Below are 57,671 nucleotides of genomic sequence, written 5' to 3'. Positions count from 1 at the left end.
CACCAGCCCGTTTCATGCTGGTTAAAGATTCCAAAATTACTTGTTTTTCATCAATCCAACCCATCTGGGCTGCGGCTTTAATCATGGCGTACTCGCCACTGACGTTGTAGGCTGCAACTGGTAAATTTGTAGCTTCTTTTACCTGACAGATGATGTCTAAATAAGCTAGAGCAGGCTTTAAGCTGTTACGCAGCTAAATTTAATAAACAGCATTACCTTTATTTTTAATTTTGCGTTCCCATTTAATAATAAGACCTCCTTCATTTAACAATTTATTTAACAACTCTTCTAGCTGTGATACTGACTCGAACAATCTATGAGCTATATATTCTTTTGCTGAATGCCAAACCAATTCAATCAAATTATAATCTGGACTATAAGGTGGTAGAAATTCCAGGATAATATTTGGCATTTCTGCCTTGATACGAACTAAAATATCTTTTCTTTTATGGAAGCTGGCATTATCTAAGATAATCACTATTTTCGCAGAACATTTATTGAAAGTCTCAATTCTATTTCCTTGCTCTATCCATTCTTGCAATAGAAAATTATTCAAAGATTGAAGCTGCTCATAAAATACATCGGCATTTCCTTTTTTAATCACAAAATTCATTCTCTTCTTGTCGTGATAACGTAACCCTCCCATAATATTTACTCTTCCTCTTCTTCTTTGACCTGTGATTTGTTTCCTTGTACCTTTCTTACCCCAGTTTTTTCTTCTTATCACTCTTAAACTAAATCCACTCTCATCCCAAAACCATACCTGTAAACGCTCTGGGGCTTCCTTTGTTATTCTTAAGTATTCTGACAATTTTTCTTTAAATGCCTTACGCATTTCAGGATTCTGTTTGTCCTCTAGGCTGTATTTTGCCCAAAGGTAAACGTACTTTTTTTCGCTCTAATATTCTCCCAACTTGTGAACCACTTAACTTAATTCCTGTTATCTTTTCGAGGTATGTAGCTAGTCTTGCTGCTGTCCAACGACCAAATTCATACCCATACTCTACTGGCTCTTTTTCTATTATTTCTAATAACAAATTCTCATACTCTTTGGTAACTTTACGGAAGTTACCCTCTCTTCTCCCATCCCAAAAACTTTCTAGGTTATCAGGATCTCCATGCACCGCCCAATATGCTACTGTTGGATATGCAATATCTAAAAACTTACTAATCTCTTGATAAGTTTTTCCATCATTCATTAATAATAAAATCAGAATCTTTTCTCTTACGTAGGGATTTTAATGCTCTTTTAGCGTTTTTAGTAGCCTTTCCTTCTGCTCTTGGGAAAGATGATTTTTTGCTGGCATAGATGGCTGATACTAAATTAATTACTTAATCTAATATTATACAATCTAGCTGCGTAACAGCTTACCATGATGATATCTGCACCTTCGGCAATATCCAGTTCAACTTCTTTTAAAGCTTCTCTGGCATTCGCTGCGTCCATTTGATAAGTCTTTTTGTCGCCAAATTTGGGGGCAGAATCCAACGCATCACGAAAGGGGCCATAGTAGGCGGAGGCGTATTTTGCAGAATACGCTAGAATCCCGACGTTAATATAACCTTCTGCATCTAAAGCTTGGCGAATTGCTCCGACTCTACCATCCATCATGTCGGAGGGTGCAACAAAATCTGTCCCAGCAGCAGCTTGAGACAGTGCCATTTTTACTAGCACTTCTACAGTGGGGTCATTTAGGATAGTCCCTTTTTCATCCACTAAACCATCGTGACCATGAGTGGTGAAGGGGTCAAGGGCAACATCAGTAATAACAACAATTTCTGGGATTGCCTGTTTAATGGCTTTGACGGTTTGCTGTACTAATCCCTCTGGGTTGTAACTTTGAGTGGCTGTGTCATCTTTTTTATTTTCGGGGATAACGGGGAATAATGCGATCGCATTAATTCCTAACTCAGACACTTCTGCTATTTCTTTGAGCAACAAATCTAGAGAATATCGATAACACCCTGGCATGGAGGTGATTTCTACTTTCTGTGCTTTACCTTCGGTGACAAACATGGGATAGATGAGGTCATCCACAGTCAGAGTATTTTCCCGCACCATCCGCCGCAGGGTTGCAGTCCGACGTAAACGACGAGGACGTTGAAACGGTTTCAACGGCTTGTCGGTAGTTGAAGAAGCAGGCAACATAGAAAAATATAAAAATGATAATCATTATTGTAGAGCTTTTCTGGGAAGTTGCGATCGCATTGAGCCGATAATAGGTGGTGTGATTCCTTCTGCTAATACTTTCACCAAAAAAGAGGTAGCCTAGCTTTTGCCGAAATAGCCCAACACAAGAGCAGGAAAGCTTTTTAGGCAATTTTATTGGCTCAGTTTTTTTACCATCCGCCAAAAATCTAGATTTGCTTTATGCCAATACTCGTAAATTGGTGAAGATCCCCCCAACCCCTTTTTAATGGGGGTTGGGGGGATCTTTAAGGGCAAAATATCACTAGCCCCAAGTTTATTGGATTAATGGGTAGGATTCTACGCGCTAAAGTATTTTGCTATTGGGTGATAGGTAATAATCGCAGTGGTAGACTGTTCTGGATAAAGTTGTTCGCTTTCATCCATATACAAGTTAATCCTGTCAGTCTGCAATAACTCCAGTTGCTTGTACTGGTCTTGGATATTTGGGCAAGCAGGATAACCAAAACTATACCGTGAGCCACGATAGCGTTGTGCTAACATATCCCGAATGTTGTCGGGTTCTTCAGCAGTAAAGCCTAACTCACGGCGAATTCTGGCGTGTGTCCACTCCGCCACAGCCTCCGCCACCTGCACCGCCATACCGTGAAAATACAGGTAATCTGTGTATTGATTGGCGGCAAACAGCTTTTGGGCGAACTCGGTTGCAATCTCCCCTACAGTCACCGCTTGCATTGGGAAGACATCAATAATTCCTGATTCCTTCGGTGCAAAGAAATCTGCTATACACAACCGCCTTAACGACTTCTGTCTAGGAAACTCGAAAGTTGTAACCTGTTGTGATTGACTTTCTGAGTCATATATATGTAGAGAATTCCCCTCAGATTGACAAGGGAAATACCCATAAATCACCTGGGGATGCAACAGATTCTCTTCAATAATCCGCTGTTTCCAAGTTTCTAACACTGGGTAGACTTTCTCAGCTAAGAAAGCCTGATATTCTTCCTTAGATTGCTCTTTTGGTTTACGGAATTGCCACTGTCCAGCAATTAAAGCTTGTAAATCTAAATGCCAGAATATTTCCTCAATGGGAATATCACTAGGCTGCAATAACTGTGTTCCCCAAAAAGGCGGTGTTGGACGTTCAATATCTATCGCTACAGCATCAGAACGTCTTGTATCTACTACTTTTGGTTCAGAAGATGTTTCTTCAGCAGTTGTAGCTTTTGGTTCTTTGTTACCATTTGTCGAAACTTCAGCCGTTTCGATTTCGTTCAAAAATCCTTGCAAATCTTCCCAGTTATTGGTTGCCTTTGCTGGCATTAATTTATCCATGAAGTGCAAGTCAGAAAAGGCATCTTTGCCATAAACAACTTTACCTTTATAGGTATTTTGGCAATCTTCATACACAAATTTGGGAGTCAGCGCCGCACCACCTAAAATTACAGGGACACTAATTCCCTTTTCGTTAAATACTTCCAAGTTCTCTTTCATGAAGGCGGTGGATTTCACCAGCAAACCACTCATGGCAATACAATCAGGTTTGTACTGTTCGTAAGCGTTGATGATGTTTTCTACTGGCTGTTTAATTCCCAGGTTAATCACCTTGTAGCCGTTGTTGGATAAGATGATATCCACCAAGTTTTTACCAATGTCGTGGACATCGCCTTTCACTGTGGCAATGATAAAGGTTCCCTTGGCATTGTTGCCTGATTCTGATTTTTCCATGAACGGTTCTAGAAATGCCACCGCCGCTTTCATGGTTTCCGCAGATTGCAGAACGAAAGGTAACTGCATTTGTCCAGAACCGAATAATTCCCCGACAACTTTCATCCCATCTAGCAGGAAGGTGTTGATAATCTCTAAGGGGGGATGTTCTTCTAAGGCTTTTTTCAGATGTTCTTCTAAGCCAATGCGTTCGCCGTCGATGATGTGGCGTGTGAGGCGTTCGGGGATGGGGAGACTTTCATCTAAAGAGCGATCGCGTTTAGTTGTTACCCCGGCAAACGCTGTGGTAAGCTCTCCCAAGGGATCGTAAACGCAGACGTTACCCTCAAATTTACGTTCGTCATAAATCAACTGGCGACAAATTTCTTGATGACGTTCGTCAATCTTCGAGAGCGGTAAAATTTTATTAGCGCTGACAATAGCTGCATCCATTCCCGCCGTTGTCGCTTCGTGCAGAAATACTGAGTTCAGCACCATCCGCGAGGCTGGATTTAAACCAAAGGAAATATTGGAAACACCCAAAATCACATGACATCCAGGCAATCCTTCACGAATCCGCCGGATAGATTCAATTGTGGCTTTACCGTTTTCTCGGTCTTCTTCAATCCCGGTGGAAATGGGTAACGCTAGGGTATCAAAGAATATTTCTGTGGGTGGTATGCCGTATTCTACAGCTTGACGGTATGCGCGTTGAGCGATCGCAAACTTTTTGTCTGCTGTCCGCGCCATCCCATCTTCATCGATAGTACCAATGATTACACCAGCACCGTATTTCTTCGCTAACTCCAGCACTTTCAAAAAGCGCGGTTCCCCATCTTCGTAGTTGGTGGAATTTAGCAAACACTTACCACCGGCAACCTTTAAACCCGCCTCCATCTTTTCCCATTCGGTGGAGTCAAGCATTAAAGGCAGTGTGACATTATTAACAATGCGCGAAACTAATTCGTGCATATCGCGCACGCCGTCACGTCCCACATAATCGACGTTGACATCGAGGATATGTGCGCCTTCTTTTACTTGCGCCCTCGCCATTGAAACGAGTCCATCCCAATCTTCCGCATTTAGCAAATCGCGGCACTTCTTGGAACCACTGGCGTTGAGACGTTCGCCAACAATCAAGAAGGAATTATCTTGGTCGTATGGCTGAGTGGTGTAAATTGATGCTGCTGCTGGTTCTAAGCTAGGTTGCCTAACTTTTGGCTTCAGGTCTTTAGCAAGTTCTGCCAATTGTTGAATGTGTTCTGGACGCGTCCCACAGCAACCCCCGATCACTTGGACACCCAAATCTTCAACAAAATGCATCAATGACATCCGTAATTCCAACGGTGTCAGCCGGTAGTGCGCTTGACCGCCGACGTTCTCAGGTAAACCTGCGTTAGGAATACAGGAAACGATGAAAGGCGAATGTTCTGCCAGATACTTGATATGTGGTTTCATCAAGTCTGGGCCTGTGGCGCAGTTTAGACCGAGAATGTCAATTGGGTAAGGTTCCAGAATTGTCAGCACAGCACTGATTTCTGAACCTACCAACATTGTGCCCATGCTTTCCATTGTCACAGAAACCATCAACGGTCTGCGATCGCCTTTCTTAGCAAATACCTCTTCAATAGCATTTAGCGCCGCTTTAATTTGCAGCACATCTTGGCAAGTTTCCACCAAAAATAAATCGACACCACCATCCCACAGCGCCTCTGCTTGTTCAGCAAAAGTAGCTTTCATGGTATCAAAGTCAATATGTCCCAAGGTGGGGAGTTTCGTTGTGGGGCCGATGGAACCTGCCACAAACCTGGGTTTTTCTGGCGTGGAAAATTCCGCCGCGATACGCTTCGCTAATTCTGCGGCTGTCTTGCTGAGGTAATAAGCTTGGTCTGCTAAGTCATATTCTGCCAGCACCAGGGAGGTACTGCCAAAGGTATCAGTTTCAATGACATCTGCACCAGCGGCGAGAAAGTCGCGGTGAACCTTAGCGACAGCTTCAGGTTTCGTGTGGACTAAGTATTCGTTACAACCTTCATACTGTGGGCCGCCGAAGTCTTCAGCAGTCAGGTTTTGGGTTTGTAAGTTGGTTCCCATCGCCCCATCGAAAACGAGGACTGGGCTATCTGGACTACGCAGGCGTTCAAGGAAAGGATGAGTCATATTTTCCTAGAATAATTTGGGTCAGTCGTATAATATAGCTGCTTGCAGTTGAGTCCAATACAGACCTAACCCCCAACCCCTTCCCTACAAGGGAAGGGGAGTAATATTCAAAGCCTCTCTCCTTGTAGGAGAGAGGTTTGGAGAGAGGTCAAAACTGTACTGCACGCCAGTGATAAACGCTATATTCGACCTACTTTATTATTTTCCCAAATTGTGATATTTTTGGCAGCTTTTATTCTGAAGTTAGGTAAAAGCGCTTTGGTGAAGGTCATTTACAGCTACACAAACAAGAAGCTCATCGTCCGTGGGCTGAATGCGTTTTTTGTCTTGACAACTGTAATACCTGCACTGGCTCATCGCCATCACCGCGCTGTAAGTTCATCAGCAAATACTTTGTCGTAAATATCATTTTCAAGGCTTACCCAATCCTGATAAGCCTGAGATTCAACAGTAGGATTAACAATATTCAATGTATGCCATAAGACGATCGTCTGTAGTGTTGGTAGTGCCTAGGCGTAACATTGCAATTATAAAGCGATCGTAGTCGTAGGGTGTGTTAGCGCGAAAGCGTAACGCACCTTTGATACTCGTGAATGAGTCTTTTAGCTGCATTAATGAGCCTTTTAGCTCCATTAATGAGTCTTTGAACTCCGTTAATGAGTCTTTGAACTCCGTTAATGAGTCTTTGAACTCCGTTAATGAGTCTTTGAACTCCGTTAATGAGTCTTTGAACTCCATTAATGAGTCTTTTAGCTCCGTTAATGAGGCTCAGAACTCCATTAATGAGTGAATGTTATTTCGAGGGTAACGATGTCTATGACGGGCTACGCCTACGCACCCTGCTAATTTAAACATTACAGCTGTTTCTACGCACATGAACACAATAATCCAGTCTCTAATGCTTAGTTGCGATATACTGCTTTAGTAAATATTGCTACAAAGTTGGTGAGGTTTGCAGGTGACAAACGAAGAACTGTTGCAAATTATTGAACAAGCTGTCGAAGAAAAGGCAACAAAGCTATACCTCTCTGACAATCAACTCAGTAGCCTGCCGCCAGAAATCAGTCAACTCTCCAGCTTGACGGAGCTATACCTCTTTGACAATCAACTTAGTAGCCTGCCGCCAGAAATTAGCCAACTCTCCAACTTGACAACGCTATCCCTCAGTAACAATCAACTTAGTAGTCTGCCGCCAGAAATCAGTCAACTCTCTAACTTGACAACGCTATACCTCGATAACAATCAACTTAGTAGCCTACCGCCAGAAATTAGCCAACTCTCCAACTTAACAACGCTATCCCTCAGTAACAATCAATTCAGTAGCTTACCCCCAGTAATTAGTCAACTCTCCAACTTAACAACGCTATCCCTCGTTAACAATCAATTTAGCAGTCTACCGTCAGAAATCAGTCAACTCTCCAACTTGACAGGACTATACCTCTCTAGCAATCAACTTAGTAGCCTACCGCCAGAAATCTGCCAACTCTCCAACTTGACAGAGCTATACCTCTACAACACTCAACTCAGCAGTTTACCCCCAGAAATCTGCCAACTCTCCAACTTAACAACGCTATCCCTCGGTAACAATCAATTTAGCAGTCTACCGTCAGAAATCTGCCAACTCTCCAACTTGACAGAGCTAAACCTCTCTAGCAATCAACTCAGCAATCTGCCGCCAGGAATTTGCCAACTCTCCAACTTGACATTGCTAAACCTCTGTAACAATCAACTCAGCAGTATACCGCTAGAAATCTGCCAACTCTCCAACTTGACAAGACTATACCTCTCTGACAATCAACTCAGCAGTATACCGCTAGAAATCTGCCAACTCTCCAACTTGATAAGACTAGACCTCAATAACAATCAACTCAGCAGTATACCGCCAGAAATCTGCCAACTCTCCAACTTGACAAAACTATACCTTCGTGAAAATCAACTCAGCAGCGTGCCGCCAGAAATCTGCCAACTCTCCAACTTGAGAAGGCTAGACCTCGATAGCAATCCACAATTAAGCTCGCCGCCGCCTGAAATTGTCGAGCAGGGAAGGCAGGCAATTTTAACCTATCTTCGAGAAAAGTTAGAGGGCAGTCAACGGCAGTGGATTTCTAAACTGCTAGTCGTCGGTGAAGGAGGTGTGGGTAAAACATCATTATTAAGAGCATTGCGCGGTGAAGAGTTCGACACCCAGGAATCCACCACCCACGGTATTGAAATTAAATCCCTGGAATTAACCCATCCCACGCAAGCTGTCACCATGCAGCTGAACACCTGGGACTTTGGCGGACAGGAAATCTATCACGCTACCCATCAATTCTTCCTCACCAACCGCTCTCTATTTTTACTCGCCTGGAATGCCCGACTGGGATTTGAGCAAGGTAAACTCTACTACTGGCTAGATACTATCAAAGCCTTAGCCCCCGAATCTCCGATTTTACTCGTCGCCACACACATCGATGAGCGAGATGCCGATCTTCCCCTAACTGAGTTACGCCGCAAATACCCCCAGATTATCGAACATTGTAAAATTAGCTCTAAAAGCAGCAATGGCATTGAAAAACTTCGGCAAGGAATCGCAGAATCAGCCGCTAAGTTGCCTTTAATGGGTGAAATCTGGCCTACCACGTGGCTAAACGCTGCCAATGCAATCCGCACCCAGCCGAAAAAACAAATCACACCACAGCAATTGTGGGACATCATGGCTGAGTCCCAAGTTGCTGACATCAGCAAGGAAGTACTAGCGCGATGGCTGCATGAATTAGGTGAAATTCTCTACTTCCAAGACAACGAAGAACTTAACGATACCGTTATTCTCAAGCCCCAGTGGGTAACTGAATATATCAGCAAAGTGCTGGAAAGCGAAGACGTAATCAACCGCTTTGGCATTTTCACCCGTCAAGAAATGGCTCAACTTTGGCGCGATTTAGAGCCATCCATACGGGATCACTTTTTGCGCCTCATGGAGCGTTTTGACCTTTCCTATCGCATTCCCGAAAATCGGGATCTCAGCCTGGTTGTGGAACGTTTGCCCTTCGATGCGCCTAATTATGAACAGAAATGGCAGCAAATTAAACAAGCAGGGGAATGTAATGAAATTTCGATGAAATTTCAACTCAATACCATTCCTGCGGGGATTCCTACTTGGTTTATTGCGCGTCAACACCGCTTCACAACCGGCATTCATTGGCGTAACGGTGTTTTATTTGCTTATGAGCAGGAACATTTAGCATTAGTGGAAGCTGTTAAAAGCGATCGCTATATTAAGTTAACAGTGCGAGGCCCTAACCCGCTAAATTTCTTTGTCCTACTTCGAGATGGCATGGAACTCACTCTCGCCAGGTTTCCCGGATTAGACATTCAACGCACAATTCCATGTTTTGGTCATAATGGTCAACCATGTACCCACGAATTTGACTATAAACAACTATCGCAACGCTGGGAAAAAAAGAAAGGCACAATTGAATGTCCAGAAGCTATGGAAGATGTATCAGTGCCAGAACTCTTATATGGCTTAAACTGGAATACTCAAAATGCAGTGCTAGAACGCATTGACCAGTTAGAAAAAACAGTTGTTGACGGACAAGCAGTAATTCTCGATGAATTCAAAAATCTCCTAGAACTGACGCAACGGGGATTTACCAATGCATTCCGTCGCGAACAAGCAATCATAGATGCTCACTGTCCCAATATCTTTGTGTTGCGTCCCCATGATGCTAAAGCTTGGCAAAAGAATCTAGCTGGACAGAAATTAGATTTACAACTCTATTGCCAAGCACCAGGCTGTTGGCATCCCACCCAAGAAGGTGGTTTATATGAAATAAATGAACCTGCCAAATGGCTGAGAGTAACTGCACCTTATATTGGTAACTTATTCAAAGTTTTGAAATATGCTGCACCGATAATTGGCCCTTGGCTGGGTGTGGTAGATCCCAAAGAATATGAAACGCTATTTAAAAACGATTTAGAACTATTTAAAGAACTAGCAGCAAAATTACCTGAACTCAAAGAATCTGAAGATTTAGAATTAGCAGACAAAATTGCTAGAGGTGAAGATTTAGATCCAGAACGCACTGATGGTGCAGCTTTGCGTGCTTTGCGTCAACTCTTAGAAGAAAAAGATCCCCAGCAGCACTGGGGTGGATTAAAGAAAGTCTTAACTCCAGAGGGACATTACCTGTGGCTATGCGAACATCATGCAGCCGAGTATAAACGCTAACTATTTTAGATTTGAAATTGCGATATTGAATTGTGTCTCTACAATTCATCAACTATTCCCTGAACCAGTAGCGATGGTTTTGATAGCATTGAGATAGCTCCTAGACAAAGGAAGCATCTAAAACAATGACTTAGGATTACAACATATACTAGTAACGTATATTTAACTAGACTTAAGGTATTATAGCGATTCTCGTTTTGATACCATAAACTGTAGAGGTTTACAGAATTGTGCCTCTACAAAGGATACGCAAATTTAGCTATAAATTAATATCTACTGTTTTACGGGTATCAGAAAAATGAGGTTTAAAGACTGGGCGACTAGGGTGCTACTAATCTCGCTGATGTTCATGGCTCTAATTATAGTGCTGCTAATTGGACGAGCGACAAAATTACAAAATAATCCGACAATATCTGATACATCCAATACATCCAATCCACAGGTTACAGCCTGGAGTCAGTATCCCCAGGCAGAATTGCAATCAGCGAAAGAGCCAGAAAATAAATCTCAAGATTTTATCAAGTCCCCAGTCAAGACTAACAAGCCTGTAGCAAGGTATGTAACCACTCAAGCTTTTGCACAATACAGACCTAATTATCAAGTTGTCGCAGTTAACCCAACTAACTATGGAGAACGGTACGCCCAAGATGTCAGCGGCGTTCCTCTCACCAACCAACCGATTATCGTCCTCCATGAAACTGGTTATTCAGCTTCTAGCGCGATTAATTTCTTTCAAGTAGCCCATGACGATGAAAGTGTGCAAGCAAGTTACCACGCTTTAATCAAGTTAGATGGAACGGTGGTTTATCTAGTACCGCCAGACAAGCGGGCTTTTGGTGCAGCTAACTCAGTATTTGATAGTCCTGATGGAGTCGAAACTGTGAAGACTAATCCAAATTTGCCCCCGTCTGTGAACAATTTTGCCTATCACGTTTCTTTGGAAACACCGCCAGATGGTTATGACGCTAGCAGCCAACAAAGCCATAGCGGTTATACGGAAGCTCAATATAATTCTCTTGCTTGGTTAATTGCTCAAAGTCAAGTCCCAGACGATCGCATCACTACCCATAAACTAGTAGACCGTTCTAGTAAAAAAGTTGACCCGATAAATTTTGATGGGAATAAATTTCTAGACTTACTTAGTACTTATCGTCAGGTTAGACCAATCTATCGAGTCAGTAAATAATTCAGGAGTCAGAATTCAGGAGTCAGAATTCAGGAGTCAGAAGTAAAACAGGCTTTATACCTGGCTTATGGATAAAATTTTGAATTGTTAACTTGCTCAAGGAGGCGCGATCGCGTCAAAATAAGAGTTAAGACGCTGTAACCTAACTTAACAATGACCATAACGCAGCTTGAGCAAACTCTTTCCCCTCAACCAACACCGCCAAATGAGCGGGGATATGAATATGATTTGGTAATTGTCGGCGGTGGGATTATTGGGTTAACTCTAGCCTCTGCTTTAAAAGATTCTGGTTTGAGTGTCTTGCTAATTGAGGCGAAAGTGGCATCAGCGGCGGTAGCGAAGGGACAAGCCTATGCAGTTCACAAGCTTTCGTCACTAATTTATGAAGGAATTGGAGTTTGGGACAAAATGTTGCCTCAAATCGCCAAGTATTGCCGAGTTCGTCTTTCGGATGCCGATTATCCCAATGTGGTGGAATTTACCACAGATGATATAAATACAGCAGAGTTGGGTTATGTAGCGGAACACCAAGCCCTGTTGCAGCCGTTGCAAGATTTCGTCCAAGATTGCCCAAATGTGACTTATCTGTGTCCAGCGGAAGTGGTAAATACGCAATACCAGCAGAATATAGTCGCCATAGATATAAAAGTTGCCGATCAGCTAAGAACAGTTCGCAGCAAATTAGTTGTAGCAGCAGATGGATCGCGATCGCCAATTCGGCAAGCTGCTGGAATCAAAACCTCTGGCTGGAAATATTGGCAATCTTGCATTGTGGCATTTGTCAAACCAGAAAAACCCCACAATAACACCGCTTACGAAAGATTTTGGTCTAGCGGCCCCTTTGCGATTTTACCTTTACCGGGGAACCGTTGCCGCATCGTCTGGACAGCCCCCCATGAAGAAGCAAAAGCTTTGTGTGCCTTAAATGATGAGCAATTTTTAGCAGAATTAACCCGCCGCTATGGCGATCAGATGGGAAAATTGGAATTACTAGGCGATCGCTTTGTTTTTCAGGTACAACTCATGCAAAGCGATCGCTACGTTCTCCCGCGACTAGCATTAATTGGTGATGCGGCGCACAATTGCCATCCCGTCGGCGGACAAGGTTTAAATCTGGGTATTCGGGATGCAGCGGCTTTGGCGCAAGTAATTCAAGCAGCGCACAAAGCGGGTAAAGATATTGGTGACATCCAGATTCTCAAAGGTTATGAACGCTGGCGTAAGTTAGAAAATCTGACAATTTTAGGTTTCACCGATTTGTTAGATCGGATGTTTTCTAATAATTTCTTACCTGTGGTGCTGGTTCGTCGCCTGGGTTTATGGCTTTTGCAACGAGTACCTATATTAAAGGTGTTTATGCTGAAATTGATGATTGGCTTGAAAGGGCGGACTCCAGAATTAGCAAAACGTTGAAGAAGAATTCAGTAGTCAGAATGGGCTAAACCTTAGCTATCCGCTAACAGGAGTCAGAATTTATCAGAATTTAGAAGTGTGGGGTATTTCGACCCACCACCACTGTCTTGTGAGGAAAAATCAAAGCCTCGCTCACTTTCAATACGGTTCGGTTAAGGTTTTTTGATGAAAATTCTAGATCCAAAGACGCGATAAATCGCGTCTCTTGCCTTAACCGAGCCGTATTGCGCTCACTTTGGGCTAGGGTTTACACATAAGTATCGTAAAAAAACATCCAACTTTTTTAGATTTTGAATTAATTGTTAATCATGATTCTTTTTCAGTCAGCAACTACCTATGAAACGATCGCGATCGCTGATATCTTGATTAAATATATATAGGGTGTATCAACAGTTTTACCAAACTGGAGGCAAAGATGGCTAAACATGAGTCCAAACACCACTCACCAAAACACGTCTCTAGCACAGGTACAAAACTTGCTGAAAACCCCTTCCAGGTAAAACTGCAAGAATTGCTGAAGCAGAAAAAATATCGGCAGGCGTTAGAAGAAATTAAAAAAAATCAGCGATCGCATCCTGATATTGAATTCACTCCCAAAGAATCAGAGATTTGGTTACTGCGGGGTCAACAGGAATTCCAAAAGCAAGATTTTAAACAGGCAGAAAAATCTTTTGGACGCGCTCTACAATTGGGTCTGGCAGGAGAAGCTCACTACTGGCAAGCAAGGTGTTTGCTAGAGTTGAATCAATTGGACGTAGCTCTGAATTTGCTCCGTGAGGCTTTTGAAGCAGGCAATCTCACCAAAGACTACAGCATCTCTTATCTCAAGCTCCTATTGCTCAAAGGAGATATCGCCACAGTTGAGCAGTTAATCAACCAACAATCTAAACGCTTCAGCGCTGCCCAACTCCACTGGGTAAGAGGAGTGATTGCTCTCAAAAATGAACAACCACAAGCCGCTTTGACATCTTTTCAAAAAATTAAACGCCCCATCACCCCAGGAGATTTACCAAATGCTTGGCTTGTTTACAGTCAGCAAGTGAGTGGTAGTTGGAGTGCAGCCGCTAATCTATTGGGTTTGCAATCATCCAGATTCACCTTTGGCAGACCAAAGTATTTGGAACATCCAATTTTAGAGCGGTTGGCAACTTTCCAACAAGCAAAGACCGGAGAACCACCCCTCAATCCCCAAAATCTGGAACAATCAGATCAGGTGATCCAGGATGCAATATCAGCGTTGGCAATTGTACAGCTAATTAATGATGGCAATCATCATGATGCCGCCCATGTATTGCTACGGATGGAACGGTGTGCAGATCGTTTCCCGGAACTAAATATTCTGCGGACATCGCTCTTAACCCTTGCAGGTCAACAGGCACTTAATCAAGGACAAGCAGAATGTGCAGAGCTATTTTGGCAGCCTTTATTAACAGAGAAACCCTTTAACCCGCAATTGGCAGTTAACCTGTTAGAGGTCTTTGAAGTTAATGATTCTGAGCAAGAACGCCGACGTTTGTTGACTCAGTTATTGAAATGGTTAGAGCAGGAAGGAAAACAAAAGCCTCAAGAATGGCCTGCGGAACGATTGAAATCAACCTTAGCTCACCTCCATTGCCGGATGGCAGATGCTTACATGGCACTGGATCGCGATCGCGCTGCTTTAGGAGCTTTACAACAAGCAGAACGTATCTGTCCCACATCACCCGAATTACTGGGGCGCAAGGGACTTTATGCGGCAATGGAGGAAAATTATCCTGAAGCGATCGCACTGATTACCCAAGCTATTGAAGGTGGCTGTCGCTATCAAGAAATTTATGATGGCTTGCTGAGTTGTTGGGATGAACTAGGAGACAAACAAGCACGTAATGAAGCTCGTCGCCGTTTTGGCAAGCACTTTGGCGACTTCAGTATTGAATCGGAAGTAGAAGTGTTGCCCTGGGTGGATGCTATTTCTACGCTAAGTTATCCCTTCTTTAGTCGTTTGGTGCAGGGTAAAGAGCAGAAAGATCCAGCTTTGCGTGCCTGTCAGATTTTTGTGAATGCAGTACAAAGTTCTCCCAACTCAGGCGGACGAGTCTCGTTAAACCAAAAAGCAGCCACCGAAGCATGGGAAGCTCTCCTAGAAGAATTATCTGGAAATGAGCAAATTTCTGTATTGCAAGCGATCGCTCTTTCTATCCACCTATTCGCCAAACGCGAAAAAGGCATCGCCGCTTTAACAAATCAATATCTGCAAAAGTTGTTCAACCTATCAGCAAAACACCCAGAAGCCAGAGTTGCCCATTTAGTTGTCTTAGCTGTCAAAGAAGGAAGTCCCCAAAAACTAGAATCTCCTCTGCGTGCCTACCTCGACACCATGCCCCAACCAGGCAATGCTCTGGCAAATATCCAACTGCAAGCACGCCGTTTTGGCTGGATTACAACCTTGATTCCTGCCTTAGAAGAAGCATTACGTCGGGAACCACAAAATCCTTTATTGCTATTAGCTAGAGCCACTACCTACCATCTCAATCAACCAAAATACGAACAATTGAAGCAAGAGGGATTTGAATTAGCTCGTCGCCTACAAGATGCCAAAGCATTACAAGCATTTCGGGAAGAACAGGGGTTTCTTGCCGCTAAAGAAACTCAGAGCATAATGCCAGATCCAGAGAAATTTGACAATCTGAATATGTCAAATATTGATGATTTATTAGAAGGGATGCTTAAAAAATTATTTGGCAGCAAAATTCCCCAAGCTGAGTTTGAGAAGATGCTTCCAGAACTTAAGCAAATGATGTTAAACAGTATGCCTAATTTCTTGGATGATGATGAGGAAGAAGATGATGAATCAGAGATCGACTTAGACTTTATCTTTAGAAGCTTACCACCTACCTCTAGAAAGCCAAAGGGTAGAAGAAAAGGAGGTTTTCAGGATTTATTTTAAACAAGCTAGAGGAAAATTTTTATAACTCCTAACTCAGCAATTTTTATGACTTCCCACCACGAACACTTAGGAATTTCTCCAGGAGCTACCCCCGCTGAAATTAAAGCGGCATATCATTCCAAGCTGCGTGAATTTCCCGCTCATACTTATCCAGAAGAATTTAAGGCAATTCGAGGAGCTTACGAGGCACTTCGTAAAGGAGAGACAATCCAAAATGAGGATTTTTTGAAGATTCGTCCCTTAGAAGCAGAACTGAACCCAGAAATATTAAAACAGGTACGAGAAAAAGCGATCGCTCAACTAGAAGTTAGCCTAGATGATTTAATTCGTGCCACATTTTAATTGTTTGGGAATAGGGAATGGGGTATTGAAAACAAATGACAAATGACAAATGACAAATGACAAAGAAGCTTTATTTAACAAATTTTTAGAATATTTACATTCAGAACAAACGCCACCAGAGTATCTGGTTAAAGCGCCAGAATCTACTAATTCTTTTGATGCCTATCAAATGGTGGCAGAATGGACTGCTTTGCGCCATGAAGTTAAGCAACAGGGTAAATTATTGCGTTCTACTCAAGATGCTTTGGTGCAAGCATTGGAAGTAACTCGTACAGATAAAGAACAGCTGCAAATACGCCTGGAAGAAAGCCAAAAACAGGCATTGGATAAATTTGAAAAACAGCAAGAAAAACTACTAAAAGATTTGCTGGGTATCCTGGATGCTTTAGATCAGGCTTGTACTTACTGGCAAGAAGAAATAGAAGCATTATCTGCTACCTCAATACCAAAATCTCCCCCACAAAAAAACTTCTGGGAAAAGCTAAAACAGTGGTTTGGTGGTAAAGAAGTTCAATCAACGGTGTCTGAAAAATCACCAATATCAGAATCTTTAAGCGAAATTTTAATCAGCAATCAACAGGGAGTAGAGTTAATTAGGCGATCGCTTTTAGAAGTACTACGACAACGGCGGGTTGTTCCGATCGCAGCACAGGGTAAACCCTTTAACTCCCAAACGATGTATGCTGTGGGACGTGAGTTAAGAGCAGATGTTACAGATAACACCGTGATTCAGGAAGTAGTACGCGGTTATTTATGGGGCGATACCACTGGTAACGACGGAGCCATGCGCGTCTTGAGAGAAGCACAGGTAATCGTAGCCGCACGAGGGAATGAGGACTTGGATAAGTAACAAGGCAAATATAGAACTAGTACCGCAAGGCGGAATTAAAAATTAAAAATTAAAAATTAAAAATTAAAAATGAAGACAGCTTAAGGGTTTTGTTGATTGGGAATGGGTGGTTTATTTCCGCCGTGCTGTACTAGTACAGCATGAAGGAAATAAATCAGGAGTGAGAATACAGAATCCAGAATTGGTGAATACTCTACTTAAATTTGCAAAAGGTTAGCGATCGCTTGCGGTAATGGCAAAATAATTATAATCAACAAAGCCATCGCCAATAATCCCCAAACGTCACGTTTGTTATCCAATTCACTGACATCATTTAGTGCAGGTTCATCAATCAACGGCATAAATAATAAGATAATCGCCCACACCAAAAACTCTTCCCGAACTAAAGCCAGCAATAGCAACAACACGCGAGCAATTTGACCAATTACCATCGCAGTTCGTTGTCCAAACATCGCATGGACAATGTGACCTCCATCTAGTTGTCCCACAGGCATTAAATTTAACGCCGTCACAATTAATCCCAGAAAACCAGCTACCGCAACTGGATGTAAATCAAGGGCTGATTTTGCTGTTAACTCACTTCCCAAAGCTAACTTCGAGAGTAACGCCAGTAAAATTGAATATTTGGGATTAAGGGCATCAGGATTCAAAAGTCGGGTTTTTTCAGTAATGGCAACCACATCAGAATTAGCCAGACCCCATATTAGTAGTGGCAAAGTAATAACAAAACCTGCAATTGGGCCAGCGATACTAATATCAAATAAAGCTTTGCGGTTGGGAATTGGACTACGCATCTGAATAAATGCCCCAAAAGTTCCCAAAAAGAAAGGCACGGGAATAAAGTAAGGCAACGTCGAGCGAATTTTGTAAAACTTAGCTGTCAAATAATGCCCTAGTTCATGAATGCCCAAAATAGTCATTAGTCCTAAAGCATAAGGCAATCCCTTAAACAGGATATCTGGGTTAGATAGAACTTTGAACAAAGAGCCAATTTCCCAGAGAGGCGGCAGAGAAACACCAGCAATTTCCACTCCCACCAAGGTAGTAGTTAGCAAAGTAGCTACTAGTAGTAGTAGTGCTAATCCTGGTTTAGTTAACCGTTCCTGGTCGCGTCGTGGTGTATTTCTCTCTTTAGCGGCTTGAATATTGGGAACTAGCACAAAGAAAGGTTTGTCATTTAAGCCTTCTTGAAAGATCAGCAAGAAGCGATCGCCAAATTGTGCTTCAATATTAGTCTTAATCTGCTGGTAGGCGTTGCTGGCTTTAGTTCGCAACTGACCACGGCAAATTACAGCTTGTGGTCGATACTCAATATTTTGAACGTAGTACACAGACCAAGGAAAACAATTTCGCAGTTGAGTTTCTTCCGTTGGCTCAATCGGACGCACTATTGGTTCTGGGGTAGGCTGGATAGTCGGCTGTGATTCTGAAGCTTGGGCTTGGGATTCAGCTTCGGTCTGTGTATCTGTTGGCACTCGACGCCCCCAGTGAAACAACACCCAGTACAACAGTGTGCAGACAAATAACGACCAAATGATCAGTCCTGGTGGCGGAGGTGGTTTCGCCCCGTATATCAGCGTCCATCCACTCAACAGAAATGCTGGTGTCATTAAAACCAGCCACAACAACCATACTGGCGTCCGAGTGATGTTAGCGACGCTGTGCTGCACCATTAAATAAGTAGCTAGCCCCAGTAGGAGGATAAATAGAAACCAAAATGCCATGTTATCTTCAGTAATTTTGACAAAACGCCCCACCAGTAGCTTCAGCACCATAGCATTAACTACAAGGCAGACCTCAAATCTCAATTGTTTTCACAAGGGTTAATAGGGGACTGGGTACTGGGTACTGGGGACTGGGAGACAAGAATAACTAATACCCAAATGCCCCATGCCCCATGCCCCATGCCCAATTCCCAATCCCCAGTTCAATTCTTGAGAATTTCCACACTACAACCAGATTGTCCACAACTCCTCAGTTTCGGTTCTTTGATCATGTGCCCTTTACCTCAACAACCAAGTCATACAACTAAGTCACCACGGGCTGTCTTCCCTGACGAAGTTCCTAGCGGAAGTTCTCTGCAATCGGACTTCGCACAAGAGAGTATTTTTGCCTTTCCACCCAATCGGGACACATTAGGGGGAACCTCTTATTTTATTGTAAGAAATGAAGGGAATATCCTCATAGATTGCCCTGCTTTAGACCAAACAAATCAAGATTTTTTGCGATCGCATGGAGGCGTGCGTTGGTTATTCATCACTCATCGCGGCGCTATTGGTAAGACTGCTGAATTTCAGCAAACCTTTGGCTGCGAGGTGCTGATTCAAGAGCAAGAAGCTTATTTATTACCAGGCTTAACTGTAACTACATTTAGGCAGGAATTTACCCTTGATGTAGCAACACAAGTGATTTGGACACCAGGTCATTCTCCTGGCTCATCTTGCCTCTACTACAGTGAACTTGGAGGTATATTGTTTTCTGGTCGCCATTTACTCCCAAATCAGTATGGCAAGCCAGTATTATTGCGGACAGCTAAAACCTTTCACTGGCCAAGGCAAATTCAGAGTCTTCGATTACTGTTAGAACATTTTACACCAGAAACTCTCCAGTATATTTGTCCTGGAGCTAATACAGGCTTTCTTAGAGGCAAGCGAGTCATAGATCAAGCTTATCAACACCTCGTCTCTCTAGATTTACCAGCTTTGTTGCGGATAGAGCCTCTACTTTAAAAGCAAGGGAGTTAGCAGTTATGCCAAATGCATGGATAGCACAATTACGTGACTGTGCAACTAAAGTTTAGGGTCAGCAAATTCTGCAATTAATTAATCAAATTCCCTCATCCCATTGCTCATTTAGCTAATGGTTTAAGGCAGTTAGTAAATAACTTTGATTTTGAGAAAATTTTGGAATTAACAAAATAGGAGCGTAAGAAACCCTTTTATAAAGTAAATCTTAAATTGTCGGGTGCGTTAAAGCTATCGCTAACTGAACTCGGAACTGTTTTGCTCAATTACAGTTTTCTAACGTTTGTTAACCAAGATATTGTCCTGGGAATTATAACGCTAGTATACAGATATTCTCGTAAAAACTTATGAGCGCCAAAGTTGATGGAACTTTAAGGATCGCTGGCTACCGAACTATAGAACAACTATATTCAGGTTCTCGCACCCAAGTGTATCGGGCAGTTAGAGAATGCGATCGCCTGCCAGTTGTCATCAAGCTCTTAAAACGAGAATACCCGACTTTTAGTGAATTAGTACAGTTTCGCAACCAATATGCGATCGCTAAAAACATAGATATTCCCGGCATTATCAAACCTTATAGTCTGGAAGCCTATCATAATGGCTATGTTCTAGTCATGGAAGACTTTGGTGGTGTTTCCTTGCGGCAATTTACTCAAGGAAAAACACTAACATTAGAGCAATTTTTACCAATTGCTTTGCAACTGCTAGACACTTTACACCAGTTACATCAACAGCGCATCATTCACAAAGATATTAAGCCAGCCAACATCTTGATTCACCCTGACACCAAACAAATCAAGTTGATTGACTTCAGTATTGCCTCACTCTTACCACGAGAAACCCAGGAGATCCAGAGCATCAAGGGACTGGAGGGAACACTAGCCTATCTGTCGCCAGAGCAAACCGGACGGATGAACAAGGGCATTGACTACCGTAGCGACTTCTATTCATTAGGTATAACTTTCTTTGAACTACTGAGCGGAAAACTGCCCTTTGAGTCCTATGACCCGATGGAGTTGGTGCATTGCCACATTGCGAAACTACCACCCTGCGTCTGCGATTTCAACCCCGATTTGCCATTGATGCTGGGCGAGATTATCCACAAACTGATGGCGAAGAACGCCGAAGACCGCTATCAGAGTGCTATGGGACTCAAACATGACCTTGTTACCTGCTTAGAACAGTGGCGAGAAACAGGCAAACACACCTGGTTTGATTTAGGACAGCGAGATATCAGCGATCGCTTTCTCATACCGGAAAAACTCTATGGGCGGGAATCGGAGGTACAGACTTTACTAGAGGCATTTGGTCATGTCGCCAATGGTGGCTGCCAACTGATGCTGGTGGCAGGTTTCTCTGGCATTGGCAAAACCGCAGTCGTCAATGAAGTGCATAAGCCGATTGTGCGATGGAATGGCTACTTCATCAAGGGCAAATACGACCAATTCAACCGCAACATTCCTCTGTCTGCGTTTGTACAAGCCTTTCGTGATTTGATGGGACAGTTGCTTAATGAAAGCGATACTCAACTGGAGCAATGGCAGAGCCAGATTTCAGCAGCAGTTGGAGAGAACGGACAACTCCTGATTGAGGTGATTCCTGAATTAGAGCAGCTGATCGGCAAACAGCCTGCGTTCGCCCAACTATCGGGTAGTGCGGCACAGAACCGCTTTAATCTGCTGTTCCAGAAGTTTATTCAAGTCTTCACCACCAGAGAGCATCCGTTGGTAATATTTCTCGATGATTTACAGTGGGCAGATTTAGCATCGCTCAATTTGCTGAAGTTGTTAATGTCTCAGAGCGATTGCGGCTATCTATTCATTATTGGTGCATACCGCGATAACGAGGTTTTTGCAGCTCATTCACTGATGTTAACGGTAGATGAAATTGAAAAAGCATCCTCCAGCGTTAACACTCTGACTCTATTTCCATTGAGTCAAGCAGATGTGAACCATTTAATCTCTGATTCCCTCAGTTGTGCAACGGAACAAGCATTGCCGTTGACAGAGTTAGTCTATCAAAAAGCCAAAGGCAATCCCTTTTTCACAACTCAGTTTTTGAAAGCACTACATGAGGATGGGCTGATTACCTTTGATTTCGAGGCAGGTCTTTGGCAGTTTGATGTAGCGCAAGTACAATCCCTTGCTTTCACCGATGATGTGGTGGAATTTATGGCACAACAGCTTCAGAAATTGCCACCCAACACTCAAAATGTTTTGAAACTGGCAGCCTGTATTGGGAATCAGTTTGATTTGGCGACGTTAGCGATCGTCTCTGAAAAGTCACAGATGGAAACTGCCTCAGACTTGTGGAAAGCATTGCAAGAAGGATTGATTATTCCCACCAATGAGGTTTACAAGTTTTATCAAGATTCGTCATTGGTCATTGGTCATTTGCAAAGGACAAATGACAATGGACAAAAGACAGGTTACAAATTTTTGCACGATCGCGTCCAACAATCTGCCTACTCTTTGATTCCTGACGACCAAAAACAGGCAACTCATCTCAAAATTGGGCAATTGTTGTTACAGAAGACTTCGCTTAACGATCAGGGCGAAAAACTGTTCGATATCGTCAATCATCTCAATGTCGGACAATCTTTGATTACCCAACCATCTCAACGCCAGGAACTCGCCCAGTTGAACCTTGCTGCTGGACGTAAAGCGAGATCAGCAACAGCTTACAGTGCTGCGATCGCCTATTTGAAGACAGGCATTGATCTGCTGCCTAGCGATCGCTGGCAAAATCAATACAATCTCTGTCTCGCCCTCTACGAAGGTGCAACAGAAGCCGCTTACCTGACTACCGATTTTGAACAGATGGAGCAGTTAGCAGAAACAGTGCTGACTCATACCCATTCCTGGCTGGATCGCGTCACGACCTATCAGGCTAAAATCCAAGCTTGCATTGCCCAAAATCAATATCTAGAAGCTTTGCGGCTGGCACGAGAAGTCCTCAAACACCTGGGGGTATATCTGCCAGAGGAACTTACCCAGGTAGAAATCAATCAGGCGCTCCAACATACTCAAACACTCCTGGACAACAGATCGATTGAATCACTGTTGGAGTTACCCGAAATGACCGCACTGGAGCAAAAAGCGGCAATGACTGTGATATCGAACATTATGTCTGTTGCTTATCAAATTGCTCCAAACCTATTACCCTTGCTCACCTTTATTCAAGTCGATTTATCCGTGCAATACGGGAATGCAACAGAGTCAACCTATGGCTATGTTCAGTACGGGTTGATGCTGGTTGCGATCTTAAAAGATATTGATGCGGGCTATCGCTTTGGACAACTAGGGATGAATCTATTGCAGCACATTAATGCTCGCAAATTCGCGGCTAAAACCATTTTTGGATTTAACGTCTCGCTCAGACATTGGCAAGAACCCGCCAAAGATACCCTGGATGGATTTCTGCAAGCTTACGCCAGTGGACTCGAAACGGGTGATATTGAATATATTGCCCTCAGTCTCATGTGCTACAGCTACACCGCTTATTTCACTGGACAAGAACTTTCTGCCCTCAAACAAGTGATGGACTTGCACCGCAAGATCATCCAGCAATATCGTCAGGATGGCTACCTGCACATTCAAAGTATTTACTACCAAGCGATACTCAATCTGCTCGAACCTACGCCCGAACCGGATCGGTTGTGTAGTAAAGACTATGATGAGGACGAGATGATTCAGTTTCATCTCGAAGCCAATCAATTACTGGCACTCTGTCAACTTTATTTTAATAAACTCCTTCTTTCCTATCTGTTCCATCGACATGAACAAGCGTTAGAAAATGCCCGTCTAACAGAACAGTATTTGGGAGCAGCAGTAGGACTCATGCACCTTCCGCTGTTCTATTTCTACGATGCGCTGGTGCGATTAGCGATTTATTCAACAGCCAGTCAGACAGAGCAAACAGCTATTCTAGATCGGGTTTTTGCCCATCAAGAGAAACTCCAGGAGTGGGCATCTCATGCACCCAGCAATCAGACTCACCGCTGTGCGCTAGTTGCCGCAGAACGGTGTCGAGTTTTAAATGAAAAAGCCGAGGCCATAGAATTGTACGATCGCGCCATTGCCCTTGCGAAAGAACACGGCTACACCCAAGAAGAAGCACTTGCAAACGAACTAGCAGCTAAGTTCTACCTCGACTGGGGTAAATGGCGCATTGCCCAAGAATACATCACCCAAGCCTACTATGGCTATGCTCGTTGGGGCGCTAAAGCCAAAGTTGCCGACTTGGAACGACACTATCCCCAACTCCTCGCCCCCATCCTCCAGCAAACCCGTTCTCCCCTCTCAACTAACGAAACTGTCTTTACATTGGAGAGTTTCACCTCCACCAGTTCCGGCACTTCCAGTAGTAGCAGCGTATCTGTTGCTTTAGATTTAGCAGCCATTCTCAAAGCTTCTCAAACCCTTTCTGGGGAAATCGAACTCGAAAAACTGCTTTCAGCTTTGCTGCATATTGTCATTCAAAATGCTGGAGCCGATAAGTGTGTATTCATACTTTTGGAGTCAGATCGGTTGCTAGTTCAGGCGTTAGCACAGGTTTCCCTGAGCGGGGTACAAAACCAGACGACCAACATCGATTTTTTCCCGATGTTGCTCAACCCGCAGCCCGTTGAAGACTCTGTTGATGTACCAATTGGCTTAATTAATAACATCAAACGCAACTTACAACCAGCAGTGATTATTGATGCTACGGTGCATCAGCAATTAATTAATGACCCGTATATTCAGCAACAGCAGCCCAAAAGTATCTTGTGCATCCCGATTTTGCATCAGGGTAAGTTGCTGGGCATTTTGTATTTGGAAAACAATTTGGCAACTGGAGCCTTTACAAGCGATCGCGTTGAGCTACTGAATTTACTTTGCGCTCAAACTGCAATTTCTCTCGAAAATGCCCGACTTTATCGAAATTCCCAGAACTACGCTCAACAATTAACACAATCTCTAGCCAAATTGCAGGCTAATGAAATCCGCTTCCAAAATTTGACGAATAATATTCCTGGTATGGTGTACCAATTCCGTTTGGCGGCTGACGGTTCAACTTCAACACCCTACGTTAGCTCTGGCTGTTTGGACTTGTATGGCTTAGAACCAGAATCAGTGATGACAGGGACGCATAGCCTTTACGCCATGAATCATCCTGACGATCAACCAGCTATTGCCCAAGCGATCGCCTACTCTGCTCAAAATCTGACACCATTTGACATAGAATGTCGGATTATCCTGCCTTCAGGAACCGTAAAATGGATTCAATCTCTTGCTCGGCCAGAGCGACAAGTCGATGGCGCAATCGTCTGGGATGGGGTGATGATTGATATTAGCGATGTCTACAACGAGCTACGCTTACGCAAACAGGCCGAAGCATCTCTAGCCAAAGAACGAGAGTTTTTGAATGCCATCATTCACAATATTACAGATGGGATTGTTGTTTGTGATGCTAATGGTAAATTGACTCTATTTAACAAAGCAACTCGTGAATTTCATGGCTTACCAGTAGAATCATTACCAGCAGAACAATGGGCAGAATACTTCGATCTTTATCAACCTGATGGTCAAACACCTCTATTAAAAACCGAAATTCCTTTGTTTCGTGCCTTGCAAGGGGAAATAGTCGAAAATGCCGAAATGGTAATTGCGCCAAAGCATGGTTCTAAGAGAATTTTGTTAGCTAGCGGACAAGCGATCTTCGATCCTTCGGGTAACAAAGCAGGTGCGGTAGTTGTGATGCGAGATATTAGCGATCTCTACGAGGAGCTTCGCTTACGCAAACAAGCTGAACTTGCCTTGCAGCAAAAATCACAAGATTTGCAACAAGCATTGAACGATTTACAAAACGCCCAATTGCAAATTGTCCAAAGTGAAAAAATGTCAGCGCTGGGGAATCTAGTTGCTGGTGTGGCTCACGAAATGAATAATCCCCTTGGTTTTATAGCTGCTAGTCTCAAGCAAGCTAAACCCACTGTTGCTGATATTTTTGAACACTTAAAGCTTTATCAAGAAAGTTTACCCAACAAAAATGATCAAATTCTTAATCACGCCGAAGAAATCGACTTGGATTATAGCTTAGAAGACTTGCCCAAGATGATTGATTCTATGACTATGGCGTGCGATCGCCTAAAAAATATCAGCACCAGTTTACGAACTTTCTCCCGTGCCGATAAAGATTATAAAGTGCCGTTTAATATTCATCAAGGCATCGACAGCACGATTTTAATTTTGAAACATCGTCTCAAGGCTAACGAGCAACGCCCTGCAATTGAAGTGATAACTGAGTACATCACTTTACCTCAAGTTGAGTGTTTTCCTGGACAATTAAATCAAGTATTTATGAATATCTTAGCAAATGCCATTGATGCATTGGATGAATCAAATACAAATCGGAGTTTTGAGGAAATTCAGATTAATCCTAACCGCATAACAATTAAAACATCACTAGAAATTAAAGGTGTAAAAATTACAATTGCTGACAATGGGAAGGGAATGGCTCAAGAGGTAAAACAAAAGATATTTGACCATTTATTTACGACGAAAGCTGTTGGCAAAGGAACAGGATTAGGACTCGCGATCGCCCGTCAAATTATTGTAGAAAAACATGGCGGAGCGATCGAAGTTAATTCTCAACTTGGCGAAGGAACTGAATTTATGATTCAGCTACCATTGTCGGCATAAATGAGATAATTGCAGTTTTTGTAGGATAAAAATAAATTGTCGCTGCCCTAACTATGTCTTTGTGATGATTTATCGCATTTTTAGGTAGAATTTTCATCAAAAAACCTTAACCGAACCGTATTGAATGCTGAGTAATAAGTGAGATTCCCTACTCAGCACTCAGCACTCAGAACTCAGCACTCTTCAAGCCTTCCCCGCCACCACCGAATTTTTCACCAAAAGTTGTACTGCTGCTTGATATTGCAGATCCGCTTCAGTGCCAATCTCTTCGCGGTTAATGGCTGCTTGGGAAATAACTGTATCCGGTTTAATACCTAGTTTGTTAATATCCCGGTGTTGAGGAGTTTCATACTTAGCAATTGTGACTGCCAAGCCCGAACCATCTGATAATTCAAATAAGGATTGAATTAAGCCTTTTCCAAAGGTGGTTTCGCCTACCAACTGTGCGCGACCATTATCTTGGAGTGCGCCGGCGAGAATCTCACTGGCACTAGCAGTTCCTTGATTCACCAAAATCACCAGAGGATCGTTCGTCAGGGCTGGGCCAAGGGCTTCAAAACTGCCCTGAATGCCTTGTCGGTTAACAGTGTAAACGATGGTGCCAGAGTCTAACCAAAGACGGGCGATTTCAATTCCTGATTGCAATAGCCCCCCAGGATTATTTCGTAAATCTAGAATGTAGGCAGCAGCCCCTTTTTTTTCTAGACTAGAAATAGCGTGTGCCAATTCCGTTGAGGCGTTGGCATTGAATTGAGTCAGGCGTAGGTAACCAATAGGCGTATTGTCCGTAGAAACACGCAATTCGGAAACCACAGGGTTAAGAGCAATGCGATCGCGTGTCAGTCTAATTTCCGTTTCTGCTTCTCCGTCCCGTTCGATCAGTAAAGTGACAAGGCTGCCACTCGGCCCGCGCATTCTGGTTGCAGCTTCATCAAGGGTGAGATTTTCTGTAGAGACGCCTTCAATTTTGAGAATGCGATCGCGTGGTCTAATCCCCGCTTTATCTGCCGGTGAACCGGCGATGGGAGCCACTACTTCTAACTTCCCATTCTCAGAATTCAAGGCAATTTGTAATCCTACCCCAGTCAGTTCCCCAGAAGTATTTACCTGCAAGCTGCGATACTGTTCTGGATCTAAAAAACGGGTAAAAGGATCGTCGAGGCTCTTGAGCATTTTCCCAATTGCCGCATAACTGGCATTTGAGTCTGCCAATGGCTTCTCCAGAACCTTTTGCCTGACTGCTGCCCAGTTTTGATGATTAAACGTCTCATCTAGATAAGTGCGATTAACAATTCGCCAAACTTCCGAAACCAGCTTTTGTTCCGTCGTCAAAGCCAGAGCCGGCTGGGTGAGCGTACCCAACGCCAACCAAAACGCCATTAGCAATGAAAATCCAACCCGAAAGACTTGTTTGTTCATGAACCCCATTATCAATTCCACCTCAACCCAAATTGGCTAGAAATGCTCACTTCCCCTGTTGTTGATGAAATCTATCTCTCGATTATGTTACTTTTTTTATAGAAGTGGTGCATTTTTCTCATCAAGTTGTTCAGTCAACTGATGCATCGTATCCACTCACCAAAGGATAAAATCTACTTTGTGTCCACCATTTTGTGTGTAGGGGCGTAAAGAGATCGCAATATATTCTATCTTTACAGAGTGTAAAGTTTCTGAAGTCTCTTAGCACGCTAAAAGCTGACAAGCAAACTAAAAAACTCCCCTTTACTAAAATCCCAAAATTGCTAATTGGGAGAGAAGTCTGAGCGAAGGCTTCTGCCGATTCAGAACTTCGGGATTTATCAACCGCAACCGACTTTTAGGAACTTGAGATTGTATGGCCAACGTTTACGACTGGTTTGAGGAACGCCTAGAAATTCAGGCGCTCGCTGAAGATGTCACTAGCAAGTACGTCCCTCCCCACGTCAATATCTTTTACTGTCTGGGTGGAATTACCCTGGTTTGCTTTCTGATCCAGTTTGCCACTGGATTTGCCATGACGTTCTACTACAGACCAACAGTTACTGAAGCTTTCTCCTCAGTAGAATACATCATGAATGAAGTCAACTTCGGTTGGCTAATTCGCTCCATCCATCGCTGGTCTGCGAGCATGATGGTGTTGATGATGATTTTGCACGTCTTCCGGGTTTATCTTACTGGTGGTTTCAAAAAGCCCCGCGAACTAACCTGGATAAGTGGTGTGATCCTGGCTGTGATTACAGTTTCCTTTGGAGTTACCGGCTACTCCCTACCTTGGGATCAAGTTGGCTACTGGGCTGTGAAAATCGTTAGCGGCGTACCAGAAGCAATTCCCGTGGTTGGTGTTCTGATTTCTGACCTGTTGCGCGGCGGTTCGAGTGTTGGTCAAGCAACACTAACTCGTTACTACAGCGCCCACACCTTTGTACTGCCTTGGTTGATTGCAGTCTTCATGCTGTTTCACTTCTTGATGATCCGCAAGCAAGGCATTTCCGGTCCTTTGTAATCTTTAGCTATTAGCAAAAGGCAACATTTATCAGTTTTCAGATCAAGTTGTTTGTTTTAAACTTATGAAACACAAGAAATTAATTGCACATAAGTTACAAAAAACAAACACTTGTATCTGAAGCTTAAAGCTGTAGATGCCCTCCAGGCGGCTGACTGTAGATAGAGAAACACTGTTTGCCCCCTGCTGGTTGCCTAGTAGCTGATAGCTTTCACAAATGCTTTAATTTAACTTAAGCAGGAGAGCACATTTCAAAATGTCAACACAAAAAAAACCTGACCTGAGCGATCCTCAGTTAAGAGCCAAACTCGCTAAAGGCATGGGTCACAACTACTATGGTGAACCCGCTTGGCCTAATGATCTACTTTACGTCTTTCCAATTGTGATCATGGGTTCCTTCGCTGCCATTGTGGCTCTAGCTGTGCTAGATCCCGCAATGACTGGTGAACCAGCAAATCCTTTCGCCACACCATTGGAAATTTTGCCAGAGTGGTACTTGTATCCAGTCTTCCAGATTTTGCGATCGCTTCCTAACAAACTTTTAGGAGTGTTAGCAATGGGTTCCGTACCAGTAGGTCTAATCCTCGTTCCCTTTATTGAGAACGTGAATAAGTTCCAAAACCCCTTCCGCCGTCCAGTTGCAACCACAGTATTCCTTGTTGGTACTCTTGTAACCGTATGGCTGGGTATTGGTGCTGCTTTGCCATTGGATAAATCTTTGACCTTGGGACTATTCTAAATTAGTCACCACAAAGTGCTTTGACGCCTGTGAGTTTCAAGAGCAGATGCAGATGTGCTTTTGAAAACAATTAACAGGCGTCAATTTTAACAAGAGAAGCAGGAAGACTGTGTGTTGAAAGCAAGAGATAAATTCCTTCCTCCCACCTGCCTCCTGTCTTCTACCTTCTTCAATAGTTCAGATTGCATCTGGGATTTTGAAGTTTTGGATGGAAAAACTATTCCAGAATCTCAAATCACCAAAAATCAACAAATACAAACATTTTTTACTTACTTAACGTAAGTTGCTAGTTACAACCCTCCGAATGCCAAAATCGTTCATGTTTTGTATTTTGGTACGCAGAATATGTAAATTTAGATTTTTTTATGTCAGAGAAATTTTGCGAGTAGCGCAAAATTTAATAACTAGCAACTTGGGTTTACTTATATTCAAGTCACAGTTAATGCTTACTATAGTGCAGCAAGACCATCTGACGGTTAAGAGCGAACTCAGGCTCCTAAACCAGGTGCAAGAATGGTTTGAGCAATTTTGTCTGCAACATTTGTCTCAACTTGGCTGGTCAAAAACCCAACTTGATCGCCTTAATTTAGCATTAGCAGAAGGCTTTACCAACGCTGTTCGTCACGCTCATCATGCTTTACCGCCGGAAACAACTATTGAGATTAATGTTTATTTGTGGATTGACCGACTAGAGATTAGAATTTGGGATTATGGAAAACCTTTCAATCCTGATGCGATCGCAGAGCCAGCCCCAGGTACTCTACAAGTAGGCGGGTATGGATGGTTTCTCCTCCGGCGGTTGGCAGACCGTGTTGTATACGAACGCGGTACAGATGGTAGAAATTGCCTGCTCATCGTCAAATACTCTGTAGAAGCACAAAAGTAAAAGTGAAGTAGTCAAGGGTAAAGGAAGGTTAAGAATACTTCTGATGCCAATTTTGGCTTTTGAGCGGAGGCGGGGCGTAGGGAGAGAGTACCGACGGAGTGCGAGGACTTGTCTTCTCTAGGTTCGCGCAGCGTGTCGTAGACAGACGCTCTTGCTCGCTTGGTTATACTTAACAGCAAGACAAAAAAATCTCCTGTGGTCGCCGCTGCTAAATTTCAGCCACTCACTTTAAAAAGCACCATCATAAGGAGTCTTTGCTCAAATGTAAAGTTATTTGATTGATAAAAGTATACTCCTTTTTCAAAATTATTTGAATTGGAGTAATGTATTTTTTACGTGAAATTGCTTAGTAATTATGATTTTTTTGTAAAATTTCAAAGAATATTTTTGTATAAAAAAAATTAGTGAATACAGTAAAGATAGCATTCGAGTTACACTAGCTCACTTGTTAACATTTGTCAGCAGTGTTGAGAGCCTTATTTTTTGTTCTCCAACAAATGCCATTTTGTGCTTAAAGAGATAGAGAGAGCAGGGGAGAAAATATGACTAAGACAGCCCTAATTACAGGAATTACTGGTCAAGATGGCTACTATCTCAGCCATTTGCTTCTCAACCGTGGTTATCGTGTTGTAGGATTAGTGCCTCCACATCGACAACCGAATTTGACAAAACTGGGCACACTGGCAAATCAGGTAGAAATTTTTACGGTTGACTTGAGGGATAGTGCGGCGCTATTGACCGCAGTTGAACAACTACGTCCCCAAGAAATTTACAATCTAGCGGCTCCCAGTTTTGTCCCCGACTCCTGGAACGATCCGTTGGGAACCCTAGACTTGATAACTGGTACAGCTACTAGACTCTTAGAAGCAGTACGAAAAGTTGGTTTGTCTACCAGATTTTATCAAGCCAGCAGTTCAGAAATGTTTGGCGATGTATTCCTCTCGCCTCAAGATGAGGAAACTCCTTTCCGTCCTAAAAATCCTTATGCTGCGGCTAAGATGCACGCTCACTGGACGATGGTGCATCACAGACAGCGCTATGGACTATTTGCCTGTAGCGGAATTTTATATAATCACGAGTCTCCTCTACGTGCACCTCAGTTTGTCACACGAAAAGTTTCTTTAGCAGTCGCGTCGATAAAATTGGGTTTAACGGACACCTTAGAAATGGGTAATCTAGATGCCAAACGCGATTGGGGGTTTGCGGGAGATTACGTAGAAGCGATGTGGCTGATGTTGCAAGTTGACGAACCCGAAGAATATGTGATTGGTACAGGTAAACTGCATAGTGTTAGAGATTTAGTTGCCACAGCTTTTGAGTCTGTCGGCTTGGATTGGACACACCATGTAGTCCTAAATACTAGTTTATTGCGGCAAGATGAGCATTTTCAACTAGTAGCTAACCCCAGTAAAGCGAAAAGAAACCTCGGCTGGGAACCCCAAGTGAGCTTTGAGGAACTTTTAGAAAAAATGGTCAAAACAGATTTGGAGCGCTTACAGAGTGGTGCAATCGCACCCTTACCGCGAGTTTAAATGATCTAATATGCACATCACTACAGTGGCAGAAAACCTCAAGTTAGGTCATAAAGTTAACAAAAAAACTAACCATGTCTTCGTGTTCTTAGAAATTTTTGCTCACGAAGGTGGTATTCAATCATATATAAAAGATATTTTTCGTGCTTATCTGGGATTGAGCCAAGACTACAAGGCAGAAGTCTTTTTGCTAAGAGATAGTCCTGATAGCTTAAATGTGTTTGAAGACGAGAACTTAAAATTTCATTACTTTAAAAATCAGTCTCCCTATTTGGGGAGACTGCAAATGGCAGCGGCTTTACTTAAATGTCTGTTGCAAAGCCGTCCCCAGCAAGTGTTCTGCGGTCATATTAACTTAGCAGTACTAGTACAAACTCTTTGCCAGCCTTTAGGCATTCCTTACACTGTGTTAACTTATGGTAAGGAAGTCTGGGAACCGCTGAAAAATCAAGAACGCCGCGCCTTGATATCAGCAATTGGAATTTGGACAATTAGTCGCTACAGCCGCGATCGCGCTTGTGTTGCGAATAGTCTAAACCCCAAAATGGTACAAATGATGCCTTGTGCAATTGATGGAGATAAATTTACACCTGGTTCCAAGCAGCCAGAATTACTCCAGAAGTATGGCTTTACTGGTGCTAAGGTGTTGATGACAGTAGCGCGGTTATGGTCAGGGGATATTTACAAGGGTGTAGATGTCACCATTCGGGCATTACCACAAATCGCTCAGGTTTTTCCAGAAGTCAAATATTTGGTAATTGGTCGCGGTGATGACCAACCGCGATTGGCGCAGCTAGCACAAGATTTAGGTGTGAGCGATCGCGTCGTATTTGCTGGTTTCGTTGCTACAGAAGAATTAATGGAACATTACCGCCTTGCTGATGCCTATATTATGCCTTCGCAAGAAGGCTTTGGCATTGTTTATCTGGAAGCAATGGCTTGTGGAGTACCTGTATTATCTGGTGACGACGATGGTTCCGCTGACCCCTTGCAGGATGGTAAACTGGGATGGCGAGTACCACACCGCAGTCCTGATGCTGTAGCAGCGGCTTGTATAGAAATGCTTCAAGGGGATGACCAGCGATGTGATGGAAAGTGGCTGCGAGAACAAGCGATCGCTCTGTTTGGCATAGATGCCTTCCAACAGCACTTGCAAAAAATGCTTATATCCTCAGTTTTGAGTCCCAATAACAAATGACTAAAATCGCTATCCTAGAAGGAGAGCAGGACGACATTTAAAAAATGAGCTTTAAGTCATTTCAATTGAACCTTTTAAATCTCCGACCTTGGCTCACCCTGCTGGCAGTTATTTGGTTGCTGGCATCACTGGGCTTGGGTTGGTTGGTCAATTCGTTACTAATTATTGTCGGGTTGCTGTTTTTGGCACCCATTGTGGCTTTTTTTGGCTTTCGTTGGTGGCTGCAACGCAACTTGGTTGCCGATCAGTGTCCCGTCTGTGGATATGAATTTACAGGTTTAAACAACAGTCAGTTGCAGTGTCCTAACTGTGGAGAGTCACTGTTAGTACAAGATAGTCATTTTCAGCGCTTCACACCAGAAGGCACAATTGATGTCACTGCTGTGGAAGTTCCAGCCAAATCGCTGGAAGATTAGTCATCGGTCATTAGTCATTAGCGAAGTCCAAATGACTAATGACTATTTATTTTTTTGCGAGATTGAGAGGGTGTAGTTATACTCTTGTTGTGATAGTTCGCCCACGTACAGCGAGTATTTTCCTGCCTGCCAGTAACCAGAAAGTTCTGACTTACCTCCAGAGTAACTATCTGCTAGTACACAAAAGCGCCCTCCAGGCCCGTCGATCAATAGCGTTGGTTTCCCTTGACTCTCTACTGTTAATCGCAAATAAGGTAGTGACTCCGTAACCTGGATCACTTGATTAGGTTCAGTGGTAATATTGCCACAATTGCTTTTCACAGTTCCCCCAGACTTTCCGTTCAAAATCAGTGGATCTGGTTGGAGATTCCGATTAATTTGGATTGTTGGTGTTTGTGCCAAATTAGCCTCAGTGAAAACCAAACTCATCGCCAAAGCTGTGGGAACAATTGCAAGTAGCCTAAGCGTCTTCATTTTAATTAATGCTCCAGATTTTTTTTAGAGCAATATTGTTATATGGTCTGATTTAATAGACGACGGCAAGCCGTCTTAGTTCCAAAATCTGCCGTATAAAGTAATACCATTCAGTTAAGGATTGTTTGTGAAGATTTGATGGATGTGTGTAGAGACTTTGCATTGCAACGTCTCTACATCAGAAATTGGGCTTACGCAAAACTACATGCTGTAGGGGAAAATTCATCAATTGCCCCTACCTGAAAAAAGGGTTTTAGCTATTGTTTGCATAAGCCCTGACAAATATTGATGTCTGAAAGGCAACAATAAAAAAACATAATTTTTCCCTGTGCAGACAGGTCTTACAGGCACAGACATTAGCTAAAATCACTAAGACAACCACCAAAAATATAATTTGGCTGGTCTGTTGAATAAGTGTGCTAACTGAGGTAGAAAAAATTGATGAATCCTCAACCAGAAGAAGACTTACAGCGTCGCCTCGATAAGCTAGAGGCAGAAATTAATTCCCCACCTGGGGTGGTTTCCGAACCACAAGAACAAAAACAAACGCCTCAGTCTGTTTTTGCTAACTTGAACTTGCAACTAGAGCGATTTCAGATTTGGTTCAACAGCTTATCTGGAACAAAAAAGCTGGTAGTTTCGGGTGTAACGGTGCTAGTGAGCTTGGCGATGCTGCAAGCAGTGTTTAAACTAGTTGCATCTGTAATCAGTCTGGCACTTTTGGCAGTGTTAGTGTATGTTGGATACAAATTTTTTGTGTCTGGTAGCTTTCAACGTAAGCAATAAGTTGACATGCATTTACTTTGCACTCTGCTCGGAGTTATGAAAGTCAGGAGCCAGAATACAAAGGGTTCCTGACTTATGACTTCTAAAGTCTATTTCAATATGCTTTTCTTTTTGCTGATCAGCTTAGTCTATTTTAATTGTGCCGAGAACGGCGTAGAAATAATATCAAAGGAAATTATGCGATGACCTCACCAATTGTCAGGAGAAGTAATCAATCTGGTCAGTCAAAAGAACCGGAAAGAGCCAATTCGCTGTTGCTAGCAAGCAGGCGTTTTGCTGCTTGGGCGGCTGAAATCACACTAGTGGTTACTAGTGGGTTGATTCCCTTCGGCATTGGTGTCTATGCCAATTCTAGAAGCGATCTGAACCGAGTACCGCTTAACCCCGTGCTGGTAGTCACGGAAAGAGCGATCGCTAGACCCTTAGCTTTGCCTGTGAGCTATGGCATCCGTAACGTCGCATGGCCAACTAATATTTTGTGGACAATCGCCCTGTTAGCACCTGTAACTCTCTCATGGTGGCAATTGTATTTACTAGCTAAGACTGGTAGCACAATCCCTAAACGTTGGTTAAAAGTGCGGGTTGTCAACGAGCAAGGAAAGCCACCTGGTTTGGGCGCAGTGGTGATTAGAGAAGGAGTTGGGCGTTGGACTGTACCCATTTCCATCGCCTATCTGCTGTGGCGCTACAGCTTTGCTTTTCCGAATTTAGGATTATTCACATTTTTGTCTTTGTTGATGATTGTGGGTGAAGGGATAGGCTTACCGTCACGTCGGGGGCGTCGCGCATTGCACGATCAACTCGCAGGCACTCATACAATAGATGTACTCTTAGCTAGCAACAGACAAGCTCAATCTGTCAGCGGTAATGATGAAGCAGAAGAATGGCAGGAGGGAAATGAAGAATTAGCGGAAACCCAAACCAACCATTCGCCTAATCTGTGGCGGCGGATACAACAAAATCCCAATCTAACTTTGTTTGGGGTAGGGCTGACGAGTATGACTGCTGTGTTGGCAACTTTAATTGGCACTCAAGTTTATATCCAAATTCAACAATCCCAGCGAACAACCAAGCAAATTAATAGCCAACAGTTCCTCGAACTTGTCAAACAATTGACTCCCAACTCTGGGGCGACTAATGAGCAACGCCAAAGTGCAATTCTAGCTATGGGTGGTCTTAATGACCCACAATCCATTAAATTTCTGGCAGATTTATTAGTTAGTGAAACCAACTCTAGTCTTCTGGATACGATTCAACAAGCTTTGACAACTGTCGGGCCTCAAGCCATCCCTGAATTAAAAAATAAGAATCAGTTTTTGGTTAGCGAACTGGAATCTGTGGGTAGCACTGCAACCAAAGAGCGGGAATTGCGGCAAGGGCGGCTGCAAAGAAACCAGCGGACGATCAACAAGATTCTCTCTGTTTACAGCGGGAAAATCGAGGGCGTTGACCTTAGTAGCACCCAATTAGGTCAAAGCGGTACTCCTGGAAGTTCCTTCTTCAACTTGGTACTAGACAGCCTTGATTTATCAGGAGTTAAGTTTAAATCTGCAAATCTTAACCAAGCCAGCTTTAAGGGTAGCCGCTTCCGGAGTGCGGGTGAGGATGGACGCTGGGATACTTACGACGATGTGATGGCTGATTTAAGCCAAGCTCAGTTGCAGCAAGCCAATCTTACTGATGCTAACCTCAGTCGTGTATTGATGAACCGTACCGACTTGAGCCGCGCCACTCTCAATAGAGCTAACTTATCCAATGCGCGTCTATATGACGCTAAACTCAATAGCACCCAACTAGTAGGAGCCGATCTGCGAAACGCAGTTTTGGAAAAAGCCAGCTTGACTGGAGCTGATTTAGGTGACGCCAAATTGAACGAAGCCAATCTGTATGCCGCGCGTTTAGGTCGCGCCACTGCTATAGGAACACAATTATCCTTTGCCAATTTAACTAACACTGATTGGCAAGGGGCAGATTTATCAGGAGCCTATTTGGATCGTGCTAATCTCAGCAATGCTAACCTCAGCGCCACTCGTTTAGCTGGTGCTGTTTTGCGTTCTGCCCAGATGGAAAACGTTAACTTGCAAAATGCCGACCTAAGTCTTGCAGATTTACGGGGGGCGAATGTCACCGGAGCAGATTTTAAGGGAGCAATTCTCGCCCCCAGCAAACAAGATCCAGCAGATCAATTTGTCCAAACCCCAGATTTAGGCTCAGTATCTGCCGTAGTCCAAGGTGTTGATTTTTCTCAAGCTAAAAATTTAGATGCCAAGCAATTAGCCTACATTTGTACTCAAGGAGGCATTCATCCCCGTTGCCCGTAGAATGAGAGGGGGAGCAGAGGGGCAGGAGGCAGGGAGCAGGGGAGGATGAGGGAGATGAGGGGGACAAGGCGCATAACCAATGAATGCCCCATGCCCAATGCCCAATGCCCAATGCCCAAATTCAAAATGGTGTGAGGAGTTAGGTGATGAAATATATTCCATATTTGGTTTCAGTTTTGGGGGCTGGCTTGGTCTTGAGTCTGGCGACTACTAAACCAGCACAAGCTCAAGTAGCCTATGGTAGTTATATCGGTATAGGCCCCACTATTGGTGTTACCGATGGTATCCAACTCGGAGGGGTGATAGCGGGACGATACAAGCTTTTGGAAGCACCGATTTCACTGCGTGCCCAAGTGTTAATTGGTAATAATACGGCAATTGTGCCAACGGTTTCCTACGATTTCCCCCTGAACTGGCAAACTGATGCCTACCTGGGTGCTGGATTAGTGTTGGCTGGTGGTGGTGGTTCTTCTCCTGTGGGCGACAAAATTAGTTTTGCTTTACAACCGGGCATTGATTACATGATCCCAAATAGCAATACTGTGCTTTTTGGCAACGCCATCATTGCTTTTGATGCCTACCGTGATAGCGGTGGTACAGCTATCTCTGTACAGGGTGGTGTTGGTTTGAGATTTTAATGGGCAGATGAAAATCCTATAGCGATCGCTATACCTAAGAAGCGTTAAACTTCATTGCAAATTAAGAAGTTAGTCTAAACAACGTGATAGTTTTTGGTCATGAAGAGAGATAGCACAGGATTAACACAGGAGAACACAGTGGCAATGGAATCAAATTTATTAACGGATGCGGGCGCAGATGAAATGAATCAAGATTTCAGTGAATATGTTGCCAACCTGCAACTTCACATGACTCTGCAAGCTCGCAATCTTGTTCCAACCCTGAAGCAAACACTGGTAGATAGTCGCCAGCAATTACTCCATCAAACCCAAGCCAACTTTGAAAAGCTAGTTTCTCGACAAGGGCTATAAATATATACAAATTTTAATCAAAATTCAAATAAAATAAGGGCAGATGTTGTTGGGTCAATGCCAATGGTGTTCTCACAAGGTCTGCTTTTTCTGCTTCTTTAAGTATTAAGTTACTAAAATCACCCTTTTGGCACAATAGTAGAAAGCAGAAACTAGTTAAGATGATTGCAGCAGTTCCTTTGAAGAGCAGTTAGTTACGGCTAAATGTCGGCTCGAATAAAAATGACTTCATTACTTCCCAGAAACCTCAGCGTTGTTATCCGACCAGTCCAATACCGGGATCTGGACGGGATTGAGCGCATAACTCAAGAGTCATTCGCAGCCCTAACTCCCAAGGGAGCAGGTTTTGCCATCAGCCAGATGCAAAGGCTGCGTCGCTGGTATGGATTACTCAAATTTTTAAGCTGGTTTCCTAACCCGCTCCAGTATCGCCTCTGCGCCTATGTAGCAGAGCAAGGGCGGTTACTTCTAGGCATGATTCAAGTGTCACCCTTTAATCGGACACGCAGCACTTGGCGGATTGATCAAGTGCTACTAGAGCGTGGTGTCGATAAACAAGGAATTGGTTCGCAACTTTTGCGTCATTGCTTTGAATCGATTTTGGAAGCTCGCACTTGGCTACTGGAAGTTAATATTAACGACGTTGAGGCGCTGGCACTATATCGACAAAATGGATTCCAGCGTCTGGCAGAAATGACTTACTGGGAAATTGGGCCAGAATTGCTGGCTGAATTGGCACAAGCAGAGCCAGATTTGCCCAACCTCATGCCAGTGAGTAATGCTGATGCCCAGTTGCTATATCAACTAGATACGGCATCAATGCCACCTTTGGTGCGTCAAGTTTTTGACCGCAATACCCGCGACTTTAAAACCAGCTTGTTCGGCGCTTTAACTGATGCAGTGAAGCAATGGCTGACCAAAACAGAAGTGGTGAGTGGTTACGTATTTGAACCCCAACGCAAAGCTGCGATCGGCTATTTTCAGGTGCAACTTGACCGTAAGGGTGAAGTTCCCCATGCTGCAACGCTGACGGTTCATCCTGCTTACACCTGGCTGTATCCAGAATTACTATCTCAACTGGCTCGTATTGCCCAAGATTTTCCCCAGCAAGGGTTACAGCTAGCCTCTTCAGACTATCAGGCAGAGCGAGAAGAGTATTTGGAGCGAATTGGGGCAAAACGCATAGAACATACATTAGTTATGTCTCGCTCTGTGTGGCACAAGCTACGGGAGTCTAAATTCGTCTCCTTAGAAGGAATCCAGTGGACTGATATGCTGCAAGGTTTACAACCGGCACGTAAACCTATACCAGGTGGAATGTCATGGATACAACCAGGAAAGCTGCCATCGTCAGAGAAACCACTGCCAAGTAAGTCAGAACCGATTAACTTTTCGGGAAAAAACCCTAGCATGGAAGCATCGCTGATTCCTGAATCAGCAGATGTACAACAGGAGAATTAGTGTGATATCCCAAGAGCAATCAAAACCGTTTATTTCAGCCTTGGGACTAGATTTTGGTCGCAAGCGAATTGGTGTGGCTGGGTGCGATCGCACGGGTTTAATTGCCACGGGGATCACCACAATTGAGCGTGCATCTTTTGAGCAAGATGTCGAGCAAATCCGACAACTAGTTAATGAACGCGAGGTGCAAGTTCTAGTGATGGGCTTACCTTATTCAATGGATGGCTCAATAGGATTTCAGGCGCGTCAAGTTCAGAAATTTACTACAAGACTTGCTAAAGCACTAAAACTGCCTGTGGAATATGTGGATGAGCGATTAACTTCATTTCAAGCAGAGCAACTGCTGATAGCTGAAAACCGCTCCCCGTCACGCAATAAAGGTTTGATTGACCGCAAGGCAGCCGCTTTGATTTTGCAACAATGGCTGGATGTTAAGCGTGCCAGTTCCCGTAGTTCAGTGGCGGTTATTGAGTATTGATACCTTTTAACATGATATTCTGAAAACGATTAGCCAGCAGTTGTATCTACGTATAAAGCTATTTGATTGACATAATCTGTCATTAATGATAGTGAAGCGATTTTCAAAGTTGCTGGTATTTATTAAATTTTTACATTTCGGCTATGTTTTCCCCTCCATTTCCTGAAGAAAATGATAACGCTCATGCGGGTTCCATCACTTTAACCGATGACAAAGGGCGATCGCTCGACTGTTACATAGAGCATTCCCTGGAGGTAGATGGACAAGAATACGTTTTACTTCTTCCTGTAGACTCACCTGTAGAAATTTTTTCTTGGGAAGGCGACGATGAGGAAGAAGAAGCAGTTCTAGTAGAAGACGACAACATAATTGAGCAAATTTTTGCTAATGCTCAAGCTGTACTATCTGAGCAGAACCTGATACTAAAGAACACAGCTTATGCTCTGACAGTTGCAGGCGATTTACCACCAGTTGAAGAATCAGAACTCTTCACCTTAGAAATCGAAGACGAAGGTGAAGATTTAGAGCCAGAGCAATTACAGCTACTCGCTAGCTTCTATGATGAAGATCAGGAGTATGCAATTTATACACCACTTGATCCACTGTTGTTTTTTGCACGGATAGCAAAAACAGGTGAACCTGAATTACTTTCTCCAGAGGAGTTCCGCCAAGTGCAGCCTCTGTTAGAGGAACATCTTTTTAATGAAGTGGAATAAGATAAAAAATTCAAAATGTTACATTTTCATTTTGAATTTTTTAATTGGTAATTTTGATTGTCATCACAATCTAGTTAAACCTTTTACCATATCTCATTAAATGTGGAAGCAATGAAAGACTAGCACTAAATTGCGACAATTAATGTTGTTTAAAATCCTGAAAAAAGCATTTTAGTTGGCAGAGATTTTCAATTCCATTATCCAAAATTGCTATGAGGTGCTGAAAATGGCTTATAGCGACTTTACATTAAGTAAATTTAAAAAGTCATTCAGCATCCGCATTGATGAAGAAACTGATTTGTGTGCGGACATAAAACCTCTACAGGCAAGCGAAAAACTCAAAAATTCTTTAGAAGAAACTACAGAACTGGCTTTAGCAATTAATACTGAAAAATCTCGTTCAGAAATGATTATCACTCCAATATTGTTGGAGGTAAGACGCAGGGCTAATTATCCAATTAGTTTATTTTCAGGAACAGATTTTAATGTAGATCCACAAAAGGGTCTGAATGGCTATTGTGACTTTATCATCAGTCGTTCTAAAGAGCAACTAACAATTAATGTGCCTGTAGTGGTTATTATTGAAGCCAAAAATGAAAATATTAAAGGTGGATTAGGTCAATGTGCAGCAGCCATGTTGGCAGCACAATTGTTTAATCAACAAGAAGGGAATGAAATCAGAAAAATTTATGGTGCAGTAACAACAGGGGATATTTGGAAGTTTTTGAAGTTAGAAGAAAACAATATATTTATTGATTTGAGTAATTATTACATCAAAGAAATAGATAAGATTTTAGGGATTTTATCTCAAAGTGTTCAGGGAGATATTCCAGGATCGGGTTCGACTAACTAAACTATATTGGGTTATGCTCATTTGTCTTAGCTATCTACATTTGACTGTTGACTATGGTCTGGAACAATCTTTTACAGCCTGACTTGATTTTAGAAGGTTCAGTGTTGAACCTAACACCAGATATTATCCAAAAATACGGGCTTAAAGGGCTGGTATTGGATGTAGATGAAACTTTGGTACCCTTTACAGTCGGGATAGCTTCCCCAGAACTACGAGAGTGGGTAGAGCAAATCCGCACCTGTACTGCATTGTGCTTGGTCAGTAACAATCTGAGTGAAGCGCGAATTGGTGGCATTGCGCGATCGCTCAACTTGCCTTACTACTTGGGTGCAGCCAAGCCTTCCCGACGCAAAATTAGGGCAGCACTTAGGGGAATGGATCTACCAGTGCATCAAGTGGGAATGGTAGGCGATCGCCTGTTTACCGATGTCATCGCAGGTAATCGCCTGGGAATGTTTACCATTTTAGTTGAACCGATTGTTCATGCCGATGCGGCTCTCCGCTCTCATCCCATCCGCAACTTTGAAGTTTGGATATCTGAAATTCTGGGAGCCTCCATCACCCCCAAGAAAACTAAGATTCACAAAAGTTGAGAAGTCGTCAGGAAAGTAAATCTAAAGAAATCATTAAGGAATCTTTATGGAATCCAAAAATCGGGGATCATAAGTATTAATAACATGGGGTCAGCCAAAAAAGACCCTAACTCATACTAAGTAAATATACACCCGTAAAGCGTCAACCTTCACCATAGAAGGATTGGCGCTTTACAATTTCTTTAGTCATTTGTCCTTTGTCATTTGTCCGTTGTCATTCGTCAGTTACTAATGACCAATGACTAATGACCAATGACTAATGACCAATGACCAATGACTAGTGACCAATGACTAAAACAATTGTTGTCAAAATCGGCACATCTAGCCTAACTCAACCAGAAACGGGACAATTAGCACTTTCTACCATCGCTACCTTGGCGGAGACACTTTGTAATTTAAGACGCCAAGGACATCGGGTGATTTTGGTTTCTTCTGGTGCGGTGGGCGTGGGTTGTGCGCGGTTGGGTTTAACTGAACGTCCCAAAGCGATCGCACTCAAACAGGCTGTAGCAGCAGTTGGACAAGGTAGGTTAATCCGTATATATGATGATTTATTTACTACCCTCCAACAGGCGATCGCTCAAGTATTATTGACACGCAGTGATTTGGTACAGCGCAGCCGCTATCTCAACGCCTACAACACCTTCCAGGAACTACTGGGACTGGGAGTGATTCCTATAGTCAACGAAAATGATACCGTGGCAATAGACGAACTAAAGTTTGGTGATAATGATACTCTTTCGGCATTGGTTGCCAGTTTAGTAGAAGCAGATTGGCTATTTTTGCTCACCGATGTCGATAGGTTGTACTCAGCCGATCCGCGTTCTGTGCCAGATGCGCGGCCAATTGCTCTAGTTAGTAGCATTAAGGAATTAGCTCAATTACAGATACAAACAGGTTCCCAAGGTTCTCAGTGGGGTACTGGCGGGATGGCGACAAAAATTTCGGCTACGAGAATTGCCATTGCGGCTGGGGTGCGGACTGTAATTACCCAAGGGCGATTTCCTCGGAATATCGAAAAAATTATCCAAGGTGAACTGATTGGGACGCATTTTGAACCACAACCAGAACCAACTTCGGCGCGTAAACGTTGGATAGCTTACGGTCTAGTACCTGCGGGAAAATTGTATTTAGATGAAGGTGCGATCGCGGCAATTTCTCTAGGGGGAAAATCGTTATTAGCTGCTGGAATTAAAGCCGTAGAAGGAGAATTTGACACACAAGATGCGGTGCAATTATGTGACAGCAACGGTAACGAAATTGCCAGAGGACTTGTGAATTACAACAGCAATGAACTGCAAAAGATTCGTGGGTGTCATTCACGAGAAATTTCCACTATTTTAGGTTATGCAGGTGTGGAAACCGTGATTCATCGAGATAATTTGGTTTTGACTTAAAATGGGAATTAGATAAATTTGGTAACTACTAACTGAGAGAGTACAAATATTATGACTCAAACGTTAGAAAATGCTGTTAACTTACCAGAAGAACAACGCTTTTTTCGACATGGGTTAAGTTGGGAACAGTTTAAAGCAATTCAAGCTAGCTTTGAAAATGTGCCAGGGGTGCGGTTGTTTTATTGTGAGGGAATTTTAGAAATTGTGAGTATTGGTAAGCCTCATGAGGCGATTAAGTGTTTAATTGGTTTGCTCTTGGGGCAGTATTTCGTGGAACAGGGTATTGAGTTTTTCCCCAGTGGGAGTTTTAGTCAGGTTATTCCTAAGATATTAGAATATCAAGCTGACTTATCTTATTGCTTTGGAACCGACAAACCTATACCAGACCTCTGTATTGAAGTAGTGATTACTAGCGGTAGTCCCATAAAATTACAGAAGTACAAATTAATGGGAGTCCCGGAAGTTTGGTTTTGGGAAGATGGCACAATTGAAGTCTACTGCTTACGAGAACAAGAATATGAGAAAGTTGTTAATAGTGAGTTGCTAGCAGAATTAGATTTATCTCTGCTCAATCGTTGTCTGTTGTTATCGTCTCCCTTAGAAGCGATTAGGGAATTTCGCCAAGATATTCAACAGTAATAATGAAACGATTAGTGATTTTTAAATTTCGTCACATTCTTAACCAGTTTTTCACAAGCGAGCTTGTTTCGTGAAGACTCCATAAACTATTCTTACCGTGCGGTAGTATAAGTATGTTTAGAATTTAACTTTGCTAATCAATACACATCCGCATCTGCCAACTATATGGATTTGAGTAATATACCGAAACCTATTTGGTACGCCCTGACTGGATTTCTCTTGTTGACTATAGGCTATGGGGCTGCAACTCACGTTCCAGGGCTGAATACCTCAGATAAAGAAAGCGCTGAAAATAAACCTTCTACAGTACTAAACTCAAGTAGTGTAAAAGTTAGCGTTTTTGATGAAGCGACTCAAGTTCCTATAGTTGGCGCAAAAGTAATAATGGAGTCTGAAGGTGGGTCTGATACAGATACAACTGATAATTTAGGCGCTTTCCGAGTTCAAATACCAACTACAGATTACGTTAAAGTTCGCATATATAAAAATTCTTGTGAGCCTTATAAGCAAGACTTAAATTTGAAAAGTAACCCAGATAGACCTAAACCTATTTTCTTGAAATGCTCAGTACCTCAAAAGAAGTCTACGCCTAATAGTTAACTTTTTCAGTATTCTTAAATGTTATCACTGCGCCAGCATTTTCAGCGGATTAAAGAAATAGTTGACTGGAGTTGGACACTAGCCATTTTGTGTATGGTCGGTTATATAACTTTGGGACAACTCGCTCAATTGTACTGGGCTATGGTGGTGTTTGGAGGATTAGCCGGTAGCTTCGGTCTATTTTATGAATTTTCCTGTGAAAAACTAGCAGATTTAAATGCTATTGAGGATACATACAAACTTCAAAAGGTAATTGCAACCTCAGCTTTGGCTCAAGATTTACTTGGGAAATTCGCTCACAGAAACCCTGAGATTACAAATCAGTTTCCTGGTTTTGATCAACTAAGATATAAAGTCAGCAACATCAGAGCTACTTCTGCCGCTAAATTCAAACAACGGGTTAATCAACAAACAAAGACACCATCTCAAAGCTCATCTCAACCACAGTCTCCAAAACCAGCACAAGCAACTCCCCCATACACACCACCGAAAAGGGAAGCACAACCTCCTCTGAGAAACTCATCTCAACCGCCATCTCAAAAATCGGTACAACGAATTCCACTATACCCACCTCTGCAAAAAAAACCACCAAAGCCTCTAAGAAGGGCAACAAAAGAAAGAATTACGCCAAAAGAGTATAAGACAATTTCTAATACAAGTGATTATGTATATATCGGGCCTTATGAGAGAAATGGTAAGCTGGTGAATTTAAATGGGCATTACAGGCGAAAACCGAGAAGGTAATTCGCTACTTTTTATTGCTTGCTATTATATACAGCAGTTTTCTTTTGCATGAGGTACAAAGTCACTGGTTTTGAGGCAGGAGGAAGTAAGAATAATTTGATTTGTGAATCCTTGGTTCTGTACCTCTGCTGTATCCCTCTTCTGTCACTTTCCGGGAAAGTGATCGCTAGAAGCCTCATGAGGCAATCAATACAAGCTATACTATTAGAAAAAAATAGGACTTGTATTTGTTATTAGAAAATAATCGCGCAATCGCTTGTTATACAAAAGCTCTAGATTTTAGAAAAGGCAAATGTTTTCGGAGAGTGACAGAAGAGGGGTATGTTACTGCTAACTGGTTTGCCTGATTTGTTTAGGTTAAATAATGCAATCGTCCACATAAAATCTCTACAGAAAAGCGATCGCCTTTTTACCTTTCAAGCCATCCCCATTTCTGCTAAAGCCACACCACCCCACAATGGGGCATCATCCCCCAGCACTGCGGGCACAACTTCAAAATCAACTTCCGGTAAAGCCGTCTCCCGCGCCACTTGACGCACCACTTGCCAAAAATACTCCCCCGCCTTCGTCACACCGCCTCCCAACACAAAGCGCTGCGGATTCATCAAGTTCGCTACATTGCCAATACCCACACCCAGCGCCCAAGCAGCTTTGTGCAAAACTTCCTTTGCCAAATCATCACCAGCCGCCGCCGCTTCAGCTACCAACTGTCCCGTCAGCAACGTTAAATCATCCCCCACCAAACGCCTCAAAACCTCTCCACTTCTGATTCCTTCACGCCTCTGCGGTTTAGTTTGCAAAATTTCCCTAACATTTTGCGCCATATAAGGCCCTGAAGCCAAACGTTCCACACATCCCCGCTTACCACACAAACAAACTGGCCCAGCCGGATCTACAACCACGTGTCCAATTTCGCCAGCCATTCCACCAGCACCCCGCCAAGGCTGGCCATTGAGTATCCAACCACCACCCACGCCAGTGCTGACAGTAACGTAAAACAGGCTATCGTATCCCTGTCCCGCACCAAAACGGTGTTCACCCAAAGCAGCAACGTTAGCATCATTATCTACACCAACAGGAACACCAAACTCCTCCTCTAGCAACCTTTTGAGAGGAATGTTTTCCCATCCAGGGACATGATGAGATAGTCGCACTGTCCCTGTGGAAGCATCCACTGGGCCACCAAAGCTGACACCGATCGCAGCAGGTTTTGCATCTTGTAGCAGAGAGTAAATTAGCGATCGCATAATTTCTAAGTCAGTGTTAGCATCTGCATCGACTGGCGATAGACAACGTTCATAACGTAACCACTTTCTCGAACCAACATTTACCAATGCTGCCGCCAGCTTAGTTCCGCCAAAATCGAGAGCTAAAATTAATGTCATACTTTTTTATGCCCTTTATACATCATTACTATACGTAGTTTCATTCTCAAGAAAGATGTTTGAAAGCAAAATAAATTTAACCATAAAGAAAAGTACAGGATTTAGCAAATAATGACTCCCGAACAACCAAAACCACTTATTGATTTGTCTCATGCAAAAGAACCTCCTCGTTCTATCAATCTTGATGAGGATAAGGAAGCCGCTCCCCTTGAACCGGAAGAAATTAGCGGTCAGACTGAGGATGACCCCATTAATAATGCTTTTAATCGCCAAGAAGAAAGTGCAGAAAATGTTGGTAATTTTGCTAACATTCCCGGTGCAAGCAGTTTGCAATTAGACTGACAAATATTATTAACTTACTCACCCATTCGTACAGAATTTATACTGAATTCTGACTCCTGAGTTCTGAGTTCTTCTTATAAATGATGGCAAGATGTGGTTTAGTTAGCCGCATCAAAAATCTGTTGTGCGGTTAAATTTAATTGGGGAAAAGTAGGTGATGAAATTGCGGTGTTACCTTGAAACGGTGTCATTTGATATTCACCATCAACTAATTCGCAGACAAAAATAGTGGGTTGTTTGGGATTGCCAATAAACTTTCTTGCACCCAATGCAGCATAATCAGCAATCCAATATTCAGGAATGCCCATTTCCTCATAATCCCTAAATTTATTGTAGTAATCATCTCGCCAGTTAGTTGAAACAACTTCAATAACTATTGGAACCGATGCTGCTTGGCTTACTGTTGACTGTTTTTGAAAAAGCGGTTCATTGTCGAGATTATCAAGATTTAGCAGCAACACATCAGGCGAATAAGCTGATTCGGCAGTAGGAGTTTTGACTAATGCGGTTTTGGGTATGGTGTAGGGAAGGTTCAAGCGATCAAACTCGACAGTTAGCTTACGCCCTATAAATCCTACAACTTTTTCATACGCTCCGGTTGGGGGTGGCATTTCAACAATTACTCCCTTGTGCAATTCATAGCGTTTACCATCGTTGGGATACCATTCGCTAAATTCATTGAAGGTGAGTAATTTGGGCAAGGCTTGGGTCATAATCTTACCTCCACATCTGTTTTACTTTATCAAAGTATTCACAATTTCCGTTGGAATGATTCAATATATTTTGACTTTCATAGTATTTATATAAAAGTGTTTTACCATTTTGCGATCGCTGATTTGGTAAAATCCAAGCTCAAGAAAGTCGATTGAGGCTTTGTCCTCAACAAAATGGGAGTGCTTTGGTAAAAAATGATTCAATTCTGCATGAAATTAAAAATATGCGATCGCTATAACCACAGTTATTTCGATTAGTAGAGGCACACAACTATACGCCCTGACTAGCAACAATTTGTCACAATTGCAAAAATTTATCTATTATATTGAAAGTATAAATACTTGTTCTAATCAGCTATCTCCACTATCAAATGCCAGTTAAGCTTGATTTCACCAACCTCCTGGAAGCAACAAACTGTAAAGAAGCCATAAAGATTCCTAAATACTTGCATTTCTAATTGACTTCAGTTACAGTCAAAGCAGATACCTATTATCAAACCCTGACATTAAGTTCAGGAAGTTAGATTAGGTAAAAAAGTAAATACTAGGTTTGTTAAGGTTAATCCCAGCGACGCTGCTAATAATTAGTCACTAGTTTTGATTCTTAACTTATCGCGCATGGAGTACGGGGCAGTAAAGGATTTACCCCTGACTTTGTTATTTTTATTTTTTCTCAGCTAATTGAGAATTATTTGCAATATGTACAGTTCGATAGATGCATTAAGAGCAGATAGTGTGGAAGAAGTCTTAAAACAGTATTGGCTTACGAAAGTGATCTCTACTTATCAAATATTTCCGCATCTACCTTTAGGAATATGTTCTTCACAAAAGCGGCACAGAATTATATCTTTATGTGTAAAAACAGGATTTGTAACTAGTTATGTAGATAATTTCAGCAAAACTTTAAATAAGTGTGTTGCTGCTAGCAATCTCTTGAATTGTAGTATCAGCTACATCGATATTGCAAGTAAGCTAATAGTTGGTAACTTTTCAAGCCACTTTGCGTATACACACAGCATTGAATATATTTGATTTGGAGAAAGAAACCAAGTTCAGAAAAGCCGAGTTTCAGCAAGTGAAAATTTATAAAATACCAAATAACAATAAAACTAGATACAAAATTAACGCCGCTTATACGGAAAAATCTATCTTGACACTATTTATCTCTATTGTGGAGAATTTATTAACCGGAAAGACCTTGATCAATAATGATGTTATAAAGTGGCTACCTAGTTTTGACTGGGAAATACATATTGTTCTTTTTTATCTCCTTGACTGAAGGATATTGTAGCCCAGAACACAATTGTAGTTTGTAATACCTTTTGTCCATAAAATACGCTAATGAGTATAGATAGATGAATACTTTTTTTTGTTCTGACGATTCACAGCAAGTAGGAGAAGATGTTATTGGTAGTGCCACCAATTATCAAACTTATATTTTAGTTGAGTGTCCTTTACCTTGGACATCAGAAGCCTTGAATTCCAAATGGGTGCCCCAGAATTTAAGGATTTTGGTAGATGAAGTGAAGCGTGCTAAATTACCGATTAGATTCCTCTTAATTGCTAATGATGTATCACACAAAGTAAACCACACTACGCTTTTGATTTATCAAAAAAAAGAGGGTTTAAGTAATGGATACCATAAGCAAGAGTTTAAGCTAGGCAATATTGAGCAAGTAGCAGAAGTTGTCCAAAAATGGTTATGGGGTATCAGTTCTAATTCTGAGGTAGAAACTAGTACAACTAGAGATATTTTAGTTTGTACCCACGGTAGCCATGATAAGTGCTGTGCTAGATATGGCGCTCCTTTTTACTTCAAAATTACAGCGAGTAATGCTGATTTGTGCTTGGATAATGTGCGAATTTGGAAATCATCGCACTTTGGTGGACATCGGTTTGCACCAACAATTATAGACTTGCCAGAAGGAAGATATTACGGTCGTATAGATATAGATTCATTTAGATCAATTTTGACTCGGACTGGCGATATTCAATGCTTAAATAAAGTCTATCGGGGCTGGGGAATTCTACCTGCTGCACTTCAGGTTTTGGAAAGAGAACTAATCCTCTGCAATGGATGGGATTGGTTTAACTACAAAGTTGCAGGCAAAATTTTGGAGCAAAGTTTAGACAATAATACTATCTTAGCTGAACTAAGTTTTGAAAAGCCTTCTGGTTCTTTCTACACTTACCAGGCTAAACTTGTGAAAGACGAAACTAAGACTCAACAACTGAAGAGTTCATGTAATGCTACACGAGAGTTAGTAGTTACCAAATATGCTGTAGGTAGTCTCTGGATTACCTCTAGTAAGGTCATGAGTTATAGTACATAGAAGAGGTGAGTTTTTAAACGCAGAGGGACGCAAAGGTAAGCGCAGAGGTGCGCGGAGTATTGCTGAATTTAGTATAACGCTGCACAAATTCGTAACAAAATCTCTGTGTAACTCTGCGTTTCCCAGCCTGCGGCAAGCCGCAAAAGCGTCTACTGCGCCCTTTTGCGTTTAAATTCCGAATCGAGATTAAGTCATATTTAAGACTTTTCTTAAAAGTATTTGGTCTTCTAATTTGGCTTTTAAACGGCCATTTTCAATATCTCGAATCCAGCTTTGGCTTTTACCTGTGAGTTTTGCCAATTCTCTTTGGGAAAGATTCAAATTTTTTCGCGCTTCCAAAATCTGTTCACCTAGTAAATCATTTGTAGCTTTAGGCTTCTTTTTGGCTTTAGCAGTTCGTCGTTGCTTTTTTTCTGATTCTGAGATTTGCTGTTCCCATTCTGCTGGAAGTTCAAAAGCCAAAATCCGCGCATTCATGAGCAGATTCCATTTACCACGGGGGCCTGTGTCTGTGAGGCGAGTTTCAGCACCACCGTCATTAGTCCAAAATTCTAATGCTTCATCTGGATCTTCGGGAAGATCGACTAACTTCGCCCACAAAGGTTGAATTTCTGGTGGGTAAGTAACTGGATCGAAAAGTGGTTTCATTCCATAGTGATTGAGAATTTCCAAATCACTTTCAAAAGTTCGCAGCAGACGTTTGCGTTCTTCTCGTTGTCTGGATGCAAGGGCGACTTTTTCCTCACCATAAGCAATACGCAGCAAGGTAGGAATGGTGATGCGTTGTTCTTTGCCCATTTTGGTTTTAAACAGCAACCACAGCATTAGTCGGACTGCGCCTTCATGTTGCTGCCAAATGCTCATAACTGTGGTTAACAGTGTCTTAGGGAGACTGCCGTATTGATAGAAGGCGGTTCGCTCTTTACATGCTTGTTTGTTTAAGAAATATTGCGCCCATAAGCCTGCTTTTACTTTAAAAGTTAGCCCAATCAGATATTTGCATCCGAGATTGTCTTCTTGAAAGTGGTGTTGAATGTCTACTAAATGCCATAAGCGGCTGTTTGTAACAGAGAATCCGTTAATTCGACCTTGTTGGGGCCAGTCAATGGAGATAACCAGGGAACAAGCTTGCTGGACAAGATTTTTCATTAAAGCTAGTTTGGCAGCTTTGCTTAAATCTTTGCGTTTCTCCATCCCCAAATATTTCTCAATTTGTCGCTCATCGATCGCAAATTCTTGCTCCCAAGGTTGCTCTAAAGCTGTAGCATAAGCTGCAAAAATCAGATGTATGCAAGCGGCTCTGATGTCAAGCCCTTCAATTGCGGCTATATCTGTGGCTTTGTCGTTAACTTTGAAGGGATCTTGGATGTGAAAAGCGATCGCACCTCGGCCTTGATTGACTTGTCGCCCATAACTGATGTAGCCTTCCTCATCGGTTTCCCAATGTAGCGATGTGCGTTGCGCTAATACATTACAAGCTTCCCAAATTGCGATCGCTGAAGCAAATGGATTATTCTTACCATTAGAAAACAAGTCTAAACTGGTAGCATCTCTCGGTTCAACTTTGCATCTCCCCTTTTTCGCCTGCCAAGGAATGGGAGACTTAGTTGGACAAGCTATTACACATTGTGGTTCTGGATAATAGCCCTCACAATTATTACAAAGACCAGGATCAACCCAGTATTCATTGTCCTCTATTTTGATTGCACCCGTAGGACATTGGGGGCGGCAGTTGTCACATCCAACGCAACTGTTGTTAGGAATTGTATAAGGCATTTGGCTCTTTTCCCACTCTAATCGTTGAGATGTCTGTCTCAGGTCTCCCCTGGATGAGTCCTGTTTATTCATGACTCGCCACCACATTATCTTTCTGGCGAGAATAATCTTTTCTCGCCACATTCACTGCCCACATCCATATTTTGACTTTGCATCCAATTGGAAGCTATTTAAGGCTTTTAAAGCGAGCCTGATAAAACTTCTTTATTAACTATACATTTCATGAAAAAAATGATTAATTTGTTCGTGTCGAGCTTAGAAAAAAACCTTAACATTTATTTAATTACGTATTTAATGAACATTTTACATTTGACCATAGAGTGTTTTTAGGACATATTTAAGTCTGTGACGATTTGATTTCATCTGATTTATTAATAATTTTAATATTTAATGCATGATCATATTCTGCCATCAAATTTACAGTTCCTTCATAAATCAATTCGATTTCTTCACATGAAAGAAAAATGTCATCATTTATCTAAATAATTGAATCCAAAGCGAATTGAAAATTGTTGCTTTATAAAATACATATTGCATATATCAAACTGTAACTCATGAACATATTATTTTGTATCTATGTATACATTTTATCTATATCTATCTGCCTCAGCCTAAATATATTTGAAAAATAATATCATCATTTTTATCTGGAAAACCTCTTTTATATAAGGATAGATTTTTTGAATTATCCCCATTATCTGCTAGGGTTAAGGGCTGAGAAGTTAGGTTGATAACCAAATATGTATAATAATTATTGGCAATAAGTTTCATTTATTATTTGAAATAAAAAACAATGCACAATTGTGTTCATAGACATCGAATTTTGATGAGATAAAAGTAAGCTTTGAATACAAAAAAAGAAAAGATTAGGATAATATGATGATTAATGCACAAACAAATTGACAGGCAAAATTGCCGAGGAATTATTCATGGCGCAACTAACAGGTTTGACATTTGGTGGTAAGGCTTGGACACCAAAATTTGCTCAAGAAATTGACAAGGATAAATGTATCGGCTGTGGCAGATGCGTTAAAGTATGCGGCTACAATGTGCTAGGTTTGAAGGCGCTCAATGAAGAAGGCGAATTTGTGGAAGATGAAGATGATGAAGAAATTGAACGGAAAGTAATGGCAGTTACTTCTCCAGAGAATTGTATTGGTTGTGAAGCTTGCTCACGGATTTGCCCCAAGAATTGCTACACCCATGTTGTATTAAACAATTAAGGTTTTGGAAGTTAGTCAAAATTGTTGTTCATTCAAGGAGGCACTGTTTGTATAAAGCGCTAATGCGCTAGGCAAGGTAACTTGAGGGGAATACTAAATATTTACTGTAACCAATAAAAAGTTCACAGTAAACAAATCCGTAAATCGCAAAATGTTAGCTATTAACAAATTTAAACTTGCTGCTAATATAGCCTAATCAATATTAGGACTAACAGTGCCCTCTTGGAACAACTAGCTTTTCTGAAAGCAGGGGGCTAACTTTGTCATAGGAGTTGAAATATAATTTGTAATTTTCTGGGGGAAAGATATGGAAAAAATCTGGAAGTTTCCCCCTTTTTTTATGGCTGCACGTTAGAAAGTTAATAAGTGAAAAGGAAATGGGGAATAGGGAATGGGGAAAGAACAAGGGAATAGAGTACAGGTTACAGGGAATAGATGAATTCCTATTACCTGTAACCTGTAACCTCTCCCCTAAAACCTAAACCTAGAAAATCACACCTTTAAAGACGGTTTACAAAGCAGGTAGCATGTATGCAACAAGTTCCTGTTTCACTATGGACTCTGGTTGCTGGGATAGTAGTTACAGCAATCAGTATTTGGATTGGTCAGAATCATACTCTCATGCCGGTGCAGGCATCGTTACAAGCGCCTTTGGTAGACGGTTTTTTCAACGTCATGTTTACCATTGCGATCGCACTATTTTTGGTGGTAGAAGGAACTATTCTGATTTTTTTGGTGAAGTTTCGTCGCCGTCGCGGTGATGATACCGATGGTTTACCAATAGAAGGTAATGTTCCCTTAGAAATCTTCTGGACAGCAATTCCCACAGTGATTGTCCTTGGTTTGGGCATCTACAGTGTAGATGTTTTTAACCAAATGGGCGGCTTTGAGCCTGCGGGTCATCCTCATTCAGCAGCTCATGTTGCTCATAAGTCGGGAACAGCTATTGCAGCTACACTCAGCGATACTTCTGAAGCAACAACTGCTCCAACAATTGCCCCAACAATTGGGATTGGCGCATCTCCTCAAACCCTGGGGAAACCAGCCGATTTAGTTGTTGATGTCAAAGGCATACAGTATGCCTGGATATTTAACTATCCTGATAGTGGCATTACCTCTGGGGAATTGCACATACCCGTCGGTGCTGATGTCCAACTCAACCTTTCAGCACAAGATGTAATTCATTCATTCTGGGTTCCCAACTTCCGCTTGAAGCAAGATGCGCTTCCTGGTATCCCTACCGAACTACGATTTGTTGCCACCAAACCAGGTACATATCCCGTAGTTTGTGCTGAGTTGTGCGGTGGTTATCACGGTTCCATGCGGACACAGGTAATTGTCCACACACCGGAAGAATATGATAGCTGGCGGACAGAAAATCAGATTGCTCAACAGCAAAATCTGAATCAAGTTGTTGCAATTAATCCAGCCGACTTATCAACATCAGAGTTTCTCGCGCCCCACACCCATGATATGGGAATTAGTGCAGCAACTCTAGAGTCAATGGTCATTGGTCATTAGTCATTGGTCATTAGTCATTAGTTATTGGTCATTAGTCATTGGTCATTAGTCATTAGTAACGGACAAATGACAACGGACAAATGACAACGGACAAATGACAACGGACAAAGAACAAAGGACAAAGAACAAATGACAAATGACAAAGGACAAAGGACAAAAATATGACACAGGTAGAATTCCCACGGAATACTCCACCAGAAGAAAATAAACCGGAAATGGTGGCTGGCCACACCTCTCATCCGAAGGCGTGGAAATGGCAGGATTATTTTACATTTAATGTTGATCACAAGGTTATTGGTATCCAATACCTGGTAACAGCCTTTGTGTTCTATCTCATCGGCGGACTGATGGCGATCGCTATCCGTGTCGAATTAGCAACACCAGAATCAGACGTACTCGACCCCAATCTGTATAACGCTTTCATGACCAATCACGGGACGATTATGATCTTCCTGTGGATTGTTCCTAGCGCTATTGGCGGATTTGGTAACTATTTAGTGCCGTTGATGGTTGGTGCTAGGGATATGGCTTTCCCGAAGCTAAACGCGATCGCCTTTTGGTTAAACCCACCAGCAGGATTACTCATATTAGGTAGTTTCATTTTTGGTGGTTCGCAATCTGGTTGGACAGCTTATCCACCTTTGAGTTTGGTGACAGCGCCAATCGCTCAAACTATGTGGATACTTGCGATCGTTTTGGTTGGAACTTCCTCAATTTTGGGTTCGCTGAACTTTGTGATCACCATTTTGATGATGAAGGTTCCGAGCATGAAATGGGATCAAGTACCCCTATTTTGCTGGGCAATCTTGGCAACCTCGATTCTAGCGTTGCTTTCCACACCTGTATTAGCAGCCGGTTTAGTTCTGCTGTTGTTTGACCTCAACTTTGGTACTTCCTTCTTTAAACCAGATGCAGGCGGAAACGTTGTAATTTATCAACACTTGTTCTGGTTTTATTCTCACCCGGCAGTCTATTTAATGATTCTGCCCATCTTCGGCATCATGTCGGAGGTAATTCCAGTTCACTCCCGCAAGCCAATCTTTGGTTATAAAGCGATCGCTTATTCTAGTGTGGCGATCTGCGTTGTCGGTTTGTTTGTCTGGGTACACCACATGTTTACCAGTGGTACACCCGGCTGGATGCGGATGTTCTTCACCATCTCCACTCTTATAGTTGCAGTTCCCACTGGCGTGAAGATTTTTGCCTGGGTTGCTACCCTCTGGGGTGGTAAAATCCGCTTCACCGGTGCGATGCTTTTCGCCATTGGCTTGTTATCCATGTTTGTCATGGGCGGCTTAAGTGGTGTGACGATGGGAACAGCCCCCTTTGATGTTCACGTCCACGACACATATTATGTTGTCGGACATTTCCATTACGTTCTGTTTGGCGGTTCCGTGTTTGGTATATACGCCGGTATTTATCACTGGTTCCCCAAAATGACCGGACGAATGCTGAATGAAACCTGGGGACGCATTCATTTCGCCCTCACCTTTATCGGCACTAATCTGACCTTTTTACCCATGCACGAGTTGGGTTTGAAAGGAATGCCCCGACGAGTGGCAATGTATGACCCCCAATTTATCGACCTCAATCAAATTTGTACCTTTGGTTCATTTGTTTTGGGGATATCGGTAATTCCCTTTGCTATCAACATAATCTACAGTTGGTTGAAGGGGCCTTTGGCAGGTGATAATCCTTGGCAAGCTTTGACATTAGAATGGACAACTAGCTCACCACCCATAATTGAAAACTGGGAAGTTTTGCCAGTTGTGACTCATGGCCCTTATGACTACGGTCATAGTCATAGTACTGAAGTAGAGACATCTGCAACGCCGGAAGCTAGTGCTTAGTTATGCAATAACTCTTGTGGGGTGGGCATCCTGCCCGCCCTGAATCTAAGACATGTGAGACACCCATCCCACAAGAGAATCAAGATTGTGAAGAATTCAATTGCCCGACGCTTCACCTTTAAGGGTAAACAATATGACCATAGCTACGACAACCGAAGATCACAGTGCAGGACACGAAGAACATCCCGATTTAAGAGTTTGGGGACTTTTGACGTTCCTCGCCTCTGAATCTTTGATGTTTGGCGGATTTTTTGCCACTTATTTGTTTTTTCGAGGTATTACAGCAGTTTGGCCTCCAGAAGAAACTGAAGTAGAACTACTTGTACCGACGATTAACACCATTATTCTAGTGTCTAGTAGTTTCGTGATTCACTTCGGTGATAAGGCGATTAAAAAGAATAATGTCAAGGGAATGCAACTGTGGTATGCAATTACTGCACTCATGGGAGCAATTTTCTTGGGTGGTCAGGTTTATGAGTACTCAACATTAGGATATGGTCTGACTACCAACGTCTTCGCCAACTGCTTTTATATCATGACTGGGTTCCACGGTTTGCACGTTTTTGTGGGACTGTTATTGATATTACGAGTATTGTGGCGATCGCGTCTTCCCGGTGAATATTCTGCAACCAATCATACTTTCATCGAAATGACAGAAATTTACTGGCACTTCGTAGACATTATTTGGATTGTATTATTCACCTTGGTGTACGTTCTTACTTTGTTTTAAAAGGGAGTGGGGCATTGGGTATTGGGCAAAGCAAAGACGCGATAAATCGCCGTCTCTACAATAATCAATCTTTCGTCTTGATGGCGATTTGTCGCCTCTCTTGCTTTAACCGAACCGTATT

At 42.5% G+C, this 57,671-nt stretch carries 42 protein-coding genes and 3 pseudogenes (2 of these 45 cut by a window edge); 33 read left to right on the top strand and 12 right to left on the bottom strand.

All coding sequences use genetic code 11. From position 1 onward, the window contains the following. The 5 genes and pseudogenes from HUN01_RS05155 to HUN01_RS05135 form a co-directional block, all read right to left on the bottom strand. Positions 1 to 181, bottom strand: a pseudogene (locus tag HUN01_RS05155) (porphobilinogen synthase) (its annotated part extends 53 nt beyond the left edge of the window); the annotation flags it as partial. A gap of 18 nt (positions 182 to 199) precedes the next feature. Continuing rightward, positions 200 to 1,307: pseudogene (locus HUN01_RS05150) on the bottom strand (IS630 family transposase). A 29-nt stretch (positions 1,308 to 1,336) separates the two neighbouring features. Further along, positions 1,337 to 2,149 (bottom strand): annotated as a pseudogene (gene hemB, locus HUN01_RS05145) (porphobilinogen synthase); the annotation flags it as partial. Between the two features lie 339 nt (positions 2,150 to 2,488). Then, the gene (gene metH, locus HUN01_RS05140) at positions 2,489 to 6,016 is read right to left on the bottom strand and encodes a methionine synthase (RefSeq protein WP_181930368.1); all 3,528 of its coding nucleotides are present in this window, start codon (positions 6,014 to 6,016) and stop codon (positions 2,489 to 2,491) included. Between the two features lie 456 nt (positions 6,017 to 6,472). Then, entirely contained in the window at positions 6,473 to 6,628 is a 156-nt protein-coding gene (locus HUN01_RS05135; RefSeq protein WP_181932965.1) for a hypothetical protein, read from the bottom strand. 346 nt (positions 6,629 to 6,974) lie between these two features. Between HUN01_RS05135 and HUN01_RS05125 the strand changes: the two genes are divergently transcribed. The 6 genes from HUN01_RS05125 (at position 6,975) to HUN01_RS05100 (ending at position 16,946) form a co-directional block, all read left to right on the top strand. After that, positions 6,975 to 10,229, top strand: coding sequence for a leucine-rich repeat domain-containing protein (locus tag HUN01_RS05125; protein WP_181930367.1), 3,255 nt, complete (start codon positions 6,975 to 6,977; stop codon positions 10,227 to 10,229). Positions 10,230 to 10,527: 298 nt separating this feature from the next. Further along, positions 10,528 to 11,415, top strand: coding sequence for a peptidoglycan recognition protein family protein (locus tag HUN01_RS05120; RefSeq protein ID WP_181930366.1), 888 nt, complete (start codon positions 10,528 to 10,530; stop codon positions 11,413 to 11,415). Between the two features lie 153 nt (positions 11,416 to 11,568). Beyond that, positions 11,569 to 12,828, top strand: coding sequence for an FAD-dependent hydroxylase (locus HUN01_RS05115; RefSeq protein WP_181930365.1), 1,260 nt, complete (start codon positions 11,569 to 11,571; stop codon positions 12,826 to 12,828). Between the two features lie 415 nt (positions 12,829 to 13,243). Next, on the top strand, positions 13,244 to 15,754 hold the full coding sequence (locus HUN01_RS05110; protein ID WP_181930364.1) for a tetratricopeptide repeat protein: 2,511 nt from the start codon (positions 13,244 to 13,246) through the stop codon (positions 15,752 to 15,754). A 45-nt stretch (positions 15,755 to 15,799) separates the two neighbouring features. Then, a complete protein-coding gene (locus HUN01_RS05105) occupies positions 15,800 to 16,096 on the top strand; it encodes a J domain-containing protein (RefSeq protein ID WP_069068457.1) in 297 nt (98 codons plus the stop codon). A 49-nt stretch (positions 16,097 to 16,145) separates the two neighbouring features. Then, on the top strand, positions 16,146 to 16,946 hold the full coding sequence (locus HUN01_RS05100) for a nucleotide exchange factor GrpE (RefSeq protein ID WP_181930363.1): 801 nt from the start codon (positions 16,146 to 16,148) through the stop codon (positions 16,944 to 16,946). A gap of 197 nt (positions 16,947 to 17,143) precedes the next feature. Here the strand turns inward: HUN01_RS05100 and HUN01_RS05095 are convergent, their stop codons facing one another. Then, positions 17,144 to 18,670 carry a site-2 protease family protein gene (locus HUN01_RS05095; RefSeq protein ID WP_181932566.1) on the bottom strand — a complete coding sequence of 509 codons (1,527 nt, stop codon included), beginning with the start codon at positions 18,668 to 18,670 and terminating at the stop codon, positions 17,144 to 17,146. A 270-nt stretch (positions 18,671 to 18,940) separates the two neighbouring features. Between HUN01_RS05095 and HUN01_RS05090 the strand changes: the two genes are divergently transcribed. Both HUN01_RS05090 and HUN01_RS05085 read left to right on the top strand, forming a co-directional pair. Next, positions 18,941 to 19,675 carry an MBL fold metallo-hydrolase gene (locus tag HUN01_RS05090; protein WP_181932565.1) on the top strand — a complete coding sequence of 245 codons (735 nt, stop codon included), beginning with the start codon at positions 18,941 to 18,943 and terminating at the stop codon, positions 19,673 to 19,675. Between the two features lie 362 nt (positions 19,676 to 20,037). Continuing rightward, entirely contained in the window at positions 20,038 to 26,373 is a 6,336-nt protein-coding gene (locus tag HUN01_RS05085; protein ID WP_181930362.1) for an ATP-binding sensor histidine kinase, read from the top strand. A gap of 183 nt (positions 26,374 to 26,556) precedes the next feature. Here the strand turns inward: HUN01_RS05085 and ctpA are convergent, their stop codons facing one another. After that, positions 26,557 to 27,801: a carboxyl-terminal processing protease CtpA gene (gene ctpA, locus HUN01_RS05080; protein WP_181930361.1), complete on the bottom strand. Its 1,245-nt coding sequence runs from the start codon at positions 27,799 to 27,801 to the stop codon at positions 26,557 to 26,559. Between the two features lie 406 nt (positions 27,802 to 28,207). Between ctpA and petB the strand changes: the two genes are divergently transcribed. From petB to HUN01_RS05050, 6 genes are all read left to right on the top strand, one after another. Beyond that, the gene (petB, locus tag HUN01_RS05075) at positions 28,208 to 28,855 is read left to right on the top strand and encodes a cytochrome b6 (protein WP_181930360.1); all 648 of its coding nucleotides are present in this window, start codon (positions 28,208 to 28,210) and stop codon (positions 28,853 to 28,855) included. Between the two features lie 256 nt (positions 28,856 to 29,111). Then, the gene (gene petD, locus HUN01_RS05070; RefSeq protein WP_181930359.1) at positions 29,112 to 29,594 is read left to right on the top strand and encodes a cytochrome b6-f complex subunit IV; all 483 of its coding nucleotides are present in this window, start codon (positions 29,112 to 29,114) and stop codon (positions 29,592 to 29,594) included. A 442-nt stretch (positions 29,595 to 30,036) separates the two neighbouring features. Then, entirely contained in the window at positions 30,037 to 30,480 is a 444-nt protein-coding gene (locus tag HUN01_RS05065) for an ATP-binding protein (protein ID WP_069068486.1), read from the top strand. Between the two features lie 542 nt (positions 30,481 to 31,022). Further along, the gene (locus tag HUN01_RS05060) at positions 31,023 to 32,012 is read left to right on the top strand and encodes a GDP-mannose 4,6-dehydratase (RefSeq protein ID WP_181930358.1); all 990 of its coding nucleotides are present in this window, start codon (positions 31,023 to 31,025) and stop codon (positions 32,010 to 32,012) included. Positions 32,013 to 32,022: 10 nt separating this feature from the next. Further along, positions 32,023 to 33,210, top strand: a complete 1,188-nt coding sequence (locus tag HUN01_RS05055; RefSeq protein WP_181930357.1) for a glycosyltransferase family 4 protein — start codon at positions 32,023 to 32,025, stop codon at positions 33,208 to 33,210. Between the two features lie 44 nt (positions 33,211 to 33,254). Further along, entirely contained in the window at positions 33,255 to 33,626 is a 372-nt protein-coding gene (locus HUN01_RS05050; RefSeq protein WP_069068449.1) for a hypothetical protein, read from the top strand. A 42-nt stretch (positions 33,627 to 33,668) separates the two neighbouring features. Here the strand turns inward: HUN01_RS05050 and HUN01_RS05045 are convergent, their stop codons facing one another. Further along, positions 33,669 to 34,100: a hypothetical protein gene (locus HUN01_RS05045; RefSeq protein ID WP_181930356.1), complete on the bottom strand. Its 432-nt coding sequence runs from the start codon at positions 34,098 to 34,100 to the stop codon at positions 33,669 to 33,671. Between the two features lie 441 nt (positions 34,101 to 34,541). On the opposite strand from HUN01_RS05045, the gene HUN01_RS05040 reads away from it, so the two are divergent. From HUN01_RS05040 to HUN01_RS04980, 13 genes are all read left to right on the top strand, one after another. Beyond that, positions 34,542 to 34,886, top strand: a complete 345-nt coding sequence (locus HUN01_RS05040; protein WP_181932564.1) for a hypothetical protein — start codon at positions 34,542 to 34,544, stop codon at positions 34,884 to 34,886. Between the two features lie 182 nt (positions 34,887 to 35,068). After that, positions 35,069 to 37,207, top strand: a complete 2,139-nt coding sequence (locus HUN01_RS05035; RefSeq protein ID WP_181930355.1) for a pentapeptide repeat-containing protein — start codon at positions 35,069 to 35,071, stop codon at positions 37,205 to 37,207. A 146-nt stretch (positions 37,208 to 37,353) separates the two neighbouring features. Next, entirely contained in the window at positions 37,354 to 37,845 is a 492-nt protein-coding gene (locus HUN01_RS05030; RefSeq protein ID WP_181930354.1) for a hypothetical protein, read from the top strand. 144 nt (positions 37,846 to 37,989) lie between these two features. Further along, entirely contained in the window at positions 37,990 to 38,196 is a 207-nt protein-coding gene (locus tag HUN01_RS05025; RefSeq protein WP_069068445.1) for a hypothetical protein, read from the top strand. A 204-nt stretch (positions 38,197 to 38,400) separates the two neighbouring features. Beyond that, the gene (locus HUN01_RS05020) at positions 38,401 to 39,657 is read left to right on the top strand and encodes a GNAT family N-acetyltransferase (protein WP_181930353.1); all 1,257 of its coding nucleotides are present in this window, start codon (positions 38,401 to 38,403) and stop codon (positions 39,655 to 39,657) included. 1 nt (position 39,658) lies between these two features. After that, on the top strand, positions 39,659 to 40,135 hold the full coding sequence (ruvX, locus tag HUN01_RS05015; protein WP_420832774.1) for a Holliday junction resolvase RuvX: 477 nt from the start codon (positions 39,659 to 39,661) through the stop codon (positions 40,133 to 40,135). A gap of 143 nt (positions 40,136 to 40,278) precedes the next feature. Then, a complete protein-coding gene (locus HUN01_RS05010) occupies positions 40,279 to 40,851 on the top strand; it encodes a DUF3727 domain-containing protein (protein WP_069068442.1) in 573 nt (190 codons plus the stop codon). A gap of 226 nt (positions 40,852 to 41,077) precedes the next feature. After that, on the top strand, positions 41,078 to 41,704 hold the full coding sequence (locus tag HUN01_RS05005; RefSeq protein ID WP_181930351.1) for a hypothetical protein: 627 nt from the start codon (positions 41,078 to 41,080) through the stop codon (positions 41,702 to 41,704). A gap of 53 nt (positions 41,705 to 41,757) precedes the next feature. Further along, positions 41,758 to 42,297, top strand: a complete 540-nt coding sequence (locus tag HUN01_RS05000) for a YqeG family HAD IIIA-type phosphatase (RefSeq protein ID WP_181930350.1) — start codon at positions 41,758 to 41,760, stop codon at positions 42,295 to 42,297. 287 nt (positions 42,298 to 42,584) lie between these two features. After that, complete coding sequence (proB, locus tag HUN01_RS04995) at positions 42,585 to 43,694, top strand: glutamate 5-kinase (protein WP_181930349.1); 1,110 nt, start codon at positions 42,585 to 42,587, stop codon at positions 43,692 to 43,694. 51 nt (positions 43,695 to 43,745) lie between these two features. After that, positions 43,746 to 44,333 carry a Uma2 family endonuclease gene (locus tag HUN01_RS04990; RefSeq protein WP_181930348.1) on the top strand — a complete coding sequence of 196 codons (588 nt, stop codon included), beginning with the start codon at positions 43,746 to 43,748 and terminating at the stop codon, positions 44,331 to 44,333. A gap of 165 nt (positions 44,334 to 44,498) precedes the next feature. Beyond that, positions 44,499 to 44,933, top strand: coding sequence for a hypothetical protein (locus tag HUN01_RS04985; RefSeq protein WP_181930347.1), 435 nt, complete (start codon positions 44,499 to 44,501; stop codon positions 44,931 to 44,933). An 18-nt stretch (positions 44,934 to 44,951) separates the two neighbouring features. Continuing rightward, positions 44,952 to 45,677: a hypothetical protein gene (locus HUN01_RS04980; protein ID WP_181930346.1), complete on the top strand. Its 726-nt coding sequence runs from the start codon at positions 44,952 to 44,954 to the stop codon at positions 45,675 to 45,677. Between the two features lie 416 nt (positions 45,678 to 46,093). Here HUN01_RS04980 and HUN01_RS04975 read toward each other — a convergent pair whose 3' ends face one another. Then, a complete protein-coding gene (locus HUN01_RS04975; RefSeq protein WP_181930345.1) occupies positions 46,094 to 47,062 on the bottom strand; it encodes an ROK family protein in 969 nt (322 codons plus the stop codon). A gap of 111 nt (positions 47,063 to 47,173) precedes the next feature. Between HUN01_RS04975 and HUN01_RS04970 the strand changes: the two genes are divergently transcribed. Next, positions 47,174 to 47,404 (top strand): hypothetical protein, encoded by a 231-nt coding sequence (locus HUN01_RS04970; RefSeq protein ID WP_181930344.1) that lies wholly within the window; start codon positions 47,174 to 47,176, stop codon positions 47,402 to 47,404. A 98-nt stretch (positions 47,405 to 47,502) separates the two neighbouring features. On the opposite strand, the gene HUN01_RS04965 is transcribed toward HUN01_RS04970, so the two are convergent. After that, on the bottom strand, positions 47,503 to 48,117 hold the full coding sequence (locus HUN01_RS04965) for a Uma2 family endonuclease (protein ID WP_181930343.1): 615 nt from the start codon (positions 48,115 to 48,117) through the stop codon (positions 47,503 to 47,505). A gap of 1,355 nt (positions 48,118 to 49,472) precedes the next feature. Between HUN01_RS04965 and HUN01_RS04960 the strand changes: the two genes are divergently transcribed. Then, positions 49,473 to 50,450, top strand: a complete 978-nt coding sequence (locus tag HUN01_RS04960; RefSeq protein ID WP_181930342.1) for a sucrase ferredoxin — start codon at positions 49,473 to 49,475, stop codon at positions 50,448 to 50,450. A gap of 186 nt (positions 50,451 to 50,636) precedes the next feature. Here the strand turns inward: HUN01_RS04960 and HUN01_RS04955 are convergent, their stop codons facing one another. Then, positions 50,637 to 52,226 carry a helix-turn-helix domain-containing protein gene (locus HUN01_RS04955; protein ID WP_181930341.1) on the bottom strand — a complete coding sequence of 530 codons (1,590 nt, stop codon included), beginning with the start codon at positions 52,224 to 52,226 and terminating at the stop codon, positions 50,637 to 50,639. A gap of 929 nt (positions 52,227 to 53,155) precedes the next feature. Here HUN01_RS04955 and fdxB point away from each other — a divergent pair. The 4 genes from fdxB to HUN01_RS04935 all read left to right on the top strand — a co-directional run bounded on the left by fdxB (position 53,156) and on the right by HUN01_RS04935 (position 57,550). After that, the gene (gene fdxB / locus HUN01_RS04950; RefSeq protein ID WP_069068483.1) at positions 53,156 to 53,449 is read left to right on the top strand and encodes a ferredoxin III, nif-specific; all 294 of its coding nucleotides are present in this window, start codon (positions 53,156 to 53,158) and stop codon (positions 53,447 to 53,449) included. A 531-nt stretch (positions 53,450 to 53,980) separates the two neighbouring features. After that, the gene (locus tag HUN01_RS04945) at positions 53,981 to 54,970 is read left to right on the top strand and encodes a cytochrome c oxidase subunit II (RefSeq protein WP_181930340.1); all 990 of its coding nucleotides are present in this window, start codon (positions 53,981 to 53,983) and stop codon (positions 54,968 to 54,970) included. A 161-nt stretch (positions 54,971 to 55,131) separates the two neighbouring features. After that, positions 55,132 to 56,820: a cytochrome c oxidase subunit I gene (gene ctaD / locus HUN01_RS04940; protein WP_181930339.1), complete on the top strand. Its 1,689-nt coding sequence runs from the start codon at positions 55,132 to 55,134 to the stop codon at positions 56,818 to 56,820. Between the two features lie 133 nt (positions 56,821 to 56,953). Continuing rightward, positions 56,954 to 57,550, top strand: a complete 597-nt coding sequence (locus HUN01_RS04935) for a cytochrome c oxidase subunit 3 (RefSeq protein WP_181930338.1) — start codon at positions 56,954 to 56,956, stop codon at positions 57,548 to 57,550. Here HUN01_RS04935 and HUN01_RS35975 read toward each other — a convergent pair. After that, positions 57,547 to 57,671: the 3' portion of a hypothetical protein gene (locus HUN01_RS35975; RefSeq protein ID WP_257798106.1), read on the bottom strand. The gene runs 7 nt beyond the window's last position; 125 of the gene's 132 nt are visible here — the last part of the coding sequence; its start codon lies off the right edge, out of view; its stop codon occupies positions 57,547 to 57,549. The two genes, HUN01_RS04935 and HUN01_RS35975, sit on opposite strands and share 4 nt — an antisense overlap.

The sequence above is a fragment of the Nostoc edaphicum CCNP1411 genome, from assembly GCF_014023275.1.
Lineage (GTDB): Bacteria > Cyanobacteriota > Cyanobacteriia > Cyanobacteriales > Nostocaceae > Nostoc > Nostoc edaphicum_A.
This window is presented reverse-complemented; position numbering and strand designations above follow the sequence as displayed.

Excerpts from the sequence above, each read along its gene's own strand:
- HUN01_RS05095 (WP_181932566.1), bottom strand. The coding sequence starts at position 18,670 with ATGGCATTTTGGTTTCTATTTATCCTCCTACTGGGGCTAGCTACTTAT.
- HUN01_RS05085 (WP_181930362.1), top strand. The coding sequence starts at position 20,038 with ATGAGCGCCAAAGTTGATGGAACTTTAAGGATCGCTGGCTACCGAACT.
- HUN01_RS05000 (WP_181930350.1), top strand. The coding sequence starts at position 41,758 with ATGGTCTGGAACAATCTTTTACAGCCTGACTTGATTTTAGAAGGTTCA.
- HUN01_RS05115 (WP_181930365.1), top strand. The coding sequence starts at position 11,569 with ATGACCATAACGCAGCTTGAGCAAACTCTTTCCCCTCAACCAACACCG.
- HUN01_RS05135 (WP_181932965.1), bottom strand. The coding sequence starts at position 6,628 with ATGCAGCTAAAAGACTCATTCACGAGTATCAAAGGTGCGTTACGCTTT.
- HUN01_RS04980 (WP_181930346.1), top strand. The coding sequence starts at position 44,952 with ATGTTATCACTGCGCCAGCATTTTCAGCGGATTAAAGAAATAGTTGAC.
- ctaD (WP_181930339.1), top strand. The coding sequence starts at position 55,132 with ATGACACAGGTAGAATTCCCACGGAATACTCCACCAGAAGAAAATAAA.
- HUN01_RS05060 (WP_181930358.1), top strand. The coding sequence starts at position 31,023 with ATGACTAAGACAGCCCTAATTACAGGAATTACTGGTCAAGATGGCTAC.
- HUN01_RS04975 (WP_181930345.1), bottom strand. The coding sequence starts at position 47,062 with ATGACATTAATTTTAGCTCTCGATTTTGGCGGAACTAAGCTGGCGGCA.
- HUN01_RS05065 (WP_069068486.1), top strand. The coding sequence starts at position 30,037 with ATGCTTACTATAGTGCAGCAAGACCATCTGACGGTTAAGAGCGAACTC.
- HUN01_RS05025 (WP_069068445.1), top strand. The coding sequence starts at position 37,990 with ATGGAATCAAATTTATTAACGGATGCGGGCGCAGATGAAATGAATCAA.
- HUN01_RS04990 (WP_181930348.1), top strand. The coding sequence starts at position 43,746 with ATGACTCAAACGTTAGAAAATGCTGTTAACTTACCAGAAGAACAACGC.
- metH (WP_181930368.1), bottom strand. The coding sequence starts at position 6,016 with ATGACTCATCCTTTCCTTGAACGCCTGCGTAGTCCAGATAGCCCAGTC.
- petD (WP_181930359.1), top strand. The coding sequence starts at position 29,112 with ATGTCAACACAAAAAAAACCTGACCTGAGCGATCCTCAGTTAAGAGCC.
- HUN01_RS05005 (WP_181930351.1), top strand. The coding sequence starts at position 41,078 with ATGGCTTATAGCGACTTTACATTAAGTAAATTTAAAAAGTCATTCAGC.
- HUN01_RS05010 (WP_069068442.1), top strand. The coding sequence starts at position 40,279 with ATGTTTTCCCCTCCATTTCCTGAAGAAAATGATAACGCTCATGCGGGT.
- HUN01_RS05045 (WP_181930356.1), bottom strand. The coding sequence starts at position 34,100 with ATGAAGACGCTTAGGCTACTTGCAATTGTTCCCACAGCTTTGGCGATG.
- HUN01_RS04985 (WP_181930347.1), top strand. The coding sequence starts at position 44,499 with ATGGATTTGAGTAATATACCGAAACCTATTTGGTACGCCCTGACTGGA.
- HUN01_RS05050 (WP_069068449.1), top strand. The coding sequence starts at position 33,255 with ATGAGCTTTAAGTCATTTCAATTGAACCTTTTAAATCTCCGACCTTGG.
- HUN01_RS05040 (WP_181932564.1), top strand. The coding sequence starts at position 34,542 with ATGAATCCTCAACCAGAAGAAGACTTACAGCGTCGCCTCGATAAGCTA.
- proB (WP_181930349.1), top strand. The coding sequence starts at position 42,585 with ATGACTAAAACAATTGTTGTCAAAATCGGCACATCTAGCCTAACTCAA.
- HUN01_RS04935 (WP_181930338.1), top strand. The coding sequence starts at position 56,954 with ATGACCATAGCTACGACAACCGAAGATCACAGTGCAGGACACGAAGAA.
- HUN01_RS05090 (WP_181932565.1), top strand. The coding sequence starts at position 18,941 with ATGTGCCCTTTACCTCAACAACCAAGTCATACAACTAAGTCACCACGG.
- HUN01_RS04945 (WP_181930340.1), top strand. The coding sequence starts at position 53,981 with ATGCAACAAGTTCCTGTTTCACTATGGACTCTGGTTGCTGGGATAGTA.
- HUN01_RS04965 (WP_181930343.1), bottom strand. The coding sequence starts at position 48,117 with ATGACCCAAGCCTTGCCCAAATTACTCACCTTCAATGAATTTAGCGAA.
- HUN01_RS05100 (WP_181930363.1), top strand. The coding sequence starts at position 16,146 with ATGACAAATGACAAAGAAGCTTTATTTAACAAATTTTTAGAATATTTA.
- HUN01_RS05020 (WP_181930353.1), top strand. The coding sequence starts at position 38,401 with ATGTCGGCTCGAATAAAAATGACTTCATTACTTCCCAGAAACCTCAGC.
- HUN01_RS04960 (WP_181930342.1), top strand. The coding sequence starts at position 49,473 with ATGAATACTTTTTTTTGTTCTGACGATTCACAGCAAGTAGGAGAAGAT.
- HUN01_RS04970 (WP_181930344.1), top strand. The coding sequence starts at position 47,174 with ATGACTCCCGAACAACCAAAACCACTTATTGATTTGTCTCATGCAAAA.
- HUN01_RS05030 (WP_181930354.1), top strand. The coding sequence starts at position 37,354 with ATGAAATATATTCCATATTTGGTTTCAGTTTTGGGGGCTGGCTTGGTC.
- HUN01_RS05035 (WP_181930355.1), top strand. The coding sequence starts at position 35,069 with ATGACCTCACCAATTGTCAGGAGAAGTAATCAATCTGGTCAGTCAAAA.
- HUN01_RS04955 (WP_181930341.1), bottom strand. The coding sequence starts at position 52,226 with ATGCCTTATACAATTCCTAACAACAGTTGCGTTGGATGTGACAACTGC.
- HUN01_RS05055 (WP_181930357.1), top strand. The coding sequence starts at position 32,023 with ATGCACATCACTACAGTGGCAGAAAACCTCAAGTTAGGTCATAAAGTT.
- HUN01_RS05110 (WP_181930364.1), top strand. The coding sequence starts at position 13,244 with ATGGCTAAACATGAGTCCAAACACCACTCACCAAAACACGTCTCTAGC.
- HUN01_RS05105 (WP_069068457.1), top strand. The coding sequence starts at position 15,800 with ATGACTTCCCACCACGAACACTTAGGAATTTCTCCAGGAGCTACCCCC.
- petB (WP_181930360.1), top strand. The coding sequence starts at position 28,208 with ATGGCCAACGTTTACGACTGGTTTGAGGAACGCCTAGAAATTCAGGCG.
- fdxB (WP_069068483.1), top strand. The coding sequence starts at position 53,156 with ATGGCGCAACTAACAGGTTTGACATTTGGTGGTAAGGCTTGGACACCA.
- ctpA (WP_181930361.1), bottom strand. The coding sequence starts at position 27,801 with ATGGGGTTCATGAACAAACAAGTCTTTCGGGTTGGATTTTCATTGCTA.
- HUN01_RS05120 (WP_181930366.1), top strand. The coding sequence starts at position 10,528 with ATGAGGTTTAAAGACTGGGCGACTAGGGTGCTACTAATCTCGCTGATG.